Below are 57,671 nucleotides of genomic sequence, written 5' to 3'. Positions count from 1 at the left end.
CATCCGCCCGTCGATGCGCCCGATATTAAAACCGACCCGCGTGGTGGCGTTGGCCACCGACAGATCGCCGCTTAAGGCCGTCATATGACCGACTTTTGCCACCGCATCGGCGGGCGCCTCAGCCAGATCCCATTTCACGCCCAGTTCGCGCAGGCTTTTTTCATTAATAGTCACGATGTGCGCTTCAAGCTCTACCTGCGCCACTGGCAGATCCATTTGCTCAACCCAGCGGGTAAAGGTGCGGAGCGTGTCGGCATTATCACGCAGAAGAAGGCGATTGGTACGTTTGTCTACCGTCACCGTGCCTCTGGCACTGAGCAGCTTCTCACCCGCGGCGGCCAGCTCGCCCGCATCGGCATAGCGCAGTACGATGCTCTGGTCCTGTAGCGGCAGGTTCAGCCGCTGCTTTTCCCGCCCGGCGTCCAGACTGGCCTGTTTTTGCTGCTGCCAGGCCTGTGAATGCACATGCAGAATAGTGCCCTGCCGCTGCATGGTCAGACCCGCGCTGGCGATAACTGTTTCCAGCGCCTGTTTCCAGGGCACATTAATAAGATGCAGCGAGAGCGTACCGCTGACATCGGGCGAGACCACCAGGTTATGCTTCTCCTGCTGCGCCAGGCTTTGCAGCACCTGCGCCACCGGCACGTCGTCCACCATCAGCGTGACCGGCTTCGGCGCTTCCGCCCTTGCGGTCATGATGCTGCACATCATGATTATTCCTGTCCATTGTTTCATGCTGATCTCCCTGTCGTGTCCAGCGCCACTGCTGCGGCTCGCAGTCTGCCGCGGTAAAAATTTGCATCTCGAGGTCTGTGATCTCTCCCACCTGCCATCCGGTCGGTAAGCGATCGCCCGTGCTCACCCGCAGCCATTTGCCGCTGCCATCGCGCAGGATGCCCATGGCGCGCCCCCGCATCGCGACATAGCCCTGATAGCGCCATTGGGTCAGCTGCGCCGTCTGACAAAGGTCCGGCGGCGGCAAAAATGGATCCCGCATCCCGGTAAGCGAAATCAAAGCGGTCGCCGCCAGCATCCAGCGTTTAAGGATCATTGGCCGCCTCCAGTTGCAGAGTGAAGCGTAACTGCCCGCCTTCCGGCTCCAGCGTAAAACCCCGGACCACCATGTCGTACTCCGCCAGGCGTGCAAAAGTCGCAACCGCCTGCGCCCACTGCGCCGCCAGTTCCAGCTCACCGCCATGCAGGGCGGGCTGCCAGCGCGTCAGGCTGGCGTGCGGGGGCGCAAAATCAAGGGGCGAGAAAGCCCGCGCAGGCTCGCTTTCCGTCAGCCCCTCCGGCGGGCGCAGCGCGTACGTTTTCAGATAATGCTGGCGTAACGTCAGTTGCCGGGCGGCGCGATCGCTCTTCAGTTGCGCCAGCCTGTTTTCCGGCGGGCGAATGGCTATCCACCACAGGCAGACGGCAAGGCAACACGTCAGCATCAGCCACAGCGCCACCCGGCCCCGCCCGGTTAAGCCGTACCAGAAATCAAGGCACCGCTGCATGGGCTGCGTCCTCAATTAATTGGTGCTGAAACTGCCAGCGGCCCTGCGCATCGCGGGTGGTCGCCCCGGCAGTACCGGGATGAAAGCCGGGGATCTGGCCGAGCGCATCGTCGAGCCGGGATAAGGCCGCAAGCGAGGCGGCGACGCCTGCCAGTGCAAGTTTTCCCTGCTGATAGCGCAACTGCGTCAGCCAGGCCTTATCCGGCATCTGTTCTGCCAGCTGCGTCAGGCTGCGTTGCCATTCCCGCGTTGCTGCACGCTGCTGTAAGCGTTTCGCCTGCTGCTGCCAGCGCTGCTGCGCCTGTGTCCGCTCTGCGTGGCGTTGGCTCAGCGCCGCAAACAGCGTGGCGTCGGCGTCCTCTATAAGAAAGTTAATCCGCTGCTCCGCCTGGATACCCTGTCGTCCGGCCAGCGTCACCAGCAGCAGGATCAGCACGGTAGCGGTATAGACCGCGCACCAGAAGCGATTGCGTCGCCGCTGACGCTGTAAACGCCAGGGCAGAAGATTGACCATGTACATGCTCAGCGCGCCTCACCCAGCGCCAGGCCAATGGCGATCGCCCAGGCGTCGCCGTTTACCGGTAAAGGCGGCTGGCGATGGGCCACAGCGCACCAGGCATCAAAGCCCGCCGCCGCTTCGCACACCTGCCCCAGCGCTGGCTCCAGGCCCAGCTTAAGCGCCAGCGCTTGCGGCGAATCAATGCCCTGCGCCGGATATCGTCCCCAGCGCTCCCGCGTGGCCCACAGCCACTGGCCGGGATCGCGCCAAATCAGCCAGCGGGCAGGCGGCGCGAGCAGCGGGATCAGCCGTTGCAGGGCGCAGGCATCAGGCGTGATGGCGGCAACGTGCAGACGCAGCGACCGCGCCAGTTCAAGCACGTCGGCAATCTCTTTTTGTTGCGCCGCCGTCACGCGGTAGGCGTCCTGCAGCGTGTCTTCACTGTAGTCGAAGCGTAAATCTTCCCCCGCCATGTCCAGTTCCCGCGCGAGGCTTCCCGCCATCCACGACAGCCGCTCGCGTTCGCCAAGGCGCATCGCCGGACGGGGAAAGGTCTTTTGCAGGGTTCGTCCCGCCGGAAAAGCGAGCCGGATATGGTGGCGGCGCGGCAGCGTTTTGCTCCAGGGCAACAGCGTCTGTGAAAGCACATCGAACTGCCGGATTTGCCCGTCGATGACGACATCGTCGGCCAGCGGCACCTGCCACCAGCGGCGTAGCGCCCACTGCGTCTTTTCGCGGATCAGCGCAACGCCATACACGCCACTCTGTTGAATATGCAGTCCTATTTGCCAGTGCCCGAATGCCATCATCAGCGATCTCCTTATCGGTCGCCAAAGTGACGACCCTATCAATGCATCAGGCTTGCCTTTATACTACCGCGCGGTTGTTTATAAACTGCCCAGATAAAACTAAATGGGAAATCTCCGGTGAAGTTCGTAAAGTATTTATTGATCCTTGCAGTCTGTTGCATTCTGCTGGGAGCAGGCTCGATCTATGGCTTATACAAATATGTTGAGCCGCAACTCCCTGATGTCGCCACGCTCAGAGATGTGCGTTTGCAAATCCCGATGCAGGTTTACAGCGCTGACGGCGAGCTTATCGCTCAGTACGGTGAAAAACGGCGCATCCCGCTGACCTTAAACCAGATCCCGCCGGTGATGGTGAAAGCGTTTATTGCGACAGAAGACAGCCGTTTTTATGAGCATCATGGTGTCGATCCCGTGGGGATTTTCCGTGCGGCAAGCGTGGCGCTTTTCTCCGGTCATGCCTCGCAGGGCGCGAGCACCATCACGCAGCAGCTGGCGCGAAACTTCTACTTAAGCCCCGAACGCACCCTGATGCGTAAAATAAAGGAAGTGTTTCTCGCCATCCGCATCGAACAGCTGATGAATAAAGACGAGATCCTCGAACTTTATCTCAACAAAATTTACCTCGGTTACCGCGCTTACGGCGTGGGCTCTGCCGCGCAGGTTTATTTCGGTAAATCGGTCGATCAGCTGACGCTGAGCGAAATCGCCGTGATCGCCGGTCTGCCAAAAGCGCCGTCGACCTTTAACCCGCTCTACTCGCTGGAGCGGGCGACCAGCCGCCGTAATGTGGTGCTGTCGCGTATGCTCAGCGAAGGGTATATCTCGCAGACGGAGTACGAACAGGCGCGCGGCGAGGCGATTGACGCCAATTATCACGCGCCGGAAATCGCCTTCTCAGCGCCTTATCTGTCAGAGATGGTGCGCCAGGAGATGGTGTCCCGCTATGGCGAGAAAGCCTATGAAGACGGCTACCGTGTTTACACCACCATCACGCGTCAGATGCAGCAGGCCGCTCAACAGGCGGTACGTAACAATGTGCTGGATTACGACATGCGTCACGGCTATCGCGGCCCGTCGAACGTGTTGTGGAAGCTGGGGGAAAGCGCATGGGATACGCAGAAAATCACCCGCACGTTAAAAGCGCTGCCGACCTACGGGCCGCTGTTGCCTGCCGTGGTCACGGGCACCAGCCTGCAGGAAGCGACGGCGATGCTGGCAGATGGCACCTCAGTGTCGCTGCGTATGGAAGGCATGCGCTGGGCGCGTCCTTACCGTTCGGATACCGCACAGGGCGCAACGCCGCGCAAAGTCACCGATGTGGTGCAGGCCGGACAGCAAATCTGGGTGCGTCAGGTTGAGGATGCCTGGTGGCTGGCGCAGGTGCCGGACGTCAACTCGGCGCTGGTGTCCATCAACCCGCAAAACGGCGCGGTGATAGCGCTGGTCGGCGGCTTCGATTTCAATCAGAGCAAATTTAACCGCGCCACCCAGGCGCTGCGTCAGGTGGGCTCAAACATCAAGCCTTTCCTCTACACGGCGGCGATGGACAAAGGGCTGACGCTGGCGAGTATTCTCAACGACGTGCCGATTTCCCGCTGGGATGCGGGCGCGGGCTCTGACTGGCAGCCGAAGAACTCCCCTGCGGAATACGCCGGGCCTATCCGTTTGCGTCAGGGCCTGGGCCAGTCGAAAAACGTGGTGATGGTGCGTGCGATGCGCGCCATGGGCGTGGATTACGCGGCAGAGTATTTGCAGCGCTTCGGCTTCCCGGCGCAGAACATCGTGCATACCGAATCGCTGGCGCTGGGATCGGCATCCTTTACGCCGCTTCAGGTGGCGCGCGGTTATGCGGTGATGGCGAACGGCGGCTTCCTGGTGGATCCGTATTTCATCAGCAAGATCGAAAACGATCAGGGCGGCGTACTCTTTGAAGCCCGTCCGAAGATCGCCTGTGCGGATTGCGATATTCCGGTTATTTACGGCGAAACGCAGAAATCCGGCGTGCTGGAGAACAAAGACGTGGAAGACGTCGCCCGCTCGCAGGAGCAGCAGAACGCCGTCGTACCGATGCCGCAGCTGGGACAGGCTAATCAGGCGCTGGTGGCGCAAACCGGGGCGCAGGAGTACGCGCCGCACGTCATCAATACTCCGCTGGCGTTCTTAATCAAGAGCGCGCTGAACAGCAATATCTTTGGCGAACCGGGCTGGCAGGGCACCGGCTGGCGTGCGGGCCGCGATCTGAAACGTAATGATATCGGCGGCAAAACCGGTACCACCAACAGCTCGAAAGATGCGTGGTTCTCCGGCTACGGCCCTGGCGCGGTCACCTCGGTATGGATCGGCTTTGACGACCATCGCCGGGATCTGGGGCGCACCACCGCCTCGGGGGCGATTAAAGATCAGATCTCAGGCTATGAAGGCGGTGCGAAGAGCGCCCAGCCTGCCTGGGATGCCTTTATGAAACACGCGCTGGAAGGCGTACCGGAAGAACCGTTGACGCCGCCGCCGGGCATTATAACCGTCAATATCGACCGCACCACCGGCCAGTTGGCCAACGGCGGCAACAGTCGTCAGGAGTATTTCATCGAAGGTACGCAGCCGACACAGCAGGCGGTACATGAGGTGGGAACGACGATTATTGATAACGGCGAGACGCACGAACTGTTCTGATCCTAAAGCCCTCTCCCGCCGGGAGAGGGCCATAAAACTACAGCCTGCCCTGCCCTTTCAGCCATTCCCGCACCAGGAAGAGCGCGCTGACATTGCGCGCTTCATTGAAATCGGGATCTTCAAGCAGATCCATCAGATGAGCCAGCGGCCAGCGCACCTGCGGCAGCGGTTCAGGCTCATCCCCTTGCAGCGACTCCGGATAGAGATCTTCTGCCACCACGATATTCATTTTGCTGGAGAAATAGGACGGGGCCATGCTCAGTTTCTTCAGAAACGTCAGGTTATGCGCGCCAAAACCCACTTCCTCTTTTAACTCGCGGTTCGCGGCTTCATACACGCTTTCGCCCGGATCGATAAGCCCTTTCGAAAAGCCCAGTTCATAGGCTTCGATCCCCACGGCATATTCACGGATCAAAATCAGATGGTCATCGACGATGGGCACAATCATTACGGCTTCGCGCGTTGACGGGCGCATGCGCTCATAAACACGACGCTCGCCGTTGCTGAATTCCAGATCCACGCTTTCAACGTTAAATAACCGTGATTTAGCGACGGTTTCGACGTTAAGAATGGTGGGTTTTTGCAATGATTTACTCATTATGATGGGGTCTTTACAGTGAAAACTCTGTTTATTGTGCGGTATAGCGAGCAGTTTGGGCAACGGCATTCGCGCTCAATTTACATATTTGTAACGTCAACTAGTACATTCATCATTTCATTAAAAAAGTCAAGAGCTTGAATTGAGATTAGGAATTTGCTGATATTGCATGCAGCGCGTGTTTTGTTACTATCCTGCGCGCTGGTATGCGCTTAAAAGAATTCAGTTTTATACTTGCCCGAAACCAGCCATGTGATGACGTTTTTTTTGGAAAGGGTGCTACTGACCACACCTCTGTAAAAAAAGTAAGATGGGGAAAGTATGAGCACCATTTTGATTTTTTTCGCTGCCTGCCTTGCCTGCGCACTTCTTGCATGGTGGTTTTTCAGGCGACGGACGAAGCGCCTCTACCGGCTACCAAATCTTCAGGTTTTTGCTGATGCCGCCACGCGTAAATTAACCGCCGATGAGCGCAGCGCGGTTGAAAGTTACCTCGATTCGCTATCCCGTATCCTGGATGTCCCCGGCCCGACCGGTGCGACCACGCCGCCGGTGGCGATGGCGTTAAATACGCAAAGCAACACGGTTTTTTCCGTGACGCACGCGATCACCCGATACGGCATCAATACTGACGATCTCAATAAATGGCGCTACTACCTTGATGCGGTAGAAGTCCATTTGCCGCCGTTCTGGGAACAGTACATCACCGATGAAAACGCGGTGGAACTGATCCACACCGACACCCTCCCGCTGGTCATTTCCCTCAACGGCCATACCCTGAGCGAATACATGCAGGAGACGCGCGGCTACTCGCTGGAAGTGCAAACCTCCACTCAGGCTTCCATTCGTGGCGAAGAGAGCGAGCAGATCGAACTGCTGAATATTCGCCAGCAAACGCGGGAAGAGTATGCCCTGAGCCGCCCGGACGGGCTGCGGGAAGCCCTGCTGATCAGCGCCTCTTTCCTGTTATTTTTCTTCTGCCTGGTCACGCCTAACGTTTTTGTGCCGTGGATGGCAGGCGGGGCAATCATGCTGCTGGCCGCAGGCCTCTGGGGATTATTCGCGCCGCCGGCAAAAAATACGTTACGTGAGATCCACTGCCTGCGCGGCACGCCAAAGCGCTGGGGGCTGTTTGGTGAGAACGATCAGGAGCAGATTAATAATATTTCCCTCGGCATTATCGATCTGATTTATCCGCCGCACTGGCAGCCCTACATCGCGCAGGACTTAGGCCAGCAGACGGATATTGATATTTATCTCGACCGCCATGTGGTGCGCCAGGGGCGCTTTTTATCCCTGCATGACGAAGCCACGCATTTCCCGGTTCAGCACTGGCTGCGCAGCGCCATTATCGCGGCAGGCGCGCTGATCGTGCTGGTGATGCTGCTGGTCTGGGTGCCGCTGGATATGCCCATCAAATTTACCGTGTCATGGATGAAAGGCGCGCAGACCATTGAAGCGACCAGCGTGAACGAACTGGAAAAGGCGGCGGTGCGCGTGGGGGATACCCTGAGCCTGCGCGGCACCGGTATGTGCAGCATCCATGCGTCAGGCAACTGGAACGCCCAGCAAAAGTCGCCGTTTACACCGTTCGACTGCTCGCAGATTATCTGGAACGATGCGCCGCCCCTGCCGCTGCCGGAATCCGATACCGTGAATAAAGCCAGCGCGCTGATTCAGGCGGTTAACCGCCAGCTGCATCCCCAGACAGAAGAAGATTCCCGCGTCAGCGCCGCGCTGCGTTCGGCCATAGAAAAATCCGGCATGGTGTTGCTGGATGATTTTGCCGATATCGTGCTGAAAACCCAGGATCTGTGCGCCGCCGAAGATGAGTGTCTGCGTCTTAAAAACGCGCTGGTTAATCTCGGCAATACCAAAGACTGGGAGGCGCTAACCCGTCGCGCCAGCACCGGTAAACTCAGCGGCGTGAACGTGCTGCTGCGCCCGGTCAGCGCCGAATCGCTGGATAATCTGGTGGACACCTCCACCGCGCCTTTTATTACCCGTGAAACCGCTCGTGCAGCGCAGGCGCTGAACAGCCCGGCGCCTGGCGGCTTTGTGATTGCCAGCGATGAAGGCAGCGAGCTGGTGGATCAGCCGTGGCCGCCTGTCGCGCTGTATGACTATCCGGCGCAGGATCAGTGGGGAGAGTTTCAGCGGCTGGCGCAAATGCTGATGCAGACGCCGTTCAGCGCCGAAGGGATCATCACCAATATTTATACCGACGCCAACGGCACCCGCCACATCAGCCTGCACCGTATGCCCGACAGCGCCGGACTGTGGCGTTATGCCGCGACCACCCTGCTGCTGGCGGCGCTGATCCTTTGCAGCCTGTATAACGGCATTCAGGCCCTGCGCCGCTATCAGCGCCATCGCACCCGCCTGGCCGACATTCAGCAGTACTATGACAGCTGCTTCAACCCGACGCTGATCTCCGCCCCGGACAACATTATCTGATAATATTCGGCGCGGGCACTGGTTGTAGCCCGCGCCGAATTTTCCTTCTGTCCGGAGTGTTCTATGCATATTGATATTGACTGGCAAAACGTGGATACCGTTTTGCTGGACATGGACGGCACCCTGCTCGATCTGGCGTTTGATAACTATTTCTGGCAAAAACTGGTGCCGGAAACCTATGCCGCACAGCGGGGCATCACGCCGCAGGAAGCGCAGGCGTATATCGGCCAGCAATATCATGCCGTGCAGCATACGCTAAACTGGTACTGTCTGGATTACTGGAGTGAACGCCTCGGGCTGGATATTTGCGCCATGACCACCGCGCAGGGCGCGCGGGCGGTATTGCGTGAAGACACCGTGCCGTTTCTGGATGCGCTGAAAGCCTGTGGTAAACGCCGTATTTTGCTGACCAATGCGCACCCGCATAACCTGGCGGTGAAGCTTGAGCATACGGGCCTGGGTTCACACCTTGATTTATTACTTTCCACCCACACATTTAGCTATCCGAAAGAGGATCAGCGATTATGGCAAGCCGTACAGCAGGAGACCGGGCTTGATCCGGAACGCACCCTGTTTGTGGATGACAGCGAACCCATCCTCGATGCGGCGGCACAATTCGGTATTCGCTACTGCCTCGGCATTACGAATCCGGATTCCGGGATCGCTGAAAAGCAATATCAGCGCCATCCGGGGCTGAATGACTACCGCCGTTTGATCCCCGCGCTCGGCGTGAAGGAGATGCGATGAAAGAGAAACCCGCACAGCAGGTCCGCCTTGATAAATGGCTCTGGGCGGCACGCTTTTACAAAACCCGCGCGCTGGCACGTGAGATGATCGAAGGCGGCAAAGTGCACTACAACGGACAGCGCACCAAACCGAGTAAGATTGTTGAGCTGAATGCCATGCTGACGCTGCGTCAGGGAAATGACGAGCGCACGGTAGTGGTGAGTGCCATTACCGAACAGCGCCGTCCGGCGAGTGAGGCGGTGGCGTTGTATGAAGAAACGGCGGAAAGCGTTGAAAAACGCGAGAAAATGGCCGAGGCCCGTAAACTTAACGCGCTCACCATGCCGCACCCCGATCGCCGTCCGGATAAGAAAGAACGCCGCGACCTGATAAAATTTAAATTCGGTGAAAAAGAGTAATTTTTCACCCTAAGACGAGATGACTATGGCCCAACACGACCAATTGCACCGCTACCTGTTTGAAAACTATGCCGTTCGCGGCGAACTGGTGACGGTATCCGGGAGCCTGCAACATATCCTTGAAAATCATGATTACCCGCAGCCGGTGAAAATGATCCTCGGTGAGTTGCTGGTCGCGACAAGTTTACTGACTGCCACCCTGAAATTCGCCGGTGATATCACCGTGCAGTTGCAGGGCGATGGCCCGATGAGCCTCGCCGTGATCAATGGCAACAACCGCCAGGAAATGCGCGGCGTCGCGCGCGTGCAGGGCGACGTGCCTGACAATGCCGATCTGAAAACCCTTATCGGCAACGGTTATCTGGTGATCACCATTGCGCCGGAAGAAGGCGAACGCTATCAGGGCGTTGTCGGTCTGGAAGGCGATACGCTGGCCGAATGCCTGGAAGATTACTTCATGCGTTCTGAGCAGCTGCCGACGCGTCTGTTCATTCGCACCGGCGTGGTCGACGGTAAAGCGGCGGCGGGCGGTATGCTGTTGCAGGTCCTGCCGGCGCAGGATACCCAGGCCAATGATTTCGAACATCTGGCGACGCTGACCGATACCATCAAGCTGGAAGAGCTGACCACGCTGCCCGCCAACGACGTGCTGTGGCGTCTGTATCACGAAGAGGAAGTGACCCTCTACGATCCGCAGGACGTGGTGTTTAAGTGCACCTGCTCCCGCGAGCGTTGCGCCGGGGCGCTGCGCACCCTGCCGGATGAAGAAATCGACAGCATCCTGGCGGAAGAAGGCGAAATCGACATGCACTGCGATTACTGCGGTAATCACTATCTGTTCAATTCGATGGATATTGCGGAAATCCGCAACAACGCCTCCCCTGCGGATCCGCAGGTGCATTAATGCTGACTCGCGCGTCGCCGCCCGGCGGCGCGCCTTAAATCTTCATGAAACAGTTACGTAATTTCCTTTCATGAATGCGATTACACTCACAAAGCCGCCGACTAATCCTCTAAAAAAGCCCGATTGCGTAACGTTTCCTCCCTGACTCAAAGCAAAACATCCATAATTCGTCTCGCCAGGTGACGGGTGTAACCCTATATAGTGAGATTTTCCTGATACGTAAATCTATGAGCCCCGTCGCGGTTAAAACCCCTATAACAACCCTACAATCTCAGGTAGTACATTTAGCTAAGGAGTAGTGACATGCGCGTTAACGATTTAACCCCGCAGGATCTCGAGGCTTATGGTATCCACGACGTTAAGAATATTGTCCACAACCCTGATTATGACACGCTGTATCAGGAAGAGCTCAATCCAGATCTGGAAGGATACGAGCGCGGTGTGCTGACAAATTCTGGTGCTATCGCCGTCGACACCGGTATTTTCACCGGCCGTTCGCCGAAAGATAAATACATTGTTCGCGATGACACCACCCGCGATACCGTGTGGTGGTCCGATAAAGGCAAAGGCAAGAACGACAATAAACCGCTCTCCCCGGAAACCTGGCAGCATCTGAAAGGCCTGGTTACCCGTCAACTCTCCGGCAAGCGGCTGTTTATTGTTGATGCCTTTTGCGGCGCGAACGCTGACACCCGTCTGTCGGTGCGCTTTATTACCGAAGTCGCCTGGCAGGCCCATTTCGTCAAAAACATGTTTATCCGCCCGACGGAAGAAGAGCTGGCGGGCTTTACGCCGGACTTTATCGTCATGAACGGCGCGAAGTGCACTAACCCGCAGTGGAAAGAGCAGGGTCTGAACTCCGAGAATTTCGTGGCCTTTAACCTGACCGAACGCATTCAGCTGATCGGCGGCACCTGGTACGGCGGCGAAATGAAAAAAGGGATGTTCTCGATCATGAACTACCTGCTGCCGCTGAAGGGTATCGCTTCCATGCACTGTTCGGCGAACGTCGGTGAAAAAGGCGATGTGGCGGTGTTCTTTGGTCTGTCCGGCACCGGTAAAACCACCCTCTCCACCGATCCGAAACGCCGTCTGATCGGCGATGACGAACACGGCTGGGATGATGACGGCGTGTTTAACTTCGAAGGCGGCTGCTACGCAAAAACGATCAAGCTGTCCGAAGAGGCCGAGCCGGATATTTTCCACGCCATTCGCCGTGATGCGCTGCTGGAAAACGTCACCGTGCGCGCAGACGGCTCTGTCGATTATGACGATGGTTCCAAAACCGAGAACACCCGCGTCTCTTACCCGATCTATCACATTGATAATATCGTCAAGCCGGTGTCCAAGGCCGGACATGCCACCAAGGTGATCTTCCTCACCGCCGATGCTTTCGGCGTGTTGCCGCCAGTGTCGCGGCTGTCGGCTAACCAGACGCAGTACCATTTCCTGTCGGGTTTCACCGCCAAGCTGGCGGGCACCGAGCGCGGCGTCACCGAGCCGACCCCGACCTTCTCCGCCTGTTTTGGCGCGGCCTTCCTGTCGCTGCACCCGACGCAGTACGCCGAAGTGCTGGTGAAACGCATGCAGGCGGCGGGCGCGCAGGCTTATCTGGTGAATACCGGCTGGAACGGTACCGGCAAGCGCATCTCCATTAAAGATACGCGCGCCATTATTGACGCCATTCTGAATGGTTCGCTGGACGAAGCGGAAACCTTTACGCTGCCGATGTTTAATCTGGCGATCCCGACGACGTTGCCGGGTGTGGACACCGCGATCCTCGATCCGCGCAACACCTATGCGTCACCGGAACAGTGGCAGGAGAAAGCCGAAGCGCTGGCGAAACTGTTTATCAGTAATTTCGAGAAGTATACCGATACCCCGGCGGGTGCGGCGCTGGTGAGTGCAGGACCGAAGCTGTAAATCTTATCTGTTTTATGCCCGGCGGCGCGTTGCTTGCCGGGCCTACTGTTTCATCGCGCCACCGGGCACTGTTAATTAACCCTCTTTCACCTGACTTGCAACACGCGCCACCGGGATCGGCAGCCAGGCGCGAATGCATAACCCGCCCCGCTCGCTCGTGCCCAGCTCCAGCAGACCGTTATGGTTATCGACAATACGCTGCACAATCGCCAGGCCTAAGCCTGTACCGCTGGTGCTGCGCGCGCTGTCGCCCCGCACAAAAGGCTGGAACAGATGCTTACGCTGCTCCGGTTTGATCCCCGGACCGTCGTCCTCCACCTGGAACCAGGCGCGATGCGGCTCGGTACCGCTGCTGACTTTGATCCAGCCGTTGCCATAGCGGGCGGCGTTAACCACCATATTCGCCACGGCACGCTTAATGGAGAGCGGATGCATACGCACCAGGATCTCATCCGGGTGCATCGCCGTTTCGATTTCACGCTCATAGCCGCTTTCAGCCGCCACCACTTCGCCCAGTACCGAATTGAGATCGGCGATCTCCATCGGCATTTCCTGGCCGGTACGCAGGTAATCAATAAACTGCTCGATAATGGCGTTGCACTCTTCGATGTCTTTATTGATGGATTCCGCGAGATAGCCGTCTTCTTCGGCCATCATTTCCGTGGCGAGGCGAATGCGGGTCAGCGGCGTACGCAGATCGTGGCTGACGCCCGCCATTAACAGCGTACGGTCATCGGCCAGCTGTTTGACGCCCGCCGCCATCTGGTTGAAGGCGCGGGTCACGGAGCGCACCTCAGACGCGCCATATTCGCGCAGCGGCTGCGGAATTTGCCCTTTCCCCACTTTAAGCGCGGCATGTTCCAGATCCACCAGCGGCCGGTTCTGGATACGGATAAACAGCCATGCGCCGCCGATGGCCATCAGCATAATAGCCAGCGTATAGCGGAACAGCGGGGAGAAATCGCCCTGATGAATTTCCGTGAGCGGTACGCGCACCCAGATATTGGGCGACAGCCAGGTTTTGAGCCACACGACGGGCGAGCTTTTGTTGACCTCGACGCGCACTTCCGTCGGGCCGCCCAGCTGCTGCGCCATCTGATGGCTTAAGAATTCGTAATGTTGCGCCCAACGCAGGCCCGCATCTTCAGCGGCCTCGTTGGAGTAGAGCGAAATGCCCAGCTCGCGATAGATCTCCCGGCGAAACGCAGGGGGAACCACCAGTTGCGTGCCGTCCTCCAGTTGCAGTTTATCGGTCATCAGCATACGGACTTCGTAAGCGAGGACCTTATTAAACTGCTGGAGGCTCGGCAGGATCGCGAAGTTCAGCACCACCAGATAGGTCGTCACCAGGCTGACGAACAGCAGGGTGACGATCAGCAACAGCGTGCGGGCAAACGAACTTCGCGGCGAGAAGCGCATTCGCCTCATGCTTTAGCGCCGTCCGGCACAAAGACGTAGCCCAGACCCCAGACGGTCTGAATATAGCGCGGGTGCGCCGGATCTTCTTCCACCATGCGGCGCAGGCGGGAGATTTGAACGTCGATGGAGCGCTCCATCGCGGAGTATTCGCGGCCACGGGCCAGGTTCATCAGCTTATCGCGGGACAGCGGCTCGCGCGGATGGCTAACCAGCGCTTTCAGCACGGCGAATTCACCGCTGGTCAGCGGCATCGGCTCATCTTCGCGGAACATTTCGCGGGTGCCGAGGTTAAGCTTGAACTTCCCAAAGGCGATAACCGCTTCTTCCTGCGACGGCGCACCCGGCAGTTCATTCGCCTGACGGCGCAGCACGGCGCGGATACGGGCCAGCAGCTCGCGCGGGTTAAAGGGTTTTGGAATGTAGTCGTCAGCGCCAATTTCGAGGCCCACGATACGGTCAACTTCTTCGCCTTTCGCCGTGACCATAATGATCGGCATCGGGTTGCTCTGGCTACGCAGGCGACGGCAGATGGACAAACCATCTTCACCAGGTAACATTAAGTCGAGCACCATCAGGTGGAAGGATTCACGGGTTAGCAGGCGATCCATCTGTTCTGCGTTGGCGACGCTGCGAACCTGGAAGCCTTGCTCGGTGAGATAACGTTCAAGCAGCGCACGCAGGCGCATATCGTCATCGACGACCAGAATCTTATAATTCTCTTGCATTGTTTGTACTCCCAAAGGTTCGGACAATCTTGAAAGCGTATTCTAAAAAAGTGTGCGCCCACCACCAGTTAATTCTGGTATGAATTCTAGTCGAAATTGTTACAAAGCATATTTAACAGCAAGTTATCTGTACATTTGCTCACAGAATAAGGCATGGAAAATGAAAACGCCCCTGATTACCCGTGAGGGTTACGACAAACTCAAGCAGGAAATGGATTATCTCTGGCGTCAGGAGCGCCCCGAAGTCACCAAAAAAGTGACCTGGGCGGCAAGTCTGGGCGACCGCAGTGAAAACGCCGACTACCAGTATAATAAGAAACGGCTGCGCGAGATCGACCGCCGGGTGCGCTATCTCACTAAATGCCTCGAAAATCTGCGTATCGTAGATTACTCCCCGCAGCAGGAAGGCAAAGTCTTTTTTGGCGCCTGGGTGGAAATTGAGAACGACGAGGGCGATACCCGCCGTTTCCGCATTGTCGGCTACGATGAAATTTTTGGTCAAAAGGATTACATCTCCATCGACTCGCCGATGGCGCGCGCGCTGCTGAAGAAAGAGGTTGGCGACGTCGCCGTGGTGCAGACGCCGGGCGGTGAAGCCACCTGGTATGTGAATGAGATCACCTATGTAAAATAGCCCGCCAGAATAATCCCTAAGCCGCCCGTTACGGCTGGCATTTTGCTGCCTCAATCCGTATAACTATCGGCTGTTTTTGCTCAGAAGATGATATTGAAATGATGAATAATTCGCTCTGCCGCATTATTGCGGGTGAACTTCAGGCGAGAGCTGAACAGGTAGAATCTGCCGTTCGCCTGCTTGATGAAGGGAACACCGTGCCGTTCATTGCACGTTATCGTAAAGAAGTCACCGGCGGTCTGGACGACACGCAATTACGTCAGCTCGAAACCCGTCTTGGCTACCTGCGCGAACTGGAAGAGAGACGCCAGGCGATCCTCAAATCCATCGGCGAACAGGGCAAGCTGACCGACGAACTGGCCGGGGCCATCAACAGTACGCTGAGCAAAACCGAACTCGAAGATCTCTACCTGCCCTATAAGCCTAAGCGCCGCACACGCGGGCAAATCGCCATTGAAGCAGGACTCGAACCACTCGCCGATCTACTGTGGAAGGATCCGTCCCATCACCCGGAAACTGAAGCTGCGAAATTCGTCGATGCGGATAAAGGCGTGGCTGACACCAAAGCGGCGCTGGACGGCGCGCGTTATATTCTGATGGAGCGCTTTGCGGAAGACGCGGCGCTGCTGGCGAAAGTGCGTGACTACCTGTGGAAGAACGCGCACCTGGTGGCGACGGTGATTAGCGGCAAAGAGGAAGAAGGCGCGAAATTCCGCGACTATTTCGATCATCACGAACCTATTAGCAGCGTGCCGTCACACCGCGCGCTGGCGATGTTCCGTGGCCGCAACGAAGGCATTCTGCAACTGGCGCTGAACGCCGATCCGCAGTTTGATGAGCCGCCCAAAGAGAGCCATTGCGAACAGATCATCATCGACCATCTCGGCCTGCGCCTGAACAATGCCCCTGCCGACAGCTGGCGTCGTGGCGTGGTGAGCTGGACATGGCGTATCAAGGTGCTGATGCACCTCGAAACCGAATTAATGGGCACCGTGCGCGAGCGCGCCGAAGACGAAGCCATTAACGTGTTCGCCCGTAACCTGCACGATCTGCTGATGGCGGCCCCTGCAGGGCTGCGCGCCACCATGGGTCTTGATCCCGGCCTGCGCACCGGCGTGAAAGTGGCGGTGGTTGACGGCACCGGCAAGCTGGTGGCGACCGACACCATCTATCCGCACACCGGCCAGGCCGCGAAAGCGGCGGTAGTGGTCGCCACGCTGTGCGAAAAACATAATGTTGAACTGGTGGCCATCGGTAACGGCACGGCCTCGCGCGAAACCGAGCGTTTCTTCCTCGACGTGCAAAAGCAGTTCCCGAAAGTCACGGCGCAAAAAGTGATCGTCAGCGAAGCGGGCGCGTCTGTCTATTCCGCCTCTGAACTGGCGGCGCTGGAGTTCCCGGATCTGGATGTCTCCATCCGTGGCGCGGTGTCTATCGCCCGTCGTTTACAGGATCCGCTGGCGGAGCTGGTGAAAATCGATCCGAAATCCATCGGCGTCGGCCAGTACCAGCACGACGTCAGCCAGTCACAGCTGGCGCGTAAGCTCGATGCGGTGGTGGAAGACTGCGTAAACGCCGTGGGCGTCGATCTGAATACCGCCTCCGTACCGCTGTTAACCCGCGTGGCGGGTTTAACCCGCATGATGGCGCAGAATATTGTCGCCTGGCGCGATGAGAACGGGCAGTTCCAGAACCGCCAGCAGTTGCTGAAGGTGAGCCGTCTGGGGCCGAAAGCCTTCGAACAGTGCGCGGGCTTCCTGCGCATTAACCACGGCGATAACCCGCTGGATGCGTCAACGGTGCACCCGGAAGCCTATCCGGTGGTGGAGCGCATTCTGGCCGCCACCGAGCAGTCATTGCGCGATCTGATGGGTAACGGCAACGAGCTGCGTCAGCTGAAAGCCTCCGACTTCACCGATGAGCGTTTCGGCGTGCCGACGGTGACCGATATCATCAAAGAGCTGGAAAAACCAGGCCGCGATCCGCGTCCGGAATTCAAAACCGCGACCTTCGCCGAGGGCGTGGAAACCATGAACGACCTGCTGCCAGGCATGATCCTTGAAGGCGCGGTGACCAACGTCACCAACTTTGGCGCATTCGTGGACATCGGCGTGCATCAGGACGGCCTGGTGCATATCTCCTCGCTGTCCAACAAGTTTGTCGACGATCCGCACAGCGTGGTGAAAGCCGGTGATATCGTCAAAGTGAAGGTGATGGAAGTCGATCTGCCGCGAAAACGTATCGCCCTGACCATGCGTCTTGACGAACAGCCAGGCGAAACCAGTTCCCGTCGCGGCAGTGGCCCGCAGCGCGAACAGGCCAGCCGCCCGGCAGCGCGCGGGGCGGCAAAACCACGCGGTCGTGATGCTCAGCCATCCGGCAACAGCGCGATGATGGATGCGCTGGCGGCGGCCATGGGTAAAAAACGTTAATCTTTTTTCGCCCTCTCCTGCGGGAGAGGGAATTAACTTTAAATAATTAATAAAACTTAACAGATCACTATTTTTCACATTATTAACACAATGCGTTAATTCTGGTTCCATTTAACTAAAATCATTTCCGCGCTTATTTTTGAGCTAAATCAAAAGTCCCGCATATTAATCGCCAATATAACATTCACACACATTTTATCCGTTGATGATAAAAACCATTCTCATTACCATTCTTTCAGTTGATTATTTTGTCACCGTCGCCGGGGTCGCTTATTCCGCTTTTCCTGAATGTTGACGACGCCCGGCACACTACCCTGATTTGCAAAATTAAGTAGGTCCCTATGGCATTCTCACCTGACAGCGCGTGGAAAATTACCGGTTTCGCCCCTGAAATCAGCCCGGCTTACCGTCAGAAACTGCTTTCGCTTGGCATGCTGCCGGGCTCGTCATTTAACGTGGTGCGCGTCGCGCCCTTCGGTGACCCTGTACATATTGAAACCCGTCGGGTCAGCCTGGTATTACGAAAAAAAGATCTGGCGTTATTAGAAGTGGAAGCGGTATCCCGTTAATAAGCGACTGACTCACAGAGCGCAGCAATACTATGAAAAAATTAACCCTTGGTTTAATTGGCAATCCTAATTCCGGCAAGACAACTTTATTTAATCAGCTTACCGGCGCACGTCAGCGTGTCGGTAACTGGGCGGGCGTCACGGTGGAGCGTAAAGAAGGGCTGTTCTCCACCACTGACCACGCGGTAACCCTGGTGGACCTGCCTGGCACCTATTCTCTGACCACCATTTCGTCGCAAACCTCTCTCGATGAACAGATCGCCTGCCACTACATTCTCAGCGGCGAGGCGGACATGCTGATTAACGTAGTGGATGCGTCAAATCTGGAGCGTAACCTCTACCTGACGCTACAGCTGCTGGAGCTGGGCATTCCCTGCATCGTGGCGCTTAACATGCTCGACATTGCCGAGAAACAGCAGATCCGCATCGACATCGATGCCCTGTCCGCCCGCCTGGGTTGCCCGGTGGTGCCGCTGGTATCAACGCGCGGGCGCGGTATCGACGCCCTTAAGCTGGCGATTGACCGCCACCAGCAGAATCAGGCTATCAGCCTGGTGCATTATGCGCGTCCCCTGCTGCGGGAAGCCGCCATGCTGGCGGAAACCATGGATACACAGATGCCGGAACAACAGCGTCGCTGGCTGGCGTTGCAGATGCTGGAAGGCGATATCTACAGCCGCGGCTACGCGGGCGATGCGGCGCAGCATCTGCCGCAGGCGCTGGCGCGTCTGAAAGAGGAGATGGACGATCCTGCCCTGCACATCGCCGACGCCCGTTACCAGACCATCGCGGCCATTTGCGATGCGGTGAGCAACACGTTAACGGCGGAGCCGGGGCGCTTTACCGCCGCCATGGATAAGATCGTCCTCAACCGTCTGCTCGGGCTGCCGATCTTCCTGCTGGTGATGTACGTGATGTTTGTGCTGGCCATTAACATCGGCGGCGCGCTGGCGCCGATCTTTGACGCCGGTTCCGTGGCCATTTTCATTCACGGTATTCAGTGGATTGGTTACACGCTGCACTTCCCGGACTGGCTGACTATTTTCCTTGCCCAGGGGCTGGGCGGCGGTATCAACACCGTGCTGCCGCTGGTGCCGCAGATCGGCATGATGTACCTGTTCCTGTCATTCCTTGAAGACTCCGGCTACATGGCGCGCGCGGCCTTTGTAATGGATCGCCTGATGCAGTCGCTGGGGCTACCGGGCAAATCCTTTGTGCCGCTGATTGTCGGCTTTGGCTGTAATGTGCCGTCGGTAATGGGCGCCCGCACGCTGGATGCGCCGCGTGAGCGCCTGATGACCATCATGATGGCACCCTTTATGTCCTGCGGCGCGCGGCTGGCGATTTTCGCCGTCTTCGCCTCGGCCTTCTTCGGGCAGCAGGGTGCGCTGGCGGTGTTCTCGCTCTATGTGCTGGGGATCGTGATGGCTATTCTCACCGGCCTGATGCTCAAGCACACCATTATGCGCGGCGAAGCCTCGCCTTTTGTGATGGAGCTGCCGGTGTATCACGTCCCGCACCTGAAAAGCCTGCTGCTGCAAACCTGGCAGCGTCTGAAAGGCTTTGTGCTGCGCGCGGGTAAGGTGATTGTGGTGGTCAGTATTTTCCTCAGCGCCCTGAACAGCTTTACGCTTGGCGGCCAGGCGGCTACGAGCATCAACGACTCGGCGCTGGCATCGGTCAGTCGGGTGTTCACGCCGCTGCTTGAGCCTGTCGGCGTGCAGGAGGATCACTGGCAGGCGACCGTCGGTCTGTTTACCGGCGCGATGGCAAAAGAAGTGGTGGTCGGGACATTAAACACCCTCTACACCGCCGAAAACATTCAGGACGCGCCCTTTGATGCAGCGCAGTTCAGCCTGACGGACGAACTGCTGGGCGCCGCGCAAGAAACCTGGCAAAGCCTGGTGGAAACCTTAAGCCTGAGCACGCTGGCTAATCCGATCGAAGCCAGCAAAGGCGACGGCGAAATGGCCACCGGCACCATGGGCGTGATGAGCGAGAAGTTTGGCAGCCCTGCCGCCGCCTACAGCTATCTGATCTTCGTGCTGCTCTACATCCCCTGTATTTCGGTGATGGGGGCCATCGCTCGCGAAGCGAGCCGCGGCTGGATGGGCTTCTCGATCCTCTGGGGGCTGAATATCGCTTATTCCCTCGCCACCCTGTTTTATCAGACCGCCACCTTTAGCCAGCATCCGCGCTACAGCCTGGTCTGTATCCTCGCGGTGATCCTGTTTAACGTGCTGGTGATTGGCGGCCTGCGTCGCGCCAGAAGCCGGGTGAACGTCGATCTGCTGGCGACGCGTAAACAGCTTGCCCGCTGCTGCGAAGCCAGCACCGGCAGCGACTGTCACTAAGGAGACACGCCATGGCCTCACTGTTTGAGATCCGCGATATGCTGGCCCTGCATGGCAAAATGGAGGCCAGCGCCCTGAGCGCTGCGCTGCATACGCCGCTGTCGATGGTGGAAGCGATGCTGAGCCGGATGGAGGCGCTGGGAAAAGTCCGTCGCGTTCAGGAAGAGCCCGGTGGCTGTCTGAGCGGGCAGTGCCGTCAGTGTCCGGAAGGAAAAGCCTGTCTGCGGGAGTGGTGGATGCCAGGCTGACAGACAGGCGGATCGGGGATCCGCCTGCTGCTGTTATTTATACACGTCTGCGGTCGCGTGAATGTCTTTGCCCGTTTTATCACCGCTGGTCACAACATAATATTTCCCACCCAGCTCATCGGCTTTCTTCACGATTTCCGCTTTCGCATCCATCGGTGCAGTGGTGTCAGAGGTGGTCACTGTGCCAATTTTGGTCAGGTTCATCTCTTTGACTTTATCTTTCTGCAACTCTTCTGCTGCAAGCACGCCAAATGACAGCGATCCAATAACCAGAGACGCGACAATACCGGTAGCAAGTTTCATAGGCTTAACTCCTTTAAGGTTGTGGTTCTTAGGTCATTACGCTTTTCACCAACAAAGCCGCAGTGACATCCTTAAGTATTAACGCCAGTTGACTATTTCGCCACACGCCGCAGAGGGATCACGCCAGCGAGGCCTTAAAATCGAGCAGCGCCTGACAAAAGTCTTCCGGGTGAGAAATAAAGGGCGCATGGGCGGCTTTCGGGAAGATCACCGACTGGCTGGCGGGCCACGCCTCGTCCAGCATCGCCACGATTTTGCGTGGCACCAGGCCATCAAGCCGACCGTACAGGCGCAGGAAAGGCTGCTTCAGTGAAGCCAGCGGCGCGCGCAGATCGGCGGTTTTGAGGATCTCCAGCCCGCCGTTAAGCACGGTTTCGCCTGGCATCGGCAGCGCCAGCACGGCGCTTTTCAGTTTGCGGGCATCTGCACGGGCCGTTTCGGTGCCCAGGGTTTGCAGCGCAAGGAAACGCTCCACGGTACGCTGAAAATCCTCGCTCAGCTGACGCTGAAAGCCGGACAGCACCTCAGGCTTGATACCCGGCCAGTCATCTTCGGCGCAGAAGCAAGGGGAAGACGCGACCGTTACCAGCGCCTGAACACGCTGCGGGGCGCTGAGCGCCGCCTGGCTTGCCACCAGCCCGCCCAGACTCCAGCCCAGCCAGATGGCGCTGTCCGGCGCGCGAGCCAGCACCGCCTCTGTCATCTGCTGAAGAGTCAGCGCGCCAAAGCCGCTGCTGCGGCCGTATCCCGGCAGATCCACCAGATGCAGCGTAAAATGCGGCGCGAGTTCCGCCGTTATGCAATCCCATACCTGCGCATTCAGTCCCCATCCGTGCAGCAGCACAAGATGACACTTTCCTTCGCCTTTGGTTTCCCACCACAGGTCATTCATCAGTTAGGCTTCTCTTTCATCAACAGGGAGGGGATCTATGCTATCAGTGCCTGGCTTATGCTGGCTATGCCGAATGCCGCTGGCGCTCGCGTCCTGGGGCATCTGTTCGGTGTGCTGCCGTGCGCTGTTTATCACGCAGACCGTCTGCCCACAGTGCGGTTTACCGGCGGCGCTTTCCGGGCTGGCGTGCGGGCGTTGCCTGCAAAAACCGCCGCCCTGGCAGCAACTGGTGATGGTAAACGACTATGTGCCGCCGCTCAGTTCGCTGATCCACCGGCTGAAATTCTGCCGCCAGCCGGAAGTGGCCAGGGCGCTGGCGCGTCTGTTGCTGTTAGCCGTTGCCCGCGCCCATCGTGAGCGGGGATCGCCCTGGCCCGACAGACTGATCAGCGTGCCCCTCCACCGCCGCCGCCAGTGGCGCAGAGGATTTAACCAGAGCGATCTGCTCTGCCGCCCGCTCGCCCGCTGGCTGACCTGCGCCTGGGACAGGACGGCGCTGATACGCGTTCGCGCCACGCCCGTTCAGCATCAGCTCAGCGCCAGACGGCGGAAACATAACCTGCGCCATGCCTTTCGCCTTGAATTACCGGTGCGCGGACTCCATATCGCTATCGTGGATGATGTCGTCACTACCGGCAGCACCGTCGCAGAGATTGCTCAGCTGCTTTTACGGGGCGGCGCGGCGACTGTTCAGGTATGGTGCCTGTGTCGAACCTTGTAGAGCCTCGATGATGGGCGTATTATAACCAGGTAAAATAGTCAACTATTAGGCCATTGCTATGATCCATATTTCCGACGCTGCACAAGCGCACTTTGCCAAACTGCTGGCAAATCAGGAAGAAGGAACACAAATCCGCGTATTTGTGATCAATCCGGGTACCCCAAACGCTGAATGTGGCGTCTCTTACTGCCCGCCGGACGCAGTGGAAGCTTCTGACACCGCCCTGAAATTTGACCTGCTGACGGCGTATGTCGATGAGTTGAGCGCGCCGTATCTGGATGATGCGGAGATCGATTTCGTTACCGATCAGCTGGGTTCACAGCTGACGCTGAAAGCCCCGAATGCCAAAATGCGTAAAGTGTCTGATGATGCGCCGCTGATGGAGCGCGTCGATTACATGATCCAGTCGCAGGTTAACCCGCAGCTGGCCGGTCACGGTGGCCGCGTAACGCTGATGGAAATTACTGAAGAAGGCTATGCCATTCTGCAGTTCGGCGGCGGTTGTAACGGCTGTTCAATGGTCGATGTGACCCTGAAAGAAGGGATCGAGAAGCAGCTGCTGAACGAGTTCCCGGAACTGAAAGGCGTGCGCGATCTGACCGAACACCAGCGCGGCGAACACTCCTACTACTGATGCACTCCCCCGCCCGGTGGCGCTTCGCTTACCGGGCCTACGTGTTAATACGTTCCCCGCCCGGTGGCGCTCCGCTTACCGGGCCTACAGGCTTCATAAGCGCAGCGCCACCCGGCAACCCGCCACCAAAAATTTAACATCCTTTTCCCCAGAATTTGACCCACCTCGCAATTCTCACATTTAAACCGCCAGGGTCATTCTCATTCCTTATATGTTACCCGTATCATTCGCGCCAGTACTGCATTAACCCCAAACGGCCAGCTAAACTTTTGTTCAAATCTAAAAGCAAGCCGGGGCAGTGCGATGCGTTCTCTGTTCCCCCTGCGGGATAATTGGTAACGCCAGTAAGGTGTTTAACGTTACCCATAACAAATTAAAGGCCAGGTAAATCATGCCATTAGTCATCGTTGCTATCGGTGTTGTCTTGTTACTGTTGTTAATGATCCGTTTTAAACTGAACGGATTTATTGCCCTGATCCTGGTGGCGCTCGCCGTCGGACTGATGCAGGGCATGCCAGTAGACAAAGTGATCGCCTCCATTAAAGCGGGTGTCGGCGGTACGCTCGGCAGCCTTGCGCTGATCATGGGCTTCGGCGCTATGCTCGGCAAACTGCTCGCAGACTGCGGTGGGGCGCAGCGCATTGCCACCACGCTTATCGACAAATTTGGTCAGAAATACATTCAGTGGGCGGTGGTGTTAACCGGTTTTACGGTCGGTTTCGCCCTGTTCTATGAAGTGGGCTTCGTGCTGTTGCTGCCGCTGGTGTTCACCATCGCCGCAAAAGCGCGCGTGCCGCTGCTTTACGTCGGCGTGCCGATGGCGGCAGCCCTCTCCGTGACGCACGGCTTCCTGCCGCCGCACCCGGGTCCGACCGCTATCGCCACTATCTTCCACGCCGATATGGGTAAAACCCTGCTCTACGGTACGCTGCTGGCGATCCCGACGGTGATCCTGGCAGGCCCGGTGTATGCCCGTTTCCTGAAAAATATTGATAAGCCGATCCCGGAAGGCCTGTACAACGCGAAAACCTTTACCGAAGCCGAAATGCCGAGCTTTGGCGTCAGCGTCTGGACCTCGCTGGTACCGGTGATCCTGATGGCGGGTCGTGCGATTGCGGAAATGGTGCTGCCGAAAGGCCATGCGCTGCTGCCTTACGCTGAGTTCTTCGGCGACCCGGTTATGGCCACGCTGATTGCCGTGCTGATCGCTATCTTCACCTTCGGCCTGAACCGTGGCCGTTCAATGGATGACGTGACCGATACCATCACCTCCTCGATCAAAATCATCGCCATGATGCTGCTGATCATCGGCGGCGGCGGCGCGTTCAAACAGGTGCTGGTCGACAGCGGCGTGGATAAATACATTGCCGCGATGATGCACTCCACTAACTTATCGCCGATCTTTATGGCCTGGTCGATTGCCGCAGTACTGCGTATTGCGCTGGGTTCTGCAACGGTTGCGGCGATCACTGCTGGCGGCATCGCTGCACCGCTGATCGCCACCACCGGTGTCAGCCCTGAGCTGATGGTTATCGCCGTGGGTTCCGGTAGCGTGATTTTCTCCCACGTGAACGATCCGGGCTTCTGGCTGTTCAAGGAGTACTTCAACCTGACTATCGGTGAAACCATGAAGTCATGGTCGGCGCTGGAGACCATTATTTCGGTCTGTGGTCTGGTGGGTTGTCTGCTGCTGGCTACGGTGATTTAACGGCTGTCTATCGCCCCTCTCCGGACGGAGAGGGGCAATGTAATACTTACTTCTTCCCTGCCGTTTTACGCCTTCTGTCCAGATCCTTAATCAGCCTGTTCACGCCGTCATCGGCAAACATCTTCTCAAGAGTGGTATTCAGCTTGCGCCGCCAGTTTTTGTACTGAGAACTGGTGCCGGGAATATTTACCGGCGCGGCCATCCCCAGCCAGTCTTCCGGCTGCAAGCCGAGCAGCGCGCTGTTGGAATCGGCGATATAACGCTGCATTCCGCGGTTCAGCGTACTGGTCATCGCCATACGTGAGGCCTTGTGCCCGGCACGTTTCGGCAGACAACCCTGCTTGTGCAGCGCCTCCAGTAGACCCTGTTTCGCCCGCTCGCGATCCTGGTACAGACCGCGCAGCACCTCTTCGTCCGGATACAGTCCCAGGGTTTTGCCCAGGGTTAAATCACCGGCTTCCCAGTAGCCGCGCAGCGTTGGCAGATCGTGAGTGGTCGCCACGGCCATCGACTGTTCCGGCCATTTTTGCGGCGGCAGGAAGACGTTTTCGCTGTTCTCGAAATAGAGCACCTTGTAGGAGTAGATGCCGCCGTCGCGCAGCTTGCTGACAATCTCCACCGGCACCGTCCCCAGGTCTTCGCCAATCACCATGCACTGGTGGCGCTTGCTTTCCAGGGCGAGGATCGACAGCAAATCATCCACCGGATACTGCACGTACGCCCCCTGATCGGCGGTTTCGCCGTACGGGATCCACCACAGGCGCAGCATCGACATCACATGATCAATACGCAGCGCGCCGCAGCTTTTCATGTTCGCGCGCAAGAGCTGGATAAAAGGCTCGTAGCCGCGCGCCGTCATGACGTGCGGATCCATCGGCGGCAGTCCCCAGTTCTGGCCGAGCGGACCAAGAATGTCAGGCGGTGCGCCGACGGACGCTTTCAGGCAGTAAAGTTCACGATCGCACCAGGTTTCCGCGCCGCCTTCCGCCACGCCCACTGCCAGATCGCGGTACAGGCCAATCGGCATGGCGAAGCCCTGGCTGGTTTCCCAGCACTGCGCAAACTGCTCGCAGGCCAGCCACTGTAGCCACAGGTAAAACTGTACTTCGTCGGCGTACTCTTCGCAGAACTGCTTCACTTCCGGACTGTCGGTACGTTGATAGCCTTCCGGCCATGCCGGCCAGCCCCAGCGCATCTCATCTTCTTTCACCTGCTGCGCGTGCAGCGCGTCAAACGCCGCCTGCCAGTACAGGCTCTCGCCTTCCTGCGTAACAAAGTCGTTGAACGCCACTTTCTGCGCATCGCTGTCTTTACGGGCGGCAAAGCCTTTCCACGCCAGACGCAGCGCGGCAATTTTCAGCGCGGTAACGGTCGAATAATCCACGTATTCGGCGTCGCGCGCGGCACGCAGCGCATCCTGCGTGGAGGCCATTTTCCACCACTTCTGCGCTTCTTTACTGCGCTGGAAATCCTCCACGGCGTTGACGTCGATATAGACGATATTCAGCCAGCGGCGGGACGACGGGCTGTACGGACTGGCGCTTTCCGGATTGGCCGGATAGAGCGCGTGGATCGGGTTCAGGCCGATAAAGGAACCGCCCCGCTTCGCCACGTCCACCAGCATGGCTTGCAGATCGCCAAAATCGCCGATCCCCCAGTTTTTTTCCGAACGCAGGGTATAGAGCTGTACGCAGGCGCCCCACAGTTTTTTCCCATCGTGTAACGCCTGCGGTTCATAGCAGCGCTTCGGCGCGACTATCACCCGACACTGCCATTGCTGTTTCGCCTTACCGATCTCAAGCGTGTGATAGCCCTCCGGCAGCTTCGCCGGCAGATTGAGCGCTTTGCCACCGGTGGCCAGGCCGGTGTACTCCCGGCCCTCTTCGGTGATCAGCCGCCAGCTGAATTCCCCGCTGCCTTCAACAGGCAGCGGCATTTTTTTGCCGTGGGTAAAGATCTTCACCGGCGGCACAGGCGGAACCGCCCCCTTTTTCGGGGCGGTCGGGCGATGCATGGCGTCCAGCAAACGCTGTTTGGTTTCAGCGCCAATAGACTGCGGTTTACCGTGAGCATTGATGTAATGAGGGCTGATCCCCGCCGCCAGCGCGGCGGCATCAAGTCGTTTGCTTTCCATGGCTTTCCTTAACGTTTGGCCTGCCAGATACGGGTCTGATAATCACGGATGGAGCGATCCGAACTGAACATGCCGCAGCGGGCGGTGTTCAGAATGGCGGCTCGCGTCCAGGCGTCCTGATCGCGGTACAGGACGTCCACTTGTTTTTGCGCGTCGACATAGGCGGTGAAGTCGGCCATCACCAGATACGGGTCGCCGCCCTGCTTGCCCATGCTGTGCAGCATCTGATCGAAGGCGTGTTTATCGCCATCGCTGTAGACGCCGTTTTCCAGCTCTTTGAGCACCGCATCCAGCACTTTGTCTTTCTTGCGCCACTTCAGCGGATCGTAGCCTTTGGCCTTCAGCGCCTTCACCTGTTCAACAGTATGGCCGAAGATAAAGATGTTATCGTCGCCAACCTGCTCGGCAATTTCGACATTTGCGCCATCAAGCGTACCGACAGTGAGCGCGCCGTTGAGCGCCAGCTTCATATTGCCGGTGCCGGAGGCCTCTTTGCCCGCGGTGGAAATCTGCTCGGAAACATCCGCCGCCGGGATGAGCATTTCCGCTGCCGACACGCAGTAATCCGGCAGGAATACCACTTTCAGTTTGTCGCCGACACGGGGATCGTTGTTGACCGCTTCCGCCACTTTGTTGATGGCGAAGATGATGTTTTTCGCCAGGTAGTAGCCCGGCGCGGCTTTCGCGCCAAACAGGAAGACGCGCGGCACGCGGTCGGCGGTCGGGTTTTCGCGGATCTCTTTGTACAGCGCCAGAATATGCAGCAGATTGAGGTGCTGACGTTTGTACTCGTGCAGGCGTTTGATCTGAATATCAAAAATGGCCTCCGGATTGATCTCAATGCCGGTGCGCGCTTTCACATAGCTTGCCAGACGCACTTTGTTGGCCCGTTTGATATCGCGGTACTGCGCGCGGAACGCCACGTCGTCGGCATATTTTTCCAGGCCCTGAAGCTGGTCGAGATCGTTGGCCCATTCGGTTTTCAGCGTCGTGTCGAGCAGCGCGGCCAGCGCCGGGTTGCACTGTTTGATCCAGCGGCGCGGTGTGATGCCGTTGGTCACATTGTGGAATTTATTCGGCCACAGCTGGTGATATTCCGGGAACAGATCTTTGACCACCAGATCCGAGTGCAGCGCCGCCACGCCGTTGACGGCAAAGCCGCTCACCACGCACAGATTCGCCATGCGCACCTGTTTGTTATGCACCACCGCCAGCTTCGCCCAGACGTCTTTGTCCCCCGGCCAGGTTTGCTCCACCTGCGATTTAAAGCGGTTATTGATGGTGTTGATGATCTGCATATGGCGCGGCAGCAGCGCTTTCACCAGCTTCTCATCCCAGCACTCCAGCGCTTCCGGCATCAGGGTATGGTTGGTGTAGGCGAAGGTTTTGCCGGCGATCGCCCAGGCGTCGTCCCAGCTGAGCTGGTGTTCGTCGATCAACACGCGCAGCAGCTCCGGAATGGCGATGGTCGGGTGCGTGTCGTTAAGCTGGATCACTTCGAAGTCCGGCAACTGCGCAATGGTACGTCCGGCGAGGTGATGACGGCGCAGAATATCTGCCACCGAACAGGCGCACTGGAAATACTGCTGCATCAGACGCAGCTTTTTGCCCGCCAGATGGTTGTCGTTCGGGTAGAGCACTTTGGTCAGTTTTTCGGCGTCGATGCCCTGCTGTTCGGCACGCAGGAAATCGCCGTTGTTAAAACGGGTGAGGTCGAACGGATGGGCATGTTTTGCCTGCCACAGGCGCAGCGGCTGCGCGACGCTGTTGCGGTAGCCGAGCACCGGCAGATCCCAGGCTTCGCCGATAAGATTGAAGGCTGGCGTCCAGTGGCCGTCTTTGCTGACTTTGCCGCCGATGCCAACCTGCACATCCAGCGCGGCATTGTGACGGAACCACGGATAGCTGCCGCGATGCCAGTCGTCCGGCGCTTCCTGCTGCTGCCCGTCAGCAAAAGACTGGCGGAACAGGCCGTACTGGTAGTTCAGGCCATAGCCGGTCGCGGACTGGCCCACCGTCGCCATGGAGTCCAGGAAGCAGGCAGCGAGACGCCCCAGCCCACCGTTGCCCAGCGCCGGATCGATCTCTTCTTCCAGCAAATCCGTCAGGTTGACGTTATGGGTTTGAAGCACATCGCTCACCTCCTGATACCAGCCGAGGTTGAGCAGGTTGTTGCCGGTCAGACGACCAATCAGAAATTCCATTGAGATGTAGTTCACGTGGCGCTGGTTTTTGGCCGGGGCTTCTGCCTGTACCGGCAGTAATTCCGCCAGCGCGCCGCTGACCGCGTGCCACCACTGCTGCCGGGTCATCTGGTCTGCGGCATTAAGACCAAAACGCTGCCACTGACGCGTCAGGGCCGCTTCGAATTGTGCTGTGTTAAATGTGGGCTGTGACATAGGGAACTCGGATCCTGTAAGTAAAAAACAACATTAGTGCTAGTGTGCCTGGCTCCCGTTTCGGCTACCTCATCCTGCCAGGGATTAGAAAGGGAGGAGTAGCGGGGAGGAGCGAAAAGTGTGATCGCGGCCACTTAGCCTCCTTGTATGCGGGCATTCTGCCGCGGTCATTCGCCGATAACCCGGAACAGGTTCAAAAAATTGAAATGTCGTTTCATGGGAATTATCTGGTGCGGGTAAATACAATGCGAAAAATTTATTATTTTGCTGAAAATTTAAACCGCGTCACGGCTATTTCTGGCAGACATAAGCTGACATCGATTTTCATAATATTTAAATTCGCTGTGGGTCAAAAAAGCGCATTTTTTCGTTTGCGCGCTTTATCGCCGATTCAGTGTTCATGCGCCATGGCTGGCTGTCGGAGGTAATATTCATAAAGGTTATGGAATTGTGACACAGTGCAAATTAAGCGCGGTCAAATTCGGACATAACTTGCAATACATGTCATTCTGGCCGAACGTATTCTTTATTAATTACGAAGCGCAAAAAAAATCGCCTTTCCCGTTACCTCACAGTGAAGTGATGACTATGTTGATTCCGTCTAAATTAAGTCGCCCGGTTCGCCTTGACCACACAGTGGTGCGCGACCGATTGCTGGCTAAACTTGCGGGCGCCAACAATTTTCGCCTGGCGCTGGTGACAAGTCCTGCCGGTTATGGAAAAACGACCCTGATTTCGCAGTGGGCCGCAGGGAAAAGCGATCTCGGATGGTTTTCCCTTGATGAGGGGGACAATCAGCAGGAGCGCTTTGCCAGCTACTTGATGGCGGCGGTGCAGCAGGCCACCCACGGCCACTGCGTCACCAGCGAAGCCATTGCCCAGAAAGGCCAGTACGCCAGCCTGTCGTCGCTGTTTGCCCAGCTGTTTATCGAGCTGGCGGACTGGGATCGCCCACTCTATCTGGTGATTGATGATTACCACCTGGTCACTAATCCGGTGATCCACGACGCCATGCGCTTTTTCCTGCGCCATCAGCCGGAATGCCTGACGCTGGTGGTGCTGTCGCGTAATTTGCCGCAACTGGGTATCGCCAACCTGCGCGTACGCGATCAACTGCTGGAAATCGGCAGTCAGCATCTGGCCTTTACCCATCAGGAAGCCAAGCAGTTTTTTGATTGTCGCCTGGAATCCCCCATTGAACCGGCAGAGAGCAGCCGCTTGTGCGACGATGTGGCCGGCTGGGCCACCGCGCTACAGCTCATCGCCCTCTCCGCCCGCCAGAATAACCATGCCGCGCACCAGTCCGCGCGCCGCCTCGCGGGGATCAATGCCAGCCATCTTTCCGATTATCTGGTGGATGAAGTGCTGGATAATATCGATCTCAGTACCCGTCATTTGTTGCTGAAAAGTTCCCTGCTGCGCTCGATGAACGACGCGCTGATTGTGCGTGTTACGGGCGAAGAAAACGGGCAGATGCGCCTGGAAGAGATCGAACGTCAGGGCCTTTTTCTGCAACGGATGGATGATTCCGGTGAATGGTTCAGCTATCACCCGCTGTTCGGTAACTTCCTGCGTCAGCGCTGTCAGTGGGAGCTGGCGACCGAGCTGCCGGAGATCCACCGCGCGGCGGCGGAAAGCTGGATGGCGCAGGGCTTCCCCAGCGAAGCCATTCATCACGCGCTGGCTGCAGGCGATGGCAACATGCTGCGCGACATCCTGCTGCATCACGCCTGGGGGCTGTTTAACCACAGCGAACTGGCGCTGCTGGAAGAATCCCTGAAAGCGCTGCCCTGGGAAAGTCTGCTGGAGAATCCGCGCCTGGTGCTGCTTCAGGCGTGGCTGATGCAAAGCCAGTACCGCTACAGCGAAGTGAACACTCTGCTGGCCCGCGCCGAGCAGGAGATGGACATGGAAATGGACCGCTCCCTGCACGGTGATTTCAACGCCCTGCGCGCGCAGGTGGCGATCAACGCCGGCGATCCCGCGGAAGCCGAGCGCCTGTCGACCGTGGCGCTGGAAGAGCTGCCGCTGGCGAATTACTACAGCCGTATCGTCGCCACCTCGGTACACGGCGAAGTGCTGCACTGCAAAGGACAGCTGACCAACTCGCTGGCGGTGATGCAGCAGACCGAGCAGATGGCGCGTCGCCACGACGTCTGGCATTACGCGCTGTGGAGCCTGATCCAGCAGAGCGAAATTCTGTTCGCCCAGGGCTTTTTACAGGCCGCCTGGGAAACGCAGGAAAAAGCCTTTGCGCTCATCCGCGAGCAGCATCTTGAGCAGTTGCCGCTGCACGAGTTTTTACTGCGCATCCGCGCGCAACTGCTGTGGGCGTGGGCGCGTCTGGATGAATCGGAAGCCGCCGCCCGCGAAGGGCTGAACGTACTCGCCGCCTACCAGCCGCAGCAGCAGATGCAGTGTCTGGCGCTGCTGGTGCAGAACTCTCTGGCGCGCGGCGATCTGGACAACGCCCGCAGCCATCTTAACCGTCTGGAAAACCTGCTCGGCAACGGCCAGTATCACAGCGACTGGGTATCCAACGCCGATAAAGTACGGGTGATTTACTGGCAGATGATTGGCGACAAAAATGCCGCAGCCCAGTGGCTGCGCCAGACGCCGAAGCCGGAATTCGCCGATAACCATTTCCTGCAAAGCCAGTGGCGCAACATCGCCCGCGCGCAGATCCTGCTCGGTGATTTCGATCCGGCGGAGATGGTGCTGGAAGAGTTAAACGAAAACGCGCGCAGTCTGCGGCTGATGAGCGATCTGAACCGCAACCTGCTGTTGCTGAACCAGCTCTACTGGCAGGCGGGACGTAAAAGCGACGCCCAGCGGGTGCTGATGGAAGCGCTCACGCTGGCCAACCGCACCGGCTTTATCAGCCACTTTGTGATTGAAGGGGAAGCGATGGCGCAGCAACTGCGCCAGCTGATCCAGCTTAATGCCCTGCCGGAACTGGAAGGGCATCGCGCCCAGCGTATACTTCGCGACATCAATCAGCATCATCGCCACAAGTTCGCGCATTTTGATGAAGGATTTGTCGAAAGGCTGCTCAATCACCCGGAAGTGCCGGAGCTGATCCGCACCAGCCCGCTGACCCAGCGGGAATGGCAGGTTTTAGGGCTGATCTATTCCGGCTACAGCAATGAACAGATTGCTGGTGAGCTGGCGGTGGCGGCCACCACCATCAAAACGCACATTCGTAATCTGTATCAGAAGCTCGGCGTGGCGCACCGTCAGGATGCGGTGCAGCACGCGCAGCAGCTATTGAAGATGATGGGATACGGGGTATAAGCCCCGTTTCGCTAGCACAGCTCAAGCTGAATATTGTGATCCTTGATGACCTGCAGGACACCGGCGGGCGGCATCACGTCGGTGTACACGGCATTCACCATGCTGATGCTGCCCATATTCACCATCGCGTTACGACCAAACTTGGAATGATCGACCACCAGCATGACGTGGCGAGAGTTTTCAATGATCGCCCGCTTGGTGCGCACTTCGTGATAATCAAACTCCAGCAGCGAACCATCGGTATCAATACCGCTGATCCCCAGGATGCCGAAATCGAGACGGAACTGGGAGATAAAATCCAGCGTGGCTTCGCCAATAATCCCGCCGTCCCGGCTGCGCAATTCGCCTCCGGCCAGAATAATGCGGAAGTCTTCTTTCGTTTTCAGCGTGTTGGCCACGTTCAGGTTATTGGTTACCACCCGCAGATTGCTGTGCTCCAGTAACGCATGGGCCACCGCTTCCGGCGTCGTGCCAATATCAATAAATAATGTTGCACCGTTGGGGATCTGGCTTGCCACTTTACGGGCAATACGCTCTTTTTCGGCGGTTTGCGTGGCTTTACGATCGTGCCACGGGGTATTCACCGAGCTGGACGGCAACGCCGCGCCGCCGTGATGGCGCAGGATCATATTCTGATCGGCAAGGTCATTCAGATCGCGACGGATCGTCTGCGGGCTGACGGAGAATTGCTCCACCAGCTCCTCGGTACTGACGTATCCCTGCTTTTTCACCAGTTCGATAATGGCATCGTGGCGTTGTGTCTGCTTCATGAAATATCCTGGAAAATTTATGTTCGTTTTCGCACATTTTGCGTATCGACAAACGCCATGGCGAGACCGACAACCAGACCGGTGACATGGGCGCCATTGGCGATGGACATGCCGAACAGATCAAACCAACCGGCAATTAACCACACTAAGGCGAAGGCTATCAAGCCGCGCGGCAAATTAATCCCGCTTTGCGGATCGCGCTCACCCCGCAGCCAGACGTAGCCCATCAGCGCATAGACCACGCCGGACAGACCGCCGAACCACGGGCCGCTGAATTTATGCTGTATGAAACCGCTCAGCAGGGCGCTGATGATGGTGATGACAATCAGCTTGCCGCTGCCGAGTCGCTTTTCCACCGCGCCGCCGAGATACCACCACCACAACAGGTTAAACAGAATGTGCAGCACGGAAAAATGCATCACCGCGTGGCTGAAATAACGCCAGACATCAAAGCGCAGGGAGGGATCGTAAGGCCAGGCAAGCCAGGCCATAACCGGCTCATCGCCCACGACGTTCATGATGATAAATACCAGGACACAGATCGCCGCCAGCGCCAGGGTAAAGGGCCCGGCCCGCTGGCGCAGCGTGGCCAGAAATGGGTAGCGCTGATAATGCAGGCCGCTGTTGGTCTGGCCTGACGTCCAGCTTGCCGCCAGGTAACGAGGATCGCCGGGGTTTTCTAAAAAGCGCGCCAGTTCCGCGTGAACGCGTTCAGCCTGGCTTTCATCCGCCAGCCAGACGTCGGTGGTAGCGTGATGCTGGATCGTCAGGGTGATGCCCTGCGTTTGCATGTAATCAACAAACGCCTGGGCGATACGCGGATTGGTAAAAGAGGTGATCATCAACATCGCTGGCTGCACTTATTCCACATAAAAGAGGACAGTATAAAGGTTTAAAGCGATCCGTGCGCCACCTCGCCAGGAAAATGGCGGTGCCAGGCGTCAAACCCGCCATCGACGCTGTAGACCTGATCAAAGCCCTGTTGCAGCAGATACTGGGCCGCGCCCTTGCTGCTGTTGCCGTGATAGCACATCACCATCACCGGCGTGTCGTAGTCGTGTTCCTGCATGAAGGCGCTGAGCGTATCGTTCGTCAGATGGAACGCGCCAGGCGTGTGACCCATGGCGAAACTTTGCGGATCGCGAATATCCACCAGCACCGCCTGCTTTTGTTGCAGCTTTTGATGGGTTTCTTCCACGTTAATACATTCAAATTGATCCATGGTGCTCTCTTTCGTTGTGCAAATTCTGGCGGGTACGCTGGCCCCACATCTTAGCGACAAGTTTACGTCTTCACGGCAGGTAAACGCCATTATGTTATGCATATCACTCTAAATTGTTTTTTTGATGTTACCAATGCGCCATTCCTTTGCTATTATGAGCGATAACGAACATTTTTGAGCTTTTACGAAAGTGCATGAGGCGAACATGGAAACCAAAGATCTGATTGTGATAGGCGGGGGCATCAACGGTGCCGGTATCGCGGCAGACGCCGCAGGGCGGGGTTTATCTGTGCTCATGCTGGAAGCGCAGGATCTTGCCTGCGCCACCTCGTCAGCGAGTTCTAAATTGATCCACGGCGGCCTGCGCTACCTTGAACACTACGAGTTTCGCCTGGTGAGCGAAGCCCTGGCAGAACGTGAAGTGCTGCTGAAAATGGCCCCGCACATTGCCTTCCCGATGCGTTTTCGTCTGCCACACCGCCCGCATCTGCGTCCGGCGTGGATGATCCGCATTGGTCTGTTTATGTACGATCATCTGGGTAAACGTACCAGCCTGCCCGCATCTGCCGGTTTGCGTTTTGGCGCAGAATCCGTAATGAAACCCGAAATCGTGCGCGGTTTCGAATATTCTGACTGCTGGGTGGACGATGCGCGTCTGGTACTGGCGAATGCGCAAATGGTCGTGCGCAAAGGCGGCGAAGTGATGACCCGCACCCGCGCCACCTCCGCAAAACGCGTTAATGGCCTGTGGGTGGTGGAAGCGGAAGACGTTGATACCGGCGAGAAATACACCTGGCAGGCGCGCGGTCTGGTGAACGCCACCGGCCCGTGGGTGAAACAGTTCTTCGACGAAGGGATGGAGCTGCCGTCCCCGTACGGTATCCGCCTGATCAAAGGCAGCCACATTGTCGTGCCGCGCGTGCATACCCAGAAACAGGCTTACATCCTGCAAAACGAAGATAAACGCATTGTGTTTGTCATTCCGTGGATGGATGAGTTTTCCATCATTGGCACCACCGATGTGGAATACCAGGGCGATCCGAAAAAGGTTGAGATCGACGAAAGCGAAATCAACTACCTGCTGAAGGTCTATAACGCGCACTTTAAAAAGCAGCTGGCGCGCGACGACATCGTCTGGACTTATTCAGGTGTGCGTCCGCTGTGCGATGACGAATCCGATTCGCCGCAGGCGATCACCCGCGATTACACGCTGGATATTCACGACGAAAACGGCAAAGCGCCGTTGCTGTCCGTATTCGGCGGCAAGCTGACGACCTACCGTAAGCTGGCGGAACACGCGATGGAAAAACTGTCGACGTACTATAAAGACATTGGCCCGGCGTGGACGAAAGACTGCGTGCTGCCGGGCGGCGATCTGCAGGGCGATCGCGATGACTACGCGGCTAAACTGCGTCGTCGCTATCCGTTTATCAGCGAGCAGATGGCGCGTCACTATGCGCGCACTTACGGCAGCAACAGCGAACTGATCCTCGGCGGCGCGAGTTCATTGGCCGATCTGGGCGAAGATTTCGGGCATGAGTTTTACGAAGCGGAACTGCGTTACCTGGTCGAGCACGAATGGGTGCGACGCCTGGACGATGCCATCTGGCGTCGTACCAAACAGGGGATGTGGCTCAATGCTGAGCAGCAGTCGCGCATTGCGCAGTGGCTGACGCGCCACGGCAAACGCGAACTGTCATTAGCATCATAATAAAAAACGGGGCCTTCAGGCCCCGTTAATCGTACTAATTTACAACCGCACCGGATCGATATGCCAGATCTTGTCGGCGTACTCCTGGATGGTGCGGTCCGAGGAGAAATAGCCCATCGCCGCAATGTTATGCATAGCTTTAATGGTCCACTCTTCCGGATGACGATACAGCTCGTCCACGCGATCCTGACAATCCACATAGCTGCGGAAATCCGCCAGCACCTGATAGTGATCGCCGAAGTTAATCAGTGAATCCACCAGATCGCGGTAACGACCCGGCTCTTCCGGGCTGAATACGCCGGTGGCGATCTGCGTCAGCACGTCGCGCAGCTCTTCATCCTGCTCGTAGTAATCACGCGGTTTGTAACCCTGACGGCGCAGTTCTTCAACTTCATCCGCCGTGTTACCGAAGATAAAGATATTCTCTTCGCCAACGTGTTCCCGCATCTCGACGTTCGCGCCATCCAGCGTGCCGATGGTCAGCGCGCCGTTCAGGGCGAATTTCATGTTACTGGTGCCGGATGCCTCCGTCCCGGCCAGCGAAATCTGCTCAGAGAGATCGGCGGCCGGAATGATCATCTGCGCCAGACTGACGCTGTAGTTGGGGATAAACACCACTTTCAGTTTGTCGCCGATCTGCGGATCGTTATTCACCACTTTGGCAACGTCATTGATGAGATGAATAATGTGCTTCGCCATGTAATAGGCTGACGCTGCTTTACCGGCGAAGATGTTGACGCGCGGCACCCAGTTCGCCTCAGGATCGGCCTTGATGCGGTTGTAGCGCGCAATCACATGCAGCACGTTCATCAGCTGACGTTTGTATTCGTGGATTCGCTTGATCTGCACGTCGAACAGGGCTTTTGGATTGACCACCACGTTCAGCTGCTGGGCGATCATGATCGCCAGACGCTTTTTGTTCTCCAGCTTCGCCTGACGCACTGCCTGGTTCACCGCCGGGAAATCAATGTGCTGCTCAAGCTCCTGCAGCTGGCTCAAATCGGTACGCCAGGTGCGGCCAATATTTTCGTCCAGCACATCAGACAGCGGCGGGTTCGCCAGCGCCAGCCAGCGTCGCGGCGTGACGCCGTTTGTGACGTTGGTGAAGCGGGTCGGGAAGATCTTCGCGAAATCAGCAAACAGCGACTGCACCATCAGGTTGGAGTGCAGTTCGGACACGCCATTCACTTTATGGCTTGCCACTACCGCCAGCCACGCCATGCGGACACGGCGACCGTTGGATTCGTCGATGATGGACACGCGGCTCAGCAGGCCGGTGTCATTCGGATACTGATCCTGCACGGTCTTCAGGAAGTAGTCGTTGATTTCAAAGATGATTTGCAGATGACGCGGCAGGATCTTGCCGAGCATATCCACCGGCCAGGTTTCCAGCGCTTCGCTCATCAGCGTGTGGTTGGTGTAGGAGAACACCTGGCAGGTCACTTCGAAAGCATCATCCCAGGAGAACTTATGCTCATCCATCAGCAGACGCATCAGCTCAGGAATACCGAGCACCGGGTGCGTATCGTTGAGGTGAATGGCAATTTTGTCCGCCAGATTGGCGTAGGTTTTGTGCAGCATGTAGTGGCGATTGAGGATATCCTGCACCGTCGCCGACACCAGGAAATACTCCTGCCGTAAGCGCAGTTCGCGCCCGGAATAGGTTGAGTCGTCCGGATAGAGCACGCGGGAGACGTTTTCCGAGTGGTTTTTATCTTCCACCGCGGCGAAATAGTCGCCCTGGTTAAATTTACCGAGGTTAATCGCGCTACTGGCCTGGGCATTCCACAAACGCAAGGTGTTGGTCGCGTCGGTGTCGTAGCCAGGGATGATCTGATCGTAAGCCACCGCCAGAATTTCTTCCGTTTCCAGCCAGCGGGATTTTTTCCCTTCCAGCTGAACACGTCCACCAAAACGCACTTTATAGCGCGTGTTGTGGCGCTTGAATTCCCACGGGTTACCGTATTCCAGCCAGTAGTCCGGCGACTCTTTCTGGCGTCCGTCGACGATGTTCTGTTTGAACATGCCGTAGTCATAGCGGATGCCGTAGCCACGCCCCGGCAGGGCGAGGGTCGCCAGCGAATCCAGGAAACAGGCCGCCAGACGACCCAGACCGCCGTTACCTAAACCGGGGTCGTTTTCTTCGTCGATCAGCTCTTCCAGATCCAGCCCCATTTCTTCAAGGGCGTTTTTTACGTCTTCGTAAATACCTAATGACAACATGGCGTTGGAGAGCGTGCGGCCAATCAGAAACTCCATCGACAGGTAGTAAACCTGCCGGGTTTCCTGAGACAGCTGCGCACGGTTGGAGCGCAGCCAGCGTTCTACAAGACGATCACGCACGGCGAACAGCGTAGCGTTAAGCCATTCGTGTTTATTGGCGATCACCGGATCCTTGCCGATGGTGAACATCAGCTTATAGGCGATCGAGTGCTTGAGCGCCTCGACGCTCAGCGTGGGTGATGCATACGTAAAAGGTGCATTCATATGAGCGATTCCTGGAAATTATTTCACCCGGTTGTACAGATCCCGGTAGGACTGCGCCGCTACCTGCCAGCTGAAATCCATACCCATCGCCTGACGCTGCACGAAGCGCCACAGCGACGGACGAGACCACAACACGAAAGCACGCCTTATCGCACGTAACAGCGACCAGGCATTACTGTCTTCAAAGACAAATCCGCTGGCGATGCCGTCCGCCAGGTTTTCCAGTGAGCTGTCTGAAACGGTATCCGCCAGACCGCCGGTACGACGTACCAGTGGCAGGGTGCCGTATTTCAGGCCGTAGAGCTGAGTCAGCCCGCACGGCTCAAATCGGCTTGGCACCAGAATCACATCGGCTCCCCCCATGATGCGATGCGAGAAGGCTTCGTGATAGCCGATCTGCACCCCAACCTGGCCCGGATGTTCCGCCGCCGCCGCAAGGAAGCCTTCCTGCAATACTGGATCGCCTGCCCCCAGTAATGCAAGTTGCCCGCCCTGCTCCAGCAGGCCCGGCAACGCTTCCAGCACCAGATCCAGCCCTTTCTGGCTGGTGAGGCGACTGACCACCGCAAACAGCGGCACTTTGTCATTCACCTTCAGACCCATCGCCACCTGCAGCTGACGTTTGTTTTCGGCTTTCTCCTCCAGCGAATCGCGATCATATCGCGCCGCGAGAAGCAGATCGTTATCCGGGCTCCAGATTTTCTCATCTACCCCGTTCAGAATGCCGGAAAGACGCCCTTCCAGATGCCGCTGACGCAGCAGGCCTTCCATACCGCAGCCAAACTGCGGCTCGGTGATCTCGCGCGCGTAGGTCGGGCTGACCGCCGTAATATGATCGGCGTAGTACAGACCAGCCTTCAGGAACGAGATTTGACCGTTGAATTCGACACCATGAACATTAAAGAATGATGATGGTAATTCGATCTCATCCATATGATGTGCATAAAACATGCCCTGATAGGCCAGGTTGTGCACAGTAAACACCGATTTCGCCGGACGGCCGCGCGCCGCGAGGTACGCCGGTGCCAGACCTGCATGCCAGTCATGGGCATGCACGATGTCAGGATGCCAGAACGGATCGAGACCACAGGCCATTTCACTGCCTACCCAACCCAGCAGCGCAAAGCGCAACACGTTGTCGGTGTAAGCAAAAAGATTGGTATCGTGATACGGGCTCCCTGGGCGGTCATAAAGGTGCGGCGCATCAATCAGGTAAATCCCCACGCCGTTATAATGACCAAAAAGTAAAGTGAATGGACCGGCAAAAGTGTCGCGTCGACTCACCACTCGTGCATCGGTAATGCCCCGTCGAATATCTGGAAAAGCAGGCAAAAGGACGCGTGTATCTACTCCACCGGCGATTTGCGCCGCGGGTAACGCGCCAAGGACATCTGCCAGACCGCCCGTCTTAAGCAGCGGGAACATTTCAGAACATACATGTAAAACCTGCATTCTCGCTCCTGTTAATTACCGCCGCCTGTTTGCGGGTTCGGTAAAACAGCGCGCGGACCCCTTCCGCGCAAGGTTATTCTTGATGCTGTTAGCCTTTGAGTTTATTCAACATTTCCCGCGTGACTAACACAATGCCTTCTTCTGAACGGTAAAACCGGCGCGCGTCTTCTTCCGCGTTTTCGCCGATTACCATGCCTTCCGGTATCTGACAGGCGCGATCGATGATGCACCGGCGCAGGCGACAGGAACGCCCTACCCATACGTCTGGTAACAGAACGGATGAGTCGATATTACAAAATGAGTTCACCCGCACGCGGGGGAAAAGAACCGATTGCACCACAACGGAGCCAGAGATGATGCAGCCGCCCGATACCAGGGAGTTCAGCGTCATACCGTGGCTGCCGGAACGGTCCTGCACAAATTTCGCTGGCGGCAGCGGCTCCATATGGGTACGGATTGGCCAGTTCTGATCGTACATATCCAGTTCTGGCGTAACCGAGGCCAGATCCAGGTTCGCTTTCCAGTAGGCTTCCAGCGTCCCGACATCGCGCCAGTACGGCTCGGCATTCGGATCGGACTGCACGCTGGATAACGGGAACGGGTGCGCGTACGCCATGCCCGCTTTCGTCAGCTTCGGAATGATGTCTTTACCAAAGTCGTGACTGGAGGTGTCGTCCGCATCATCTTCTTCCAGCAGCTCAAACAGATAGTCAGCATCAAAAATATAGATGCCCATACTGGCGAGCGCCCGTGTCGGATCGTTTGGCATCGCGGGCGGGTTTTCCGGCTTCTCGACGAAAGCGACCACTTTTTCATTTTCATCGACCGCCATCACCCCAAAGGCGGTGGCTTCGGCAATCGGCACCGGCAGACAGGCCACGGTGCAACGTGCACCTTTCTCCACATGATCAATGAGCATGCGCGAGTAGTCCTGCTTGTAGATGTGGTCGCCCGCGAGGATCACGATGTATTCCGCGTTATAGCGACGAATGATGTCGAGGTTCTGCGTCACCGCGTCCGCCGTGCCGCGATACCAGTTTTCACCGTGTACGCGCTGCTGGGCAGGCAGGAGATCGACGAACTCGTTCATCTCTTCGCTAAAGAACGACCAGCCGCGCTGGATGTGCTGCACCAGCGTATGCGACTGATACTGAGTGATAACGCCAATCCGGCGGATGCCGGAGTTAATGCAGTTGGACAACGCGAAGTCGATAATGCGGAACTTGCCACCAAAGTGCACCGCAGGCTTCGCCCGGGTAGTGGTTAAGTCCTTCAGACGCGTACCACGCCCCCCTGCAAGAATCAGGGCAACCGATTTTAATGGGAGCTGGCGCGCTAACATTAGCGGATCGTTTTTATCTAATCTAACCATGATGAACTCCTTTTTTAAGACCGTTTGAAAACGCAAATTCCGTGCGCGGGCCCATGCCAGACAGCCATTACAACCGGATTATCCTCACCGGCAAATGGGGGAACAGCACGCCATTCCCCATCGGGTAAAACGATTTGCGCTACGTCGTCCGTGTTGTTGAGCGTGATTAAATAACGCTCCGACAGCAGGATCTGCATTCGACCCGTGCCTTGCGCCCACTCCTCAGGACGTAATGGCTGAGCGTCTTTGTTCAGCCATTGCACGTTGCCGTCACCCTCTTCCCACCAGGCGTTCAGGGTTAACGCCGGGATCTGCTGACGCAAGGCAATAAGCGCCGCAGTGAAAGTGATCAGCCCGTCATTTGCCTGACGCCAGTCCAGCCACGTCAGCGCGTTATCCTGGCAATACGCATTGTTATTGCCATGCTGGCTGTGCCCCTGTTCATCACCGGCCAGCAGCATAGGCGTTCCCTGAGACAGGAGCAGCGTGGTCAGCAGGGCATGGACACTATCCCGACGCCGTTCAGTCACATGTAGAGAGCCGCCTAATCCTTCTATACCATGGTTATTACTATGGTTATTGTTAGTCCCGTCGCGGTTTTCCTCGCCGTTCGCCTCGTTGTGTTTCTGATTGAAACAAACGCAGTCATGCAGGGTAAAACCGTCATGCGCGGTGATCAGGTTGACCGACGCGCCAGGCGCGCGACCCCGTTGTTTAAACACATCGCTGGATCCGGCAAACCGGCGGGCAAACTCTCCGAGGGAGAGATCTTTTGCCAGCCAGAAACGGCGCGCGGCATCGCGGAAATGATCGTTCCACTCCGCAAACAACGGCGGAAAATTCCCCACCTGATACCCCCCCGCCCCTACGTCCCAGGGCTCTGCAATCAGCTTCACCGCGCTGAGCAGCGGATCGGCTGCAATGGCCTCGAACAGCGGCGCATGGGGCGTATAGCCCGGCGTGCGCCCCATGACCGGGGCCAGATCAAAGCGAAAACCGTCAATATGGAAGGTTTCCACCCAGTAGCGCAGACACTGAACGGCGTACTCCACGGTGGCTGGCAAGTTTAAATTTAGCGTGTTGCCGCAACCCGTCCAGTTTTCGTAATCACCATCTCCCCTTACCCAATAATAGCTACGGTTATCGATTCCGCGCAGGGAGAAGGTCGGACCATCAAGATCAATTTCAGCGCTGTGGTTAAGCACCACGTCAAGGATGACTTCAATGCCAGCCTGATGCAGCGCTTTTACCGTCTCGCAAAACTCCTGCCGCGCACGTTCCGGATCAACGGCATAGCGCGGATCGAGCGCAAACATCGCCAGCGGGTTGTAGCCCCAGTAATTGCTCAGGCCGAGCTGTTGCAGGCGCGGCTCGCTGGCAAACTGCGCGATGGGTAACAGTTCGAGCGCCGTAATGCCGAGGCGTTTGAAGTAAGCGATCATGGCCGGATGGCGCAGCGCTTTGTAGGTACCGCGCTCGGCTTCCGGAATATCCGGATGCAGATACGTCAGCCCTTTTACATGCGCTTCGTAAATCACGCTGTTGCCCCAGGTCGTGCGCGGCGGCGCGTCGTCTTCCCAGTCAAAAACGTCTTTCACCACCACGCTTTTCAGCGCGATGGCGGCGTTGTCATGGGGATCGGGGTGCTCGTAACCGCCGTGGAACAGCGCGTCGTCCACCAGCGTGCCGTCAACGCGACGGGCGCAGGGGTCGATAAGCACTTTTGCCGGATTAAAGCGATGTCCGTGCTCTGGCGCCCAGGGGCCGTGAACACGGTAGCCGTAGCGCAGGCCGGCGCGCGCGCCAGCCAGAAAACCGTGCCAGACATCGCCGCTGCGGGCGGGCAGGTCATAACGTTGCTCATTACCTTCCTGATCAAACACGCACAGCTCCACGCGCTCCGCATGGGCGGAAAACAGCGTGAAGTTGACGCCGCCGTCGACGACATGCGCGCCGAGCGGCTCAGGCTTCCCTGCCGTGAGTATGGTCATTCTCCCTCCCGCACCAGCCAGATAGTGGAGAGTGGAGGTAAGGTCAGGCACAGTGAATGCTCACGGCCATGGCTGCCAATCTGCTCGCTCTGTACCGCGCCGCCGTTCCCGGCATTGCTGCCGTGGTAGTGCATCGAGTCAGTATTGAGGATTTCGCGCCATTTGCCGGGCTGATTGATGCCGAAACGGTAACCCGGACGCGGCACCGGCGTGAAGTTGCTGGCGACGATAATTTCGTTGCCCGCTTTATCGCGGCGTACAAAAACAAATACCGAGCGCTCTCTGTCATCCACCACCAGCCATTCGAAGCCGTAGCCATCAAAATCCAGCTCATGCAGCGCTTTATGATGACGATAGGTGTGGTTGAGATCGCGAACCAGACGCTGCACGCCGTGGTGCCAGTTGTCGCCGCCTTCCAGCAGATGCCAGTCGAGGCTGCTGTCGTGATTCCACTCGCGCCCCTGCGCAAATTCATTGCCCATAAACAGCAGCTTTTTGCCGGGGAAAGCCCACATCCAGCCATAGTAGGCACGCAGGTTGGCGAACTTCTGCCACGCATCTCCCGGCATACGATCCAGAATGGATTTTTTACCGTGCACCACTTCATCGTGCGACAGCGGCAGCACGAAGTTTTCGGTGTAGTTGTACAGCATGCCGAAGGTGAGATTATGGTGATGATGCTGACGGTAGATGGGATCCAGCTTGAAGTAATCCAGCGTGTCGTGCATCCAGCCCAGATTCCACTTGTACCAGAACCCCAGCCCGCCGTTATCCGACGGTCGTGAGACGCCAGGGAAGTCGGTGGACTCTTCCGCCATGCTGACCGCGCCAGGCACCAGTTCGCCCAGTACGCGGTTGGTTTTACGCAGGAATTCGATAGCTTCGAGATTTTCGCGGCCGCCGTATTCGTTAGGGATCCACTCGCCCTCTTTACGGCTGTAGTCACGATAAATCATTGATGCCACGGCATCCACGCGCAGGGCGTCAATGCCGAAGCGCTCAACCCAGTACAGGGCGTTGCCGATCAGGTAGTTGCTGACTTCGCGGCGACCATAGTTATAAATCAGCGTGTTCCAGTCCTGATGATAGCCTTCGCGCGGATCGCTGTGCTCATACAGGTCGGTACCGTCAAATTCGGCCAGTCCAAAATCATCTTCCGGGAAATGGCCCGGCACCCAGTCGAGGATCACGCTTAAGCCTGCGGCGTGCGCGGCATTGATAAAATAGCGGAAGTCATCGCGGGTACCGAAACGGCGGGTCGGCGCGTACAAGCCAGTCGGCTGGTAGCCCCAGCTGCCGTCGAAAGGATGCTCGTTAATCGGCAGCAGTTCCAGATGGGTGAAGCCCATCCATTTGGCGTACGGCACCAGCTGATCCGCCAGATCGCGGTAGCTGAGCCAGAAATTGTTGTCCGTGTGGCGACGCCAGGAACCCAGATGCACTTCATAAATGGAGATAGGCGCATCGAAGTCATTAGCGCGTTTACGCTCTTCGCTCTGCTCCACTTTTTCCGGCAGGCCGCAAATCACCGAGGCGGTTTCCGGGCGCATTTGCGCTTCGAAGGCATAAGGGTCGGCTTTGATGCGCAGATTGCCGTTGGCGTCGATCAGTTCGTATTTATACAGCTGACCGTTGTGCGCGCCGGGGATAAACAGCTCCCAGATGCCGGATTCTTTACGCAGACGCATCGGGTGGCGGCGGCCGTCCCAGTAGTTAAACTGGCCGACAACCGAGACGCGGCGGGCATTCGGCGCCCAGACGGAGAATTTCGTCCCGGTCACGCCATCCATGGTATCGGCGTGCGCGCCGAGGGTTTCGTACGGACGCAGGTGGGTGCCTTCCGACAGCAGCCAGACATCCAGATCCTGGATCAGCGGGCCGAAGCGGTACGGGTCATCAATCAGGTTTTCCTGACCGTGCCAGACGACGGCAAGCTGATAGCGGAAAGGATTTTTGCGACGCTGAATAACGCCGGCGAAAAAGCCGCGTGAATCGAGGCATTCAAGCCTGGCGAGCTTGCGCCCGGTCTTGGTTTCTATTACCCACACTTCGGTGGCGTCAGGGAGCAATGCGCGGACTTCCAGCCCGGCATCGGTGTAATGCATGCCGAGTACGGAAAAGGGATCCGCAAAGTGGCCTGCAATTAGCGCGTTAATCACGTCTCTATCGACAAGACTGGACATGGTTTCTTCATCCTTTTATATGTGTGCCATAGCGTTCAGCCGTGAACTGACCACGGATGGCGGCACTTTTTTGGCCTGAATGGCGTACCGGCAGCTTTCACTTCCGCCGGGACTACGCCCAACTTAAAGCATAGCCAACACTACGTTTATCTCCCGACTTATTTGAAACATTCGCGTTTCCTCCATGTTGTACGCAAAAAAAAGGAGGTGACACCGCACCTCCGCTCTGAATATAAGTCTTACGCCAGCTGGCGCAGCATGCGCCGTAACGGCTCTGCGGCGCCCCACAACAGCTGATCGCCGACGGTAAAGGCAGAGAGATATTCCGGCCCCATGTTGAGCTTACGCAGACGACCAACTGGCGTGGTCAGCGTACCGGTAACCGCCGCCGGGGTCAGTTCACGCATAGTGATGTCGCGGTCGTTAGGCACCACTTTCGCCCACTCATTATGCGCCGCCAGCATCTCTTCAACTGTGGGAATGGACACATCTTTCTTCAGTTTAATGGTGAAAGCCTGGCTGTGGCAGCGCAGCGCGCCGACGCGCACGCACAGACCGTCGACCGGAATCACGGACGAGGTACGCAGAATTTTGTTGGTCTCCGCCTGGCCTTTCCACTCTTCGCGGCTCTGGCCGTTATCGAGCTGTTTGTCGATCCACGGGATCAGACTGCCCGCCAGCGGCACGCCGAAGTTGTCCACCGCCAGCTCGCCGCTGCGGCTGAGCGCCGTCACTTTGCGTTCGATATCGAGAATGGCCGACGCCGGGTTAGCCAGCTCGTCAGAGACGTGGTGATGCAGCTGGCCCATTTGCGTTAACAGTTCACGCATATGGCGCGCGCCGCCGCCGGAAGCCGCCTGGTAAGTTGCCACCGAAACCCACTCCACCAGATCCTGGGCGAACAGGCCGCCCAGGGACATCAGCATCAGGCTGACGGTGCAGTTGCCGCCGACGAAGGTTTTTACGCCCTCGTTCAGGCCGCGGGTGATCACGTCCTGGTTGACCGGATCCAGAATGATGATGGCATCGTCTTTCATACGCAGCGACGAGGCGGCATCGATCCAGTAACCCTGCCAGCCGCTTTCACGAAGCTTTGGATAGATTTCGTTGGTATAATCGCCGCCCTGGCAGGTGACAATGATGTCGAGTGCCTTCAACGCCTCCAGATCATACGCATCCTGGAGTGTGCCGGCCGGTGTGCTACCGAATGTCGGCGCGGCCTGACCCAGCTGGGACGTTGAAAAGAAAACCGGGCGAATGGCGTCGAAATCGCGCTCTTCTACCATGCGTTGCATGAGTACGGAGCCGACCATTCCGCGCCAGCCGATAAAACCAACATTTTTCATAGCGTATTTTTCCTGCGAAGGTGTGTGCTGTGTGTGCGAACCAGTTTCCGACTGGCGTCCCTTCACCTTACAAAATGCAGCTAAAGTCGCAAGTGAAATTAATCAATGATAGCGACGTCGTCAGAAATAGAGCTTATAGGCAAAAAATCTGGGGCGAGTATTAGGGAAAGTATTAAATGAACGAAATCATCTCCGCCGCGGTGCTGTTGATCCTGATTATGGATCCACTCGGCAACCTGCCTATTTTTATGTCGGTGCTCAAGCACACGGAGCCGAAGCGCCGCCGGGCCATTATGATCCGCGAGCTGCTGATCGCCCTGCTTTTGATGCTGATTTTTCTGTTTGCCGGCGAGAAGATCCTGTCATTCCTGAATCTGCGTGCTGAAACCGTGTCGATGTCGGGCGGCATCATTCTGTTTTTAATCGCCATTAAGATGATTTTTCCCAGCCCGACCGGCGGCAGCCACGGGCTGCCTGCGGGCGAAGAGCCGTTTATCGTGCCGCTCGCCATCCCGCTGGTGGCAGGCCCGACGCTGCTCGCCACGCTGATGCTGTTATCGCATCAGTATCCGAATCAGATGGGGCATCTGGTCATCGCCCTGCTGCTGGCCTGGGGCGGCACCGTGGCGATTCTGTTGCAGTCGTCATTATTCCTGCGTCTGCTGGGGGATAAAGGCGTGAACGCGCTGGAGCGCCTGATGGGGCTCGTCCTGGTGATGCTCGCCACCCAGATGTTCCTGGACGGCATCCGCGCGTGGATGAAAAGCTAATAAAAAAGCCGGGCAGGCTTGTGCCCTTCCCGGCGTCTTACGATGTTACCTGTTTCACTTCCCGGCGTTACTGCTTAATCACCGCAATGGTGCTGGCGACCACGCCGTCCAGCGGCTGATCGATATCCACCACCAGCACGTCCTGCTCGTCGCTGCCCGGCTCTTCAAGGGCATCAAACTGCGTCACCAGCATCTGGGTTTTAAAGAAGTGGCCTTTACGCGCCTTCAGGCGGGTTTCGATCACGTCAAATTCGCCCTTCAGGTAAATAAAAGAAAGATTCGGGTTACCGTCACGCAGCAGATCGCGATAGCGCTTTTTCAGCGCCGAGCAGACGATCAGCGACACTTTATTAGTGCGCTGCATGGCAAAAGCGGCGTCGTTAAGCGCCTGTAGCCACGGCTTGCGGTCGTCGTCATTCAGCGGATCGCCGGCAGCCATTTTCATGATGTTGCTGCGCGGATGCAGGAAATCGCCATCGAGGAAGGCGGCCTGGATCTGGTGCGCCACTTCGCTGGCGACGGCGGATTTACCGCTGCCCGATACGCCCATCAGGACATAGACATGGTGATCAAGATTTGTCGTACTCAAGGCGTTGCTCCCACTCGTGCTGAGGTCAATTGTTACGGGTAACAGTTATCGGTAACATTTTCATGCCGGGGATGCGGAGAAGCAATATCCATTCGCGCCAGAAGTGAATAAATGTGAGCCACTTCAAATTTGTCAGACTAAATGGAACCGCCCGGCGACAGGGTAAAACCCAAATCTAACATTTTCGGCGTCACGGTTTCGCCACGAATACGCGCCAGCAGGCGCTCAGCCCCGATGCGGCCCATACGTTCGCGCGGCGTCAGGACGCTGGCCAGACGCGGCTCCATTACCTGCCCGATGTCGTGGCCGTGAAAACCCGCAATCGCCATGTCGCCGGGAATGGTTAACCCCAGACGCTGACATTCAAAGGCGGCGCCGACGGCCAGATCGTCATTGGTACAAAAAATGCCGTCGAGCTGCGGATATTCACGACGCGCCTGGCGCATCAGTTCAATCCCGGCGGTGTAAGATGAGGATTGCTCCACCATCACGCTGTAAGGCGTCAGACCGGCTTCACGCATGGCCTGTTCATACCCCCGCTGTTTGATGATAGTACGTTCATCCAGACGTGCACCCAGATAGGCGACGTGGCGATGCCCGCGGCTGATGATTTCCGCCGTCATCTGGCGCGCCGCTTCCAGGTTATCAAAACCGACGGCAATATCCAGGCACGGAGATTTGCTGTCCATCAGCTCCACCACCGGGATGCCCGCCACTTCGATCATTTTCAGCGTACGCGGCGTGTGGCTGCGCTCGGTGAGGATCAGCCCGTCGATATTCCAGGAAAACATCGATTCCAGCCGCTCTTCTTCCAGCTCCGGTTTATAGCCGTAGTGCGCCAGCATGGTCTGATAGCCGTTCGCATCGGTGACGCTTTCGATACCGCGCAGCACTTCGGCAAAAACCTGGTTGGTCAAAGAAGGCAGCAGCACGCCAATGGCGCGGCTGGTGGCATTGGAGAGAATATCAGGGGCGCGATTGGGAATGTAACCCAGTTCATCAAGCGCAGCAGCGATTTTGCCGCGTAACGCGACGGAGACTTGCTCCGGGTTACGCAGGAACCGGCTGACGGTCATTTTGGTCACGCCAACGCGATCTGCAACGTCCTGAAGTACGGGTCTTTTCTTTTTCATCGTGCCTGTGTGATAAACGGGAAAACATTGCTCCAGTTTATCACGGACAGCAGACAACCTCCCCGCAGATACGGGGAGGTTGTGTTATTTATTTAAGCGGGATCAAACAGGCGGCAGGTCAAACAGCAGAATTTCGCTGTCGCTGTCGGCATGGATGGAGAGCGCCTGCTCATCCCAGATTGCCAGACCATCCGCCGTGGTGGCTTTGGTGCCGTTGATGGACACTTCACCTTTCACCACCTGGATCCAGATGCGCCGTTCTGCAGCCACCTGGTAAACCGACTGCTCATCTTTCAGCAGCGCCCAGCGGGACAGTTCCATATCCTGATTCACCTTCAGGGAACCGTCACGGGCATCCGGCGACAGCACCAGCTGGCGGCCCTGGGCGGCGTCAAAGCGGCGCTGTTCGTAGCGCGGCGTGATGCCGGTTTTTTCCGGAATGATCCAGATTTGATACAGGTGCAGCTTGTCGGTGGCGCTCGGGTTGTATTCCGAGTGACGCACGCCGGTACCGGCGCTCATGATCTGGAATTCACCAGCCGGAACCTGCTCTTTATTCCCCATGCTGTCCTGGTGCTCAACCGCCCCTTCCAGCACGTAGGTCAAAATTTCCATGTCTTTGTGCGGGTGCGTTCCGAAGCCCTGGCCTGCGTCGATCACGTCATCGTTAATGACGCGCAGCGCAGAGAATCCCATAAAGTTCGGATCGTAATAATCGGCGAAAGAGAAAGTGTGCCAGGAGTCCAGCCAGCCATGATTTGCATGACCACGTTCGTTTGCTTTGCGTAAGAAAATCATTTTTTTCACCCCGTCTGTTTTCGATGGAGTAAGTGTGGACGTAATCGATTCGGGATGATAGTGGGTGAAAATTGACTCCTCTGTTCAAAAAAAATGAACAAGTTCAGAGGAGCCTTTTAAGTTTATTTAGCGAGGGTTACGGTAGAGGGCGACGCCTGTTCAAAGCCGCGTTCCAGGATCTCAAGATTGGTCATTACTTCAGATTCCTTGACGTAATTCGGCTGCCCCTCTGTGATAGTGGCGTAGAGCGCATCATAGACCCGGCCATAGTCGCCGGTTTCCGCAGGCCACTCTTCACGCACGGTTTCACCAGCGTCATTAACGTACTCCAGCGTGGCGATGCTGTCGTCGGCGGCAAAGCCCGCCTCGCCCGGCATGATATTGGCCTTCAGACTGGTTTCCTGCTGATCGATACCGTATTTAACAAACGAGCCTTTGGTGCCGTGGACGATAAATTTCGGGTAGTCGATTTTCACATAGTGGCTGGTTTTGACGATGGCTTTCAGGTCGCCGTAAAACAGCTGCGCTTCGTAGGTATCATCCGGGTTGGCTTTGTTCCGCAGGCTACGGATGTCATAGGAGACGTGATCCGGGCGGCCAAACAGCGAGATAATCTGATCCATGGTGTGCACGCCAAGCCCGTAAAACATGCCATCCTGCGGCAGGCCGGGTTTGGTTTCCGCCACCGGGCGGAAGTAATCGAAATGGCTTTCGATTTCGACAATATCCCCCAGTTTGCCGCTCTCGATGGCTTTTTTCGCCGTCAGGAAGCAGGAGTCAAAGCGACGGTTCTGGTACGGCGTAACGGTCAGCCCTTTGCTTCTCGCCAGTTCAAATAAGGTTTTTGCTTCAGCCAGCGTCGGCGTGAATGGCTTCTCTACCAGTACGTTTTTACCGGCTTCCAGCGCGCGTTTCGCGTACTCAAAATGGCTGTCGGCATGGGTACAGACCACCACCAGTTTTACCTGCGGATCCCCTAATACCTCGTCCAGATCGCTGGTGAAATGGATATGCTGATACTGCGGCTGCTGCTCTTCCGGTTTCGCATGGCGGCGGAAAATATGCGCCACATGCCAGGTATCTTTGCGGTTGAGAACATACGGAAGGTGATAACGCGTGGTGCTTTTGCCAAATCCAATAAATGCGCAATGCAGGGTCATGGTATCGTCCTTTTTAAGGTTACTTTCATAACCATAGCGCATACCGATAAAGATTTTAAACGGCGTGGCTCACGGACTTAGCCGTCGGCGTCGCAGTCAGTTTGCTTACGGCAAGCGCGCAGGGTCCGGAGCGTACTCTGTGTACGTGAGGAACCCGAGCACTTCCCGGGAGCAAAATGACAAGTAAGCCAGGCTAAAAAATGGCAAAAAAAAAGCCAGCACGCGGCTGGCTAAGATAATACTGGAAGCAATGTGAGCAATGTCGTGCTTTCAGGTTTACCGTAGCGGTCCCCCTGAACGCATGGCAATAATAATCATTATCATTCGCACTTGTCTACCCCTTTTTGCAAAAAATGGCAGACAAAGGCGGTGTCATGGTCCAGCAACCAGGGGCGCAAATAAGCAACTGTACTGCACATCGGTAAGATGTCCGCGGACAGGTTGATGCCCAGTGTTTCGATAAGATAATGCCTGCGCCGTTGCATCCGCTGCCATAGCTGCGGGTACTGAAACTCAATTTCCCGTTGCAACTGTTTGTCTGCCAGCAGTACCGTGCTTTCAGCAGAAACGCCGCCAAGGTTGGGGATGGAAGGAATGATGTCAATTTGCAGGATCATTCCGCTCTGCAATGTTTGCTGAGAGCCTTCGTAAATGGGAGAAGACATCCACTCTTCTTCAGCGGTCAGGTGCCCCGGACAAAGCGACCAGTGATATTTTGCGCGTGGCAATATCGCGTCGATACGATCAAACAATTCCCCGCCGCGCATACCTACGGTGATCGCTTCCAGCCAGTGAACATAGGCCGCAAAATAGGGTCGGGCGATCGCGTCCAGATAATTTTCCGCCCCGGTTGATAAGAGATTAGAACCGTTTACGGCATATCCGGCGCGACTGGAAGCGCCGCCGCGATAGCCTACGGTCAATGAAATCGTATCGCCATATTTCACTGTGTTCTCGCCAGGATACAGGTTACCTTTTATAAAGCGCGGCCCGCTGGCAGCGATGGTGACAATGTTGGTATGCTGACCTGAACGCACCAGACGATCGCCTAATTCCTGCTCGGTAACGCCAGGAGCCAGCGCGTTCATCGCATCCAGAATACAATCGGAGGCTAACGCCGCACCATATTCATAGTGCGCGATTTCGTTAGCATTGTTTACCGTTCTGACACCGTTTTCGCCGATAAATAAATCGGTTTCATTAGTCAAACAGGCTTCATTGCCGACGATGTTGCGAATGGTATCGACGATAAAAGAAGGCATATCATAAATCTTTTTATCGATCGCTGAACCTTCGGTAAACATCTTCCAGCCAACTAAACCGGTGCGCGCATTCTCACGAATACCGGCTTCAATAAGTAATTCTTTAATCGATTTATCGTTTCTGTTGGGTTGATTAGGCAGTGAAAAATGAGATAAATGCACTGCCCTGGCCTTGACGCGCGCCTTGCTGACTTTATTAAGATTTTCATTGCCGAGCACCAGAGTTATTTTACCGTCCGCGTTAATAACCATCAGCGCTTCTTCAAAGCGGGTAAAAAAACCGGTGAGGTATTCGAAATTCCCGCAATGTTCCACGTCACCATAGATCACCAACTGCTCAAGGCCACGTTGCTTCATCATGGTCAGTATTTTGTTTTTTCTGTGCCGGATGGTTTCATCCGTGAGTGCCACAGGCGTGCCTGCGCAATCTTTCTCGGGTGGCCGGATTTTTTTAAGCCTTATGTCATATTTTTTCATCTTAACCTCTTTTACCAATCACCGTACAAAGCAATATGTCAAATATCATCGATCGGAAACATGGGGCGCATAATTCTTTTGAAAGGGATGGCGCGTGTATTCTGAGGCGTCGCGCCGGGGGTAAGGGACATCACACATAATTTCCCTTTTTCTTTAAGCTCGGGAAAAATATAGCCTTGCTTAACGACAATGATGTCATATTCATCCCAGTCCAGCCCTGCGCCAGTAAACTGATGTTGCTCAGCCATCGTTTGTCGGGTGCTGGCTACTACAATATCAACAGGTCGTCCTTTTACTGAGACGGTAACGCTGTATCCATAGCAGGCCTCATGAGGATGAAGCATATAACCGCGTAGCTCGCCACGGGCCTTAACCGTAACGTCAAGACCAACGCTTTTGGACATCTCATCATAATCGACGCCAAGGTTAATATGCGCTTCTTCACCTATTCCCAGCTGACTAAGTTGCTGATAAGTTTGCGGATCGCAAATGTTGGCAAACAATACTTTTTTAGTCAGATCGCCGACCTCTAAAAACTGGCGCAGAATATAAGTATTCCATCCGGTAGCACCCGATGTGGTGTTATCGCCGGAGTCCGTAATAAATATCGGTTTACCATTGAACTCCAGAGCCATTTTTAAAGCGTCATCAGGCTGCGCGGTTAATCCGGTATAATGAAATTCATGCCGTTTATTCCATACATAATCTGCCAGTCGATCGGCTATCTCTTCAGCATACGATTGATCGCCTGCCGTAGCGGGTACCACAACGATCCCACACCCGGCGACATCCGTATCATGGCGTATATAGCCTGGATGCCAGCTGACGCTCATGATCCGTGGATCATTTTCCAGCTCGTTCATATATTGATTGATACTTTTTACAGGTTCGTCGGATGAGACGCTTTGTTCGCCGCCCAGAATCAGTGGCAGTTTACGATAGACAGAGTGAATATTCTGACGCTCTCTGAGAAGATTACAGAGCATTGACGCCACCTGTTTAGCGGTATCAAGGCTATCTGTATGGGGTGACTCTCTGTAGCTGCGGATCAGGGTGGTGGCATTCACATAATCCGCACATAAATTACCATGGGGATCGCATACCACGGCAACAGGCATATAATCGCCAACAATTTCACGGATTTTCTTCAGGATATGATGATCGCCTGAGCCAAGGCCTTCTACCTGACTGGCACCATGTAACATCAGATAAATACCGTCAATTTCATGCAGGTGGCTGCGCGTCGCGTCCAGGAAACAATGTTCAATGTAGTCGAATGCTTCTTTGGTTATAACGCCCGACGAGCCTGCATCAGCATAGACTGCCGGAATTAGTTCAATACCCGCTTCAGCGAAAACAGTTCCCACATGCATTCTTTCAATACATTCATCGCCGAATGATAAAAGAAAATCGCTGATTTTATTTTTAAGTGGAATGTTTGCATTTGACTCCGTCATGAAATGGCCAACGAGTACTTTCATGTTTATAGTCCTTATTTATCCGGATATAAGAAATCACTTTCACCTGTTGAAAACGCGTGGTGCATCGCACTTATTCAGATACAGTCCGGTGGCTAAGCAAATTTTTATTATCCAATGATAAAATGATTCTGGTGGCAAAAAACGACACCAGTATCGCCACGACAGCAACAATCGCGGCAATTATTACGTAATGCAGGCTTCCACTTTTATCAACAAAGAATAAAAACGTTAATAGACCAGGACATCCACCTTCGACGAAAGAGCGAAGCCCCATAATTCCGGCAATAATCCCACCACTCACCGCTCCCATGGCGGTACCAATAAGTACTTTGGGTCGCATCAGCAAGCTGCCATAAAATGCAGGTTCGGTGACACCACACAGCGCCGTTACGGCAAAGGAGGCGATCATACCTTTCTGGGCTTTATTGTTTTTAATACTGCTGGCAACCCCCAGAGCGGTCGCGCCGATACAAATATTCGAGATAAACCCCATAGTCCCGGTAACCGAGTTGAAGCCAACGGTTGCGATTAGGTGAACAGAAATGGGAGAGATAGCTTTATCGATGCCGAGCATCACCATATACGGATAAACCGCAGCCAGAATAGGTTGCGAAAGGAAACCCACGGCATCGCCTAACCAGATACAGAAATCACCTATCGCACCGCTTAAGTAAGTCCCCAGAGGCCCCAGTATGATTAGCTGTACTGGTACTACGATAAACATTGTCAGCAGGGGTTTTACAAAGTAGATAACGGCTTCGGGAATGATTTTCTTCAGCACTTTATCAACATAGTACATGAAGAAAACACCGAGAATAATCGGCAAAATGGCTGAACCGTAATCAATCTGCGGGATCGGTATCCCAAGAAAATTCAGGCCAGCGACATCATTTATTCTTTCCGTCAGCAATACCGCCCCTAAAAATGCGCCCATAATAGGCTGCATTTTCAATTGCGATGCGAGAGTATAACCAATATAAACAGGCAGAAAGGTAAAGCCAGCCTGAAATATCGCCAGTAATACGTTTGCCGTTCCGCTATTGATATCCATACCAAAATAGTTCATTAGCAGATTACGTATCGCAAGGATCATACCGCCGACAATCATTGCTGGTACCACAGGCATAAAAATGGGCGAAACAAAGTTTCCGAACTTATTCAGATACCAGGCGGCATTACGTGGGCCATCTTCCTCTACGTCATTACTGCCCCGCTCGGCTGCACTCTCCTTCCACCCAGAAACCGCAACAAAATCATGCCAGGCATCATTCACATTTGGCCCGATGATAATCTGGATTTGCTTATCTTTAATGATGACGCCTGCGCAATCCGGTAGGTTTTTTATTGCGTCAGAATTTACATGACTTCTTTTTATAATATCTATGCGAAGTCTGGTCGCACAATGTGTTACATGACTAATATTTTCATTTCCACCAAGATGCCCTACGGCAAGTCTGGACATTTCCGTATATTTCCCCATAACACTCCCTCCTTGCGAGAGTTATAAGATTGGATAATAAAAGCTTCATCAGGGTCTGCACTTTGTTACAAGGCAACACAATAAACATAAAATGTTGATTTATGTTATACTTTGCTCACTAAGTGAGCAGCAGATCACGCAAACTTATCAAAATAACACCCAACTGTGCTCTGCCTCACAGATGAGCAGAAGAAATAAGGAGCCTGAGGGGTTTATGCTTGCCGGATGTCTATAAACAAGTGTAATTTCTTGTTTTATCAGTATTTAATGAGCATTAGCGCGCTGATAATACCTTTGAGAGAAAGTTTGATGAAACAAACCAAACGGCAAATCTATATTCTTGAAAGCATTAAGGTTAATGGCGAGGTGAACACGCAGGATTTGGCCCGCAAGCTGAATGTTTCGACGATGACTATCAATCGGGATTTTAAAGCGCTGGCTGGTACCGGTGCAATACAGTTGATTTACGGCGGTGCTATCTCCTGTGAGAGAAACACCTCTGAATACCCGATGAGCCTTAAAGAAGAAGCAAATCCTGACGGTAAAAAATGCATTGCCACCTGGTGTAAACAACTGGTGAAGCCAGGAAGCTCAGTATTTATCGAAACGGGAACCACGACCCTCGCCGTGGCAAAGGAAATTTTCCGTACCGAAAACTGTACTTTTTATACCAATTCGCTGCTTGCAATGAATGCGCTTTCTAAATACGAATCGATAGCCCTGCATGTCATCCCCGGGAAATATCGCAGTTTATCTCAAGGTTTTTTAGGTTTACAGGCGGTTGATTATATTAAACAATTTAATTTTGACATTGCATTCATCGGCACCGAGGGCATTGATCTGAATGCCGGGATTACCCTGCCAAATGAAGAAGATGCTTATACAAAAAAAGCGATAATGCGTCAGGCACAGCAGGTTATCGTCGTTGCCGACCAGACAAAATTTGGTTTAACGCATTTGCATAAAGCCTCTGATTTGAATGACGTTGATTTGATTGTTACCGATCTCGATGAA

Annotated in this window: 46 protein-coding genes (2 of these 46 cut by a window edge); 18 read left to right on the top strand and 28 right to left on the bottom strand. The window is 56.2% G+C overall.

All coding sequences use genetic code 11. The features are described from left to right. The 5 genes in view from hofQ to ACQUTD_RS11305 are tightly spaced (at most 2 nt apart) and all read right to left on the bottom strand, a layout consistent with a single transcriptional unit that may run on beyond the window. A protein-coding gene (gene hofQ, locus ACQUTD_RS11325) for a DNA uptake porin HofQ (protein WP_473275076.1) crosses the window boundary here: on the bottom strand, positions 1-711 show its 5' portion. 510 nt of this gene lie to the left of the window's left edge; 711 of the gene's 1,221 nt are visible here — the first part of the coding sequence; it begins with the start codon at positions 709-711; its stop codon lies off the left edge, out of view. Continuing rightward, a complete protein-coding gene (locus ACQUTD_RS11320; protein WP_318376012.1) occupies positions 596-1,051 on the bottom strand; it encodes a HofP DNA utilization family protein in 456 nt (151 codons plus the stop codon). The genes hofQ and ACQUTD_RS11320 overlap by 116 nt, the downstream gene beginning before the upstream one ends. Continuing rightward, a complete protein-coding gene (locus ACQUTD_RS11315) occupies positions 1,041-1,502 on the bottom strand; it encodes a HofO family protein (protein WP_473275079.1) in 462 nt (153 codons plus the stop codon). Before ACQUTD_RS11315 ends, ACQUTD_RS11320 begins: the two co-directional genes overlap by 11 nt. Continuing rightward, positions 1,486-2,022, bottom strand: a complete 537-nt coding sequence (locus ACQUTD_RS11310; RefSeq protein ID WP_072571241.1) for a PilN domain-containing protein — start codon at positions 2,020-2,022, stop codon at positions 1,486-1,488. Before ACQUTD_RS11310 ends, ACQUTD_RS11315 begins: the two co-directional genes overlap by 17 nt. A 2-nt stretch (positions 2,023-2,024) precedes the next feature. Then, positions 2,025-2,807, bottom strand: coding sequence for a DNA utilization protein HofM (locus ACQUTD_RS11305; RefSeq protein WP_473275539.1), 783 nt, complete (start codon positions 2,805-2,807; stop codon positions 2,025-2,027). A 120-nt stretch (positions 2,808-2,927) separates the two neighbouring features. On the opposite strand from ACQUTD_RS11305, the gene mrcA reads away from it, so the two are divergent. Continuing rightward, the gene (gene mrcA, locus ACQUTD_RS11300; RefSeq protein WP_473275082.1) at positions 2,928-5,480 is read left to right on the top strand and encodes a peptidoglycan glycosyltransferase/peptidoglycan DD-transpeptidase MrcA; all 2,553 of its coding nucleotides are present in this window, start codon (positions 2,928-2,930) and stop codon (positions 5,478-5,480) included. 37 nt (positions 5,481-5,517) lie between these two features. Here the strand turns inward: mrcA and nudE are convergent, their stop codons facing one another. Then, positions 5,518-6,078 (bottom strand): ADP compounds hydrolase NudE, encoded by a 561-nt coding sequence (gene nudE / locus ACQUTD_RS11295; RefSeq protein ID WP_072571239.1) that lies wholly within the window; start codon positions 6,076-6,078, stop codon positions 5,518-5,520. Positions 6,079-6,399: 321 nt separating this feature from the next. Here nudE and ACQUTD_RS11290 point away from each other — a divergent pair, with 321 nt between their 5' ends. The 5 genes from ACQUTD_RS11290 to pckA all read left to right on the top strand — a co-directional run bounded on the left by ACQUTD_RS11290 (position 6,400) and on the right by pckA (position 12,507). Continuing rightward, complete coding sequence (locus ACQUTD_RS11290; protein ID WP_318362672.1) at positions 6,400-8,535, top strand: intracellular growth attenuator family protein; 2,136 nt, start codon at positions 6,400-6,402, stop codon at positions 8,533-8,535. A 63-nt stretch (positions 8,536-8,598) separates the two neighbouring features. Then, positions 8,599-9,282: a GMP/IMP nucleotidase gene (yrfG, locus tag ACQUTD_RS11285; protein ID WP_473275085.1), complete on the top strand. Its 684-nt coding sequence runs from the start codon at positions 8,599-8,601 to the stop codon at positions 9,280-9,282. Continuing rightward, positions 9,279-9,680 (top strand): ribosome-associated heat shock protein Hsp15, encoded by a 402-nt coding sequence (gene hslR, locus ACQUTD_RS11280; RefSeq protein ID WP_072571236.1) that lies wholly within the window; start codon positions 9,279-9,281, stop codon positions 9,678-9,680. Before yrfG ends, hslR begins: the two co-directional genes overlap by 4 nt. Before the next feature lie 25 nt (positions 9,681-9,705). Next, positions 9,706-10,584 carry an Hsp33 family molecular chaperone HslO gene (gene hslO / locus ACQUTD_RS11275; RefSeq protein WP_072571235.1) on the top strand — a complete coding sequence of 293 codons (879 nt, stop codon included), beginning with the start codon at positions 9,706-9,708 and terminating at the stop codon, positions 10,582-10,584. 303 nt (positions 10,585-10,887) lie between these two features. After that, positions 10,888-12,507: a phosphoenolpyruvate carboxykinase (ATP) gene (pckA, locus tag ACQUTD_RS11270; RefSeq protein WP_318376009.1), complete on the top strand. Its 1,620-nt coding sequence runs from the start codon at positions 10,888-10,890 to the stop codon at positions 12,505-12,507. A 75-nt stretch (positions 12,508-12,582) separates the two neighbouring features. On the opposite strand, the gene envZ is transcribed toward pckA, so the two are convergent. Further along, positions 12,583-13,935: a two-component system sensor histidine kinase EnvZ gene (envZ, locus tag ACQUTD_RS11265; RefSeq protein WP_318376008.1), complete on the bottom strand. Its 1,353-nt coding sequence runs from the start codon at positions 13,933-13,935 to the stop codon at positions 12,583-12,585. Beyond that, positions 13,932-14,651 (bottom strand): osmolarity response regulator transcription factor OmpR, encoded by a 720-nt coding sequence (ompR, locus tag ACQUTD_RS11260; RefSeq protein ID WP_006177890.1) that lies wholly within the window; start codon positions 14,649-14,651, stop codon positions 13,932-13,934. Before ompR ends, envZ begins: the two co-directional genes overlap by 4 nt. Positions 14,652-14,811: 160 nt before the next feature. Between ompR and greB the strand changes: the two genes are divergently transcribed. The 5 genes from greB to feoC all read left to right on the top strand — a co-directional run bounded on the left by greB (position 14,812) and on the right by feoC (position 20,888). After that, positions 14,812-15,285 (top strand): transcription elongation factor GreB, encoded by a 474-nt coding sequence (gene greB, locus ACQUTD_RS11255; RefSeq protein WP_072571232.1) that lies wholly within the window; start codon positions 14,812-14,814, stop codon positions 15,283-15,285. Between the two features lie 98 nt (positions 15,286-15,383). Continuing rightward, on the top strand, positions 15,384-17,717 hold the full coding sequence (locus tag ACQUTD_RS11250; protein WP_072571231.1) for a Tex family protein: 2,334 nt from the start codon (positions 15,384-15,386) through the stop codon (positions 17,715-17,717). Between the two features lie 341 nt (positions 17,718-18,058). Continuing rightward, positions 18,059-18,286 carry a ferrous iron transporter A gene (gene feoA / locus ACQUTD_RS11245; RefSeq protein ID WP_088220980.1) on the top strand — a complete coding sequence of 76 codons (228 nt, stop codon included), beginning with the start codon at positions 18,059-18,061 and terminating at the stop codon, positions 18,284-18,286. A 32-nt stretch (positions 18,287-18,318) separates the two neighbouring features. Continuing rightward, positions 18,319-20,640, top strand: coding sequence for a Fe(2+) transporter permease subunit FeoB (feoB, locus tag ACQUTD_RS11240; RefSeq protein ID WP_318362668.1), 2,322 nt, complete (start codon positions 18,319-18,321; stop codon positions 20,638-20,640). An 11-nt stretch (positions 20,641-20,651) separates the two neighbouring features. Then, positions 20,652-20,888, top strand: coding sequence for a [Fe-S]-dependent transcriptional repressor FeoC (feoC, locus tag ACQUTD_RS11235; protein WP_318376005.1), 237 nt, complete (start codon positions 20,652-20,654; stop codon positions 20,886-20,888). Positions 20,889-20,921: 33 nt separating this feature from the next. Here the strand turns inward: feoC and ACQUTD_RS11230 are convergent, their stop codons facing one another. Together ACQUTD_RS11230 and bioH are read right to left on the bottom strand one after the other, a co-directional pair. Then, positions 20,922-21,191, bottom strand: a complete 270-nt coding sequence (locus tag ACQUTD_RS11230; RefSeq protein ID WP_072571227.1) for a YdgH/BhsA/McbA-like domain containing protein — start codon at positions 21,189-21,191, stop codon at positions 20,922-20,924. A gap of 118 nt (positions 21,192-21,309) precedes the next feature. After that, on the bottom strand, positions 21,310-22,083 hold the full coding sequence (gene bioH, locus ACQUTD_RS11225) for a pimeloyl-ACP methyl ester esterase BioH (protein ID WP_318376004.1): 774 nt from the start codon (positions 22,081-22,083) through the stop codon (positions 21,310-21,312). A 37-nt stretch (positions 22,084-22,120) separates the two neighbouring features. Between bioH and gntX the strand changes: the two genes are divergently transcribed. The 3 genes from gntX (at position 22,121) to gntT (ending at position 25,146) form a co-directional block, all read left to right on the top strand. Continuing rightward, a complete protein-coding gene (gene gntX / locus ACQUTD_RS11220; protein WP_473275094.1) occupies positions 22,121-22,804 on the top strand; it encodes a DNA utilization protein GntX in 684 nt (227 codons plus the stop codon). A 58-nt stretch (positions 22,805-22,862) separates the two neighbouring features. After that, a complete protein-coding gene (gene nfuA, locus ACQUTD_RS11215; protein WP_072571224.1) occupies positions 22,863-23,438 on the top strand; it encodes a Fe-S biogenesis protein NfuA in 576 nt (191 codons plus the stop codon). A gap of 391 nt (positions 23,439-23,829) precedes the next feature. Further along, positions 23,830-25,146 carry a gluconate transporter gene (gene gntT / locus ACQUTD_RS11210; protein WP_473275096.1) on the top strand — a complete coding sequence of 439 codons (1,317 nt, stop codon included), beginning with the start codon at positions 23,830-23,832 and terminating at the stop codon, positions 25,144-25,146. A 46-nt stretch (positions 25,147-25,192) separates the two neighbouring features. On the opposite strand, the gene malQ is transcribed toward gntT, so the two are convergent. Together malQ and malP are read right to left on the bottom strand one after the other, a co-directional pair. After that, positions 25,193-27,280 (bottom strand): 4-alpha-glucanotransferase, encoded by a 2,088-nt coding sequence (gene malQ / locus ACQUTD_RS11205; protein ID WP_473275098.1) that lies wholly within the window; start codon positions 27,278-27,280, stop codon positions 25,193-25,195. Between the two features lie 8 nt (positions 27,281-27,288). Beyond that, on the bottom strand, positions 27,289-29,679 hold the full coding sequence (gene malP, locus ACQUTD_RS11200) for a maltodextrin phosphorylase (protein ID WP_473275100.1): 2,391 nt from the start codon (positions 29,677-29,679) through the stop codon (positions 27,289-27,291). Positions 29,680-30,267: 588 nt separating this feature from the next. On the opposite strand from malP, the gene malT reads away from it, so the two are divergent. After that, positions 30,268-32,973: an HTH-type transcriptional regulator MalT gene (gene malT, locus ACQUTD_RS11195; protein ID WP_072571300.1), complete on the top strand. Its 2,706-nt coding sequence runs from the start codon at positions 30,268-30,270 to the stop codon at positions 32,971-32,973. 11 nt (positions 32,974-32,984) lie between these two features. On the opposite strand, the gene ACQUTD_RS11190 is transcribed toward malT, so the two are convergent. From ACQUTD_RS11190 to glpE, 3 genes are read right to left on the bottom strand one after another with little or no spacing between them, the layout of a single operon-like run. Beyond that, positions 32,985-33,743 (bottom strand): DeoR/GlpR family transcriptional regulator, encoded by a 759-nt coding sequence (locus tag ACQUTD_RS11190; RefSeq protein ID WP_072571220.1) that lies wholly within the window; start codon positions 33,741-33,743, stop codon positions 32,985-32,987. Positions 33,744-33,760: 17 nt separating this feature from the next. After that, a complete protein-coding gene (gene glpG, locus ACQUTD_RS11185) occupies positions 33,761-34,591 on the bottom strand; it encodes a rhomboid family intramembrane serine protease GlpG (protein ID WP_072571219.1) in 831 nt (276 codons plus the stop codon). A gap of 44 nt (positions 34,592-34,635) precedes the next feature. Next, entirely contained in the window at positions 34,636-34,965 is a 330-nt protein-coding gene (gene glpE / locus ACQUTD_RS11180; protein ID WP_072571218.1) for a thiosulfate sulfurtransferase GlpE, read from the bottom strand. Between the two features lie 205 nt (positions 34,966-35,170). Between glpE and glpD the strand changes: the two genes are divergently transcribed. After that, positions 35,171-36,676, top strand: a complete 1,506-nt coding sequence (gene glpD, locus ACQUTD_RS11175) for a glycerol-3-phosphate dehydrogenase (protein WP_072571217.1) — start codon at positions 35,171-35,173, stop codon at positions 36,674-36,676. Between the two features lie 39 nt (positions 36,677-36,715). Here the strand turns inward: glpD and glgP are convergent, their stop codons facing one another. The 6 genes from glgP to asd all read right to left on the bottom strand — a co-directional run bounded on the left by glgP (position 36,716) and on the right by asd (position 47,507). Beyond that, a complete protein-coding gene (gene glgP / locus ACQUTD_RS11170; protein ID WP_318374945.1) occupies positions 36,716-39,163 on the bottom strand; it encodes a glycogen phosphorylase in 2,448 nt (815 codons plus the stop codon). 18 nt (positions 39,164-39,181) lie between these two features. Further along, positions 39,182-40,615 (bottom strand): glycogen synthase GlgA, encoded by a 1,434-nt coding sequence (glgA, locus tag ACQUTD_RS11165; RefSeq protein WP_072571215.1) that lies wholly within the window; start codon positions 40,613-40,615, stop codon positions 39,182-39,184. Between the two features lie 88 nt (positions 40,616-40,703). After that, positions 40,704-41,987: a glucose-1-phosphate adenylyltransferase gene (gene glgC, locus ACQUTD_RS11160; protein WP_072571214.1), complete on the bottom strand. Its 1,284-nt coding sequence runs from the start codon at positions 41,985-41,987 to the stop codon at positions 40,704-40,706. Positions 41,988-42,001: 14 nt separating this feature from the next. Beyond that, the gene (glgX, locus tag ACQUTD_RS11155; protein WP_473275104.1) at positions 42,002-43,978 is read right to left on the bottom strand and encodes a glycogen debranching protein GlgX; all 1,977 of its coding nucleotides are present in this window, start codon (positions 43,976-43,978) and stop codon (positions 42,002-42,004) included. Then, a complete protein-coding gene (gene glgB / locus ACQUTD_RS11150) occupies positions 43,975-46,161 on the bottom strand; it encodes a 1,4-alpha-glucan branching enzyme (protein WP_318375997.1) in 2,187 nt (728 codons plus the stop codon). The genes glgX and glgB overlap by 4 nt, the downstream gene beginning before the upstream one ends. A gap of 239 nt (positions 46,162-46,400) precedes the next feature. Next, positions 46,401-47,507 carry an aspartate-semialdehyde dehydrogenase gene (gene asd / locus ACQUTD_RS11145; RefSeq protein ID WP_072571211.1) on the bottom strand — a complete coding sequence of 369 codons (1,107 nt, stop codon included), beginning with the start codon at positions 47,505-47,507 and terminating at the stop codon, positions 46,401-46,403. A gap of 176 nt (positions 47,508-47,683) precedes the next feature. Here asd and ACQUTD_RS11140 point away from each other — a divergent pair, with 176 nt between their 5' ends. Further along, entirely contained in the window at positions 47,684-48,277 is a 594-nt protein-coding gene (locus tag ACQUTD_RS11140) for a YhgN family NAAT transporter (protein WP_473275106.1), read from the top strand. A 67-nt stretch (positions 48,278-48,344) separates the two neighbouring features. Here the strand turns inward: ACQUTD_RS11140 and gntK are convergent, their stop codons facing one another. The 7 genes from gntK to ACQUTD_RS11105 form a co-directional block, all read right to left on the bottom strand. Further along, positions 48,345-48,866: a gluconokinase gene (gntK, locus tag ACQUTD_RS11135; RefSeq protein ID WP_072571209.1), complete on the bottom strand. Its 522-nt coding sequence runs from the start codon at positions 48,864-48,866 to the stop codon at positions 48,345-48,347. Between the two features lie 137 nt (positions 48,867-49,003). After that, on the bottom strand, positions 49,004-49,999 hold the full coding sequence (gntR, locus tag ACQUTD_RS11130; protein ID WP_072571208.1) for a gluconate operon transcriptional repressor GntR: 996 nt from the start codon (positions 49,997-49,999) through the stop codon (positions 49,004-49,006). 102 nt (positions 50,000-50,101) lie between these two features. Further along, positions 50,102-50,797 carry a pirin family protein gene (locus tag ACQUTD_RS11125; protein WP_072571207.1) on the bottom strand — a complete coding sequence of 232 codons (696 nt, stop codon included), beginning with the start codon at positions 50,795-50,797 and terminating at the stop codon, positions 50,102-50,104. Between the two features lie 122 nt (positions 50,798-50,919). Next, entirely contained in the window at positions 50,920-51,957 is a 1,038-nt protein-coding gene (locus tag ACQUTD_RS11120; protein WP_072571206.1) for an oxidoreductase, read from the bottom strand. Between the two features lie 320 nt (positions 51,958-52,277). Further along, positions 52,278-53,696, bottom strand: coding sequence for a M24 family metallopeptidase (locus ACQUTD_RS11115; RefSeq protein ID WP_473275109.1), 1,419 nt, complete (start codon positions 53,694-53,696; stop codon positions 52,278-52,280). 38 nt (positions 53,697-53,734) lie between these two features. Further along, the gene (locus tag ACQUTD_RS11110; protein WP_473275111.1) at positions 53,735-55,177 is read right to left on the bottom strand and encodes a M81 family metallopeptidase; all 1,443 of its coding nucleotides are present in this window, start codon (positions 55,175-55,177) and stop codon (positions 53,735-53,737) included. Between the two features lie 70 nt (positions 55,178-55,247). Further along, on the bottom strand, positions 55,248-56,657 hold the full coding sequence (locus tag ACQUTD_RS11105; RefSeq protein WP_473275113.1) for a PTS transporter subunit EIIC: 1,410 nt from the start codon (positions 56,655-56,657) through the stop codon (positions 55,248-55,250). Between the two features lie 309 nt (positions 56,658-56,966). On the opposite strand from ACQUTD_RS11105, the gene ACQUTD_RS11100 reads away from it, so the two are divergent. After that, positions 56,967-57,671, top strand: partial view of a DeoR family transcriptional regulator gene (locus ACQUTD_RS11100; protein ID WP_473275115.1) — the 5' portion only. Its footprint extends 78 nt past the window's final position; 705 of the gene's 783 nt are visible here — the first part of the coding sequence; it begins with the start codon at positions 56,967-56,969; its stop codon lies off the right edge, out of view.

The sequence above is a fragment of the Enterobacter sp. K510 genome (assembly GCF_055804875.1).
The sequence above is the reverse complement of the archived record's forward strand: the minus strand, read 5'-3'. Positions and strand labels throughout refer to the sequence as shown.

Bases quoted from the DNA above. Each gene is read 5' to 3' on its own strand.
- gntX (WP_473275094.1), top strand. From the start codon at position 22,121: ATGCTATCAGTGCCTGGCTTATGCTGGCTATGCCGAATGCCGCTGGCG.
- nfuA (WP_072571224.1), top strand. From the start codon at position 22,863: ATGATCCATATTTCCGACGCTGCACAAGCGCACTTTGCCAAACTGCTG.
- glpD (WP_072571217.1), top strand. From the start codon at position 35,171: ATGGAAACCAAAGATCTGATTGTGATAGGCGGGGGCATCAACGGTGCC.
- ACQUTD_RS11320 (WP_318376012.1), bottom strand. From the start codon at position 1,051: ATGATCCTTAAACGCTGGATGCTGGCGGCGACCGCTTTGATTTCGCTT.
- greB (WP_072571232.1), top strand. From the start codon at position 14,812: ATGAAAACGCCCCTGATTACCCGTGAGGGTTACGACAAACTCAAGCAG.
- malP (WP_473275100.1), bottom strand. From the start codon at position 29,679: ATGTCACAGCCCACATTTAACACAGCACAATTCGAAGCGGCCCTGACG.
- bioH (WP_318376004.1), bottom strand. From the start codon at position 22,083: ATGAATGACCTGTGGTGGGAAACCAAAGGCGAAGGAAAGTGTCATCTT.
- malQ (WP_473275098.1), bottom strand. From the start codon at position 27,280: ATGGAAAGCAAACGACTTGATGCCGCCGCGCTGGCGGCGGGGATCAGC.
- yrfG (WP_473275085.1), top strand. From the start codon at position 8,599: ATGCATATTGATATTGACTGGCAAAACGTGGATACCGTTTTGCTGGAC.
- glpE (WP_072571218.1), bottom strand. From the start codon at position 34,965: ATGGATCAATTTGAATGTATTAACGTGGAAGAAACCCATCAAAAGCTG.
- hslR (WP_072571236.1), top strand. From the start codon at position 9,279: ATGAAAGAGAAACCCGCACAGCAGGTCCGCCTTGATAAATGGCTCTGG.
- hslO (WP_072571235.1), top strand. From the start codon at position 9,706: ATGGCCCAACACGACCAATTGCACCGCTACCTGTTTGAAAACTATGCC.
- feoB (WP_318362668.1), top strand. From the start codon at position 18,319: ATGAAAAAATTAACCCTTGGTTTAATTGGCAATCCTAATTCCGGCAAG.
- malT (WP_072571300.1), top strand. From the start codon at position 30,268: ATGTTGATTCCGTCTAAATTAAGTCGCCCGGTTCGCCTTGACCACACA.
- feoC (WP_318376005.1), top strand. From the start codon at position 20,652: ATGGCCTCACTGTTTGAGATCCGCGATATGCTGGCCCTGCATGGCAAA.
- glgB (WP_318375997.1), bottom strand. From the start codon at position 46,161: ATGTCCAGTCTTGTCGATAGAGACGTGATTAACGCGCTAATTGCAGGC.
- ACQUTD_RS11105 (WP_473275113.1), bottom strand. From the start codon at position 56,657: ATGGGGAAATATACGGAAATGTCCAGACTTGCCGTAGGGCATCTTGGT.
- gntT (WP_473275096.1), top strand. From the start codon at position 23,830: ATGCCATTAGTCATCGTTGCTATCGGTGTTGTCTTGTTACTGTTGTTA.
- glgX (WP_473275104.1), bottom strand. From the start codon at position 43,978: ATGACCATACTCACGGCAGGGAAGCCTGAGCCGCTCGGCGCGCATGTC.
- ACQUTD_RS11110 (WP_473275111.1), bottom strand. From the start codon at position 55,177: ATGAAAGTACTCGTTGGCCATTTCATGACGGAGTCAAATGCAAACATT.
- glpG (WP_072571219.1), bottom strand. From the start codon at position 34,591: ATGTTGATGATCACCTCTTTTACCAATCCGCGTATCGCCCAGGCGTTT.
- envZ (WP_318376008.1), bottom strand. From the start codon at position 13,935: ATGAGGCGAATGCGCTTCTCGCCGCGAAGTTCGTTTGCCCGCACGCTG.
- ACQUTD_RS11115 (WP_473275109.1), bottom strand. From the start codon at position 53,696: ATGAAAAAATATGACATAAGGCTTAAAAAAATCCGGCCACCCGAGAAA.
- ACQUTD_RS11290 (WP_318362672.1), top strand. From the start codon at position 6,400: ATGAGCACCATTTTGATTTTTTTCGCTGCCTGCCTTGCCTGCGCACTT.
- pckA (WP_318376009.1), top strand. From the start codon at position 10,888: ATGCGCGTTAACGATTTAACCCCGCAGGATCTCGAGGCTTATGGTATC.
- asd (WP_072571211.1), bottom strand. From the start codon at position 47,507: ATGAAAAATGTTGGTTTTATCGGCTGGCGCGGAATGGTCGGCTCCGTA.
- ACQUTD_RS11315 (WP_473275079.1), bottom strand. From the start codon at position 1,502: ATGCAGCGGTGCCTTGATTTCTGGTACGGCTTAACCGGGCGGGGCCGG.
- feoA (WP_088220980.1), top strand. From the start codon at position 18,059: ATGGCATTCTCACCTGACAGCGCGTGGAAAATTACCGGTTTCGCCCCT.
- glgP (WP_318374945.1), bottom strand. From the start codon at position 39,163: ATGAATGCACCTTTTACGTATGCATCACCCACGCTGAGCGTCGAGGCG.
- ompR (WP_006177890.1), bottom strand. From the start codon at position 14,651: ATGCAAGAGAATTATAAGATTCTGGTCGTCGATGACGATATGCGCCTG.
- glgA (WP_072571215.1), bottom strand. From the start codon at position 40,615: ATGCAGGTTTTACATGTATGTTCTGAAATGTTCCCGCTGCTTAAGACG.
- ACQUTD_RS11125 (WP_072571207.1), bottom strand. From the start codon at position 50,797: ATGATTTTCTTACGCAAAGCAAACGAACGTGGTCATGCAAATCATGGC.
- gntR (WP_072571208.1), bottom strand. From the start codon at position 49,999: ATGAAAAAGAAAAGACCCGTACTTCAGGACGTTGCAGATCGCGTTGGC.
- ACQUTD_RS11120 (WP_072571206.1), bottom strand. From the start codon at position 51,957: ATGACCCTGCATTGCGCATTTATTGGATTTGGCAAAAGCACCACGCGT.
- ACQUTD_RS11310 (WP_072571241.1), bottom strand. From the start codon at position 2,022: ATGTACATGGTCAATCTTCTGCCCTGGCGTTTACAGCGTCAGCGGCGA.
- nudE (WP_072571239.1), bottom strand. From the start codon at position 6,078: ATGAGTAAATCATTGCAAAAACCCACCATTCTTAACGTCGAAACCGTC.
- ACQUTD_RS11305 (WP_473275539.1), bottom strand. From the start codon at position 2,807: ATGGCATTCGGGCACTGGCAAATAGGACTGCATATTCAACAGAGTGGC.
- ACQUTD_RS11140 (WP_473275106.1), top strand. From the start codon at position 47,684: ATGAACGAAATCATCTCCGCCGCGGTGCTGTTGATCCTGATTATGGAT.
- ACQUTD_RS11190 (WP_072571220.1), bottom strand. From the start codon at position 33,743: ATGAAGCAGACACAACGCCACGATGCCATTATCGAACTGGTGAAAAAG.
- ACQUTD_RS11230 (WP_072571227.1), bottom strand. From the start codon at position 21,191: ATGAAACTTGCTACCGGTATTGTCGCGTCTCTGGTTATTGGATCGCTG.
- ACQUTD_RS11250 (WP_072571231.1), top strand. From the start codon at position 15,384: ATGATGAATAATTCGCTCTGCCGCATTATTGCGGGTGAACTTCAGGCG.
- glgC (WP_072571214.1), bottom strand. From the start codon at position 41,987: ATGGTTAGATTAGATAAAAACGATCCGCTAATGTTAGCGCGCCAGCTC.